The sequence below is a fragment of the Novosphingobium lindaniclasticum LE124 genome (genome assembly GCF_000445125.1).
Taxonomy (GTDB): Bacteria; Pseudomonadota; Alphaproteobacteria; order Sphingomonadales; family Sphingomonadaceae; genus Novosphingobium; species Novosphingobium lindaniclasticum.
Genome location: NZ_ATHL01000076.1, coordinates 286,506 through 344,176, shown reverse-complemented (window position 1 = coordinate 344,176; position 57,671 = coordinate 286,506). Strand labels below are relative to the sequence as shown.

At 64.9% G+C, this 57,671-nt stretch carries 42 protein-coding genes (2 of these 42 cut by a window edge); 22 read left to right on the top strand and 20 right to left on the bottom strand.

Annotated features, from left to right (window positions below; genetic code table 11):
• Positions 1-1,227: the 3' portion of a 4-alpha-glucanotransferase gene (gene malQ, locus L284_RS36640; RefSeq protein WP_021234317.1), read on the top strand. 807 nt of this gene lie to the left of the window's left edge; only the last 1,227 of its 2,034 coding nucleotides appear in the window; its start codon lies off the left edge, out of view; the stop codon is at positions 1,225-1,227.
• Here malQ and L284_RS36635 read toward each other — a convergent pair.
• From L284_RS36635 to L284_RS36625, 3 genes are all read right to left on the bottom strand, one after another.
• Positions 1,203-1,655, bottom strand: coding sequence for a tRNA (cytidine(34)-2'-O)-methyltransferase (locus L284_RS36635; RefSeq protein ID WP_021234316.1), 453 nt, complete (start codon positions 1,653-1,655; stop codon positions 1,203-1,205). The two genes, malQ and L284_RS36635, sit on opposite strands and share 25 nt — an antisense overlap.
• A gap of 122 nt (positions 1,656-1,777) precedes the next feature.
• Positions 1,778-4,531: a TonB-dependent receptor gene (locus tag L284_RS36630; protein ID WP_021234315.1), complete on the bottom strand. Its 2,754-nt coding sequence runs from the start codon at positions 4,529-4,531 to the stop codon at positions 1,778-1,780.
• 242 nt (positions 4,532-4,773) lie between these two features.
• Positions 4,774-6,339: a family 43 glycosylhydrolase gene (locus tag L284_RS36625; RefSeq protein ID WP_021234314.1), complete on the bottom strand. Its 1,566-nt coding sequence runs from the start codon at positions 6,337-6,339 to the stop codon at positions 4,774-4,776.
• Between the two features lie 287 nt (positions 6,340-6,626).
• On the opposite strand from L284_RS36625, the gene L284_RS36620 reads away from it, so the two are divergent.
• The 5 genes from L284_RS36620 to L284_RS0124255 all read left to right on the top strand — a co-directional run bounded on the left by L284_RS36620 (position 6,627) and on the right by L284_RS0124255 (position 16,361).
• Complete coding sequence (locus tag L284_RS36620) at positions 6,627-8,987, top strand: S9 family peptidase (RefSeq protein ID WP_021234313.1); 2,361 nt, start codon at positions 6,627-6,629, stop codon at positions 8,985-8,987.
• Positions 8,988-9,006: 19 nt separating this feature from the next.
• Positions 9,007-11,766, top strand: a complete 2,760-nt coding sequence (locus L284_RS36615; RefSeq protein ID WP_021234312.1) for a DUF5695 domain-containing protein — start codon at positions 9,007-9,009, stop codon at positions 11,764-11,766.
• Between the two features lie 2 nt (positions 11,767-11,768).
• On the top strand, positions 11,769-13,640 hold the full coding sequence (locus L284_RS36610) for an Svx/AvrXca family virulence/avirulence protein (RefSeq protein WP_021234311.1): 1,872 nt from the start codon (positions 11,769-11,771) through the stop codon (positions 13,638-13,640).
• A 185-nt stretch (positions 13,641-13,825) separates the two neighbouring features.
• Positions 13,826-15,913: a TonB-dependent siderophore receptor gene (locus L284_RS36605; RefSeq protein WP_021234310.1), complete on the top strand. Its 2,088-nt coding sequence runs from the start codon at positions 13,826-13,828 to the stop codon at positions 15,911-15,913.
• A 160-nt stretch (positions 15,914-16,073) separates the two neighbouring features.
• The gene (locus L284_RS0124255) at positions 16,074-16,361 is read left to right on the top strand and encodes a hypothetical protein (RefSeq protein ID WP_235054372.1); all 288 of its coding nucleotides are present in this window, start codon (positions 16,074-16,076) and stop codon (positions 16,359-16,361) included.
• 75 nt (positions 16,362-16,436) lie between these two features.
• On the opposite strand, the gene rsgA is transcribed toward L284_RS0124255, so the two are convergent.
• Positions 16,437-17,558 carry a ribosome small subunit-dependent GTPase A gene (rsgA, locus tag L284_RS36600; protein WP_021234308.1) on the bottom strand — a complete coding sequence of 374 codons (1,122 nt, stop codon included), beginning with the start codon at positions 17,556-17,558 and terminating at the stop codon, positions 16,437-16,439.
• 471 nt (positions 17,559-18,029) lie between these two features.
• Here rsgA and L284_RS47965 point away from each other — a divergent pair, with 471 nt between their 5' ends.
• From L284_RS47965 to L284_RS36570, 6 genes are all read left to right on the top strand, one after another.
• Positions 18,030-18,425, top strand: coding sequence for a hypothetical protein (locus tag L284_RS47965; protein ID WP_021234307.1), 396 nt, complete (start codon positions 18,030-18,032; stop codon positions 18,423-18,425).
• Positions 18,426-18,490: 65 nt separating this feature from the next.
• Positions 18,491-18,727, top strand: coding sequence for an acyl carrier protein (locus L284_RS47960; protein ID WP_021234306.1), 237 nt, complete (start codon positions 18,491-18,493; stop codon positions 18,725-18,727).
• Positions 18,724-19,962, top strand: a complete 1,239-nt coding sequence (locus L284_RS36585) for a beta-ketoacyl-[acyl-carrier-protein] synthase family protein (RefSeq protein ID WP_021234305.1) — start codon at positions 18,724-18,726, stop codon at positions 19,960-19,962. The genes L284_RS47960 and L284_RS36585 overlap by 4 nt, the downstream gene beginning before the upstream one ends.
• On the top strand, positions 19,959-21,080 hold the full coding sequence (locus tag L284_RS36580; RefSeq protein ID WP_021234304.1) for a type III polyketide synthase: 1,122 nt from the start codon (positions 19,959-19,961) through the stop codon (positions 21,078-21,080). The genes L284_RS36585 and L284_RS36580 overlap by 4 nt, the downstream gene beginning before the upstream one ends.
• Complete coding sequence (locus L284_RS36575) at positions 21,077-21,787, top strand: methyltransferase domain-containing protein (protein WP_021234303.1); 711 nt, start codon at positions 21,077-21,079, stop codon at positions 21,785-21,787. Before L284_RS36580 ends, L284_RS36575 begins: the two co-directional genes overlap by 4 nt.
• Positions 21,781-22,923, top strand: a complete 1,143-nt coding sequence (locus tag L284_RS36570) for an NAD(P)/FAD-dependent oxidoreductase (RefSeq protein ID WP_021234302.1) — start codon at positions 21,781-21,783, stop codon at positions 22,921-22,923. The genes L284_RS36575 and L284_RS36570 overlap by 7 nt, the downstream gene beginning before the upstream one ends.
• Before the next feature lie 2 nt (positions 22,924-22,925).
• Here L284_RS36570 and L284_RS36565 read toward each other — a convergent pair whose 3' ends face one another.
• Complete coding sequence (locus tag L284_RS36565; protein ID WP_021234301.1) at positions 22,926-23,180, bottom strand: hypothetical protein; 255 nt, start codon at positions 23,178-23,180, stop codon at positions 22,926-22,928.
• Positions 23,181-23,265: 85 nt separating this feature from the next.
• The gene (locus tag L284_RS36560) at positions 23,266-25,101 is read right to left on the bottom strand and encodes a DUF885 domain-containing protein (protein ID WP_021234300.1); all 1,836 of its coding nucleotides are present in this window, start codon (positions 25,099-25,101) and stop codon (positions 23,266-23,268) included.
• A 349-nt stretch (positions 25,102-25,450) separates the two neighbouring features.
• Between L284_RS36560 and L284_RS36555 the strand changes: the two genes are divergently transcribed.
• A complete protein-coding gene (locus tag L284_RS36555; RefSeq protein WP_021234299.1) occupies positions 25,451-26,002 on the top strand; it encodes an outer membrane protein in 552 nt (183 codons plus the stop codon).
• A gap of 213 nt (positions 26,003-26,215) precedes the next feature.
• Here the strand turns inward: L284_RS36555 and L284_RS0124250 are convergent, their stop codons facing one another.
• From L284_RS0124250 to L284_RS36520, 8 genes are all read right to left on the bottom strand, one after another.
• The gene (locus tag L284_RS0124250) at positions 26,216-26,437 is read right to left on the bottom strand and encodes a hypothetical protein (protein ID WP_021234297.1); all 222 of its coding nucleotides are present in this window, start codon (positions 26,435-26,437) and stop codon (positions 26,216-26,218) included.
• A 150-nt stretch (positions 26,438-26,587) separates the two neighbouring features.
• Positions 26,588-28,057 (bottom strand): GH1 family beta-glucosidase, encoded by a 1,470-nt coding sequence (locus L284_RS36550; protein ID WP_021234296.1) that lies wholly within the window; start codon positions 28,055-28,057, stop codon positions 26,588-26,590.
• A 35-nt stretch (positions 28,058-28,092) separates the two neighbouring features.
• Positions 28,093-30,435, bottom strand: coding sequence for a glycoside hydrolase family 31 protein (locus L284_RS36545; RefSeq protein ID WP_407635845.1), 2,343 nt, complete (start codon positions 30,433-30,435; stop codon positions 28,093-28,095).
• Positions 30,436-30,511: 76 nt separating this feature from the next.
• A complete protein-coding gene (locus L284_RS36540) occupies positions 30,512-32,140 on the bottom strand; it encodes an alpha-L-fucosidase (protein WP_040713243.1) in 1,629 nt (542 codons plus the stop codon).
• Positions 32,137-32,940 carry a GDSL-type esterase/lipase family protein gene (locus L284_RS36535; RefSeq protein ID WP_021234293.1) on the bottom strand — a complete coding sequence of 268 codons (804 nt, stop codon included), beginning with the start codon at positions 32,938-32,940 and terminating at the stop codon, positions 32,137-32,139. Before L284_RS36535 ends, L284_RS36540 begins: the two co-directional genes overlap by 4 nt.
• Positions 32,937-33,740, bottom strand: coding sequence for a GDSL-type esterase/lipase family protein (locus L284_RS36530; protein WP_021234292.1), 804 nt, complete (start codon positions 33,738-33,740; stop codon positions 32,937-32,939). The genes L284_RS36535 and L284_RS36530 overlap by 4 nt, the downstream gene beginning before the upstream one ends.
• A complete protein-coding gene (locus tag L284_RS36525) occupies positions 33,737-34,705 on the bottom strand; it encodes an alpha/beta hydrolase (RefSeq protein WP_031342267.1) in 969 nt (322 codons plus the stop codon). The genes L284_RS36530 and L284_RS36525 overlap by 4 nt, the downstream gene beginning before the upstream one ends.
• Complete coding sequence (locus tag L284_RS36520; RefSeq protein ID WP_021234290.1) at positions 34,702-35,490, bottom strand: IclR family transcriptional regulator; 789 nt, start codon at positions 35,488-35,490, stop codon at positions 34,702-34,704. Before L284_RS36520 ends, L284_RS36525 begins: the two co-directional genes overlap by 4 nt.
• A gap of 247 nt (positions 35,491-35,737) precedes the next feature.
• Between L284_RS36520 and L284_RS36515 the strand changes: the two genes are divergently transcribed.
• The 3 genes from L284_RS36515 to L284_RS36505 all read left to right on the top strand — a co-directional run bounded on the left by L284_RS36515 (position 35,738) and on the right by L284_RS36505 (position 40,582).
• Positions 35,738-38,515, top strand: coding sequence for a TonB-dependent receptor (locus L284_RS36515; RefSeq protein ID WP_021234289.1), 2,778 nt, complete (start codon positions 35,738-35,740; stop codon positions 38,513-38,515).
• A 90-nt stretch (positions 38,516-38,605) separates the two neighbouring features.
• On the top strand, positions 38,606-38,950 hold the full coding sequence (locus tag L284_RS36510; protein WP_021234288.1) for an L-rhamnose mutarotase: 345 nt from the start codon (positions 38,606-38,608) through the stop codon (positions 38,948-38,950).
• Between the two features lie 15 nt (positions 38,951-38,965).
• Positions 38,966-40,582, top strand: coding sequence for a DUF5597 domain-containing protein (locus L284_RS36505; protein ID WP_031342265.1), 1,617 nt, complete (start codon positions 38,966-38,968; stop codon positions 40,580-40,582).
• Between the two features lie 19 nt (positions 40,583-40,601).
• Here L284_RS36505 and L284_RS36500 read toward each other — a convergent pair whose 3' ends face one another.
• From L284_RS36500 to L284_RS36485, 4 genes are all read right to left on the bottom strand, one after another.
• Positions 40,602-41,375, bottom strand: coding sequence for a ThuA domain-containing protein (locus tag L284_RS36500; RefSeq protein WP_021234286.1), 774 nt, complete (start codon positions 41,373-41,375; stop codon positions 40,602-40,604).
• Positions 41,375-44,431 (bottom strand): glycosyl hydrolase family 28-related protein, encoded by a 3,057-nt coding sequence (locus L284_RS36495; RefSeq protein ID WP_021234285.1) that lies wholly within the window; start codon positions 44,429-44,431, stop codon positions 41,375-41,377. Before L284_RS36495 ends, L284_RS36500 begins: the two co-directional genes overlap by 1 nt.
• Before the next feature lie 76 nt (positions 44,432-44,507).
• Complete coding sequence (locus L284_RS36490) at positions 44,508-47,471, bottom strand: TonB-dependent receptor plug domain-containing protein (protein ID WP_407635844.1); 2,964 nt, start codon at positions 47,469-47,471, stop codon at positions 44,508-44,510.
• 57 nt (positions 47,472-47,528) lie between these two features.
• Positions 47,529-50,567, bottom strand: coding sequence for a glycosyl hydrolase family 28-related protein (locus L284_RS36485; protein ID WP_021234283.1), 3,039 nt, complete (start codon positions 50,565-50,567; stop codon positions 47,529-47,531).
• Between the two features lie 216 nt (positions 50,568-50,783).
• Between L284_RS36485 and L284_RS36480 the strand changes: the two genes are divergently transcribed.
• Positions 50,784-51,269 (top strand): gluconokinase, encoded by a 486-nt coding sequence (locus L284_RS36480; protein WP_040713356.1) that lies wholly within the window; start codon positions 50,784-50,786, stop codon positions 51,267-51,269.
• 29 nt (positions 51,270-51,298) lie between these two features.
• On the opposite strand, the gene L284_RS36475 is transcribed toward L284_RS36480, so the two are convergent.
• Positions 51,299-51,976, bottom strand: a complete 678-nt coding sequence (locus L284_RS36475) for a FadR/GntR family transcriptional regulator (protein ID WP_021234281.1) — start codon at positions 51,974-51,976, stop codon at positions 51,299-51,301.
• Between the two features lie 37 nt (positions 51,977-52,013).
• Positions 52,014-53,360, bottom strand: a complete 1,347-nt coding sequence (locus L284_RS36470; RefSeq protein ID WP_021234280.1) for a GntT/GntP/DsdX family permease — start codon at positions 53,358-53,360, stop codon at positions 52,014-52,016.
• Positions 53,361-53,686: 326 nt separating this feature from the next.
• Here L284_RS36470 and L284_RS36465 point away from each other — a divergent pair, with 326 nt between their 5' ends.
• The 5 genes from L284_RS36465 to L284_RS36445 all read left to right on the top strand — a co-directional run.
• The gene (locus L284_RS36465; protein ID WP_021234279.1) at positions 53,687-53,953 is read left to right on the top strand and encodes a helix-turn-helix domain-containing protein; all 267 of its coding nucleotides are present in this window, start codon (positions 53,687-53,689) and stop codon (positions 53,951-53,953) included.
• Between the two features lie 35 nt (positions 53,954-53,988).
• Positions 53,989-55,098 (top strand): Gfo/Idh/MocA family protein, encoded by a 1,110-nt coding sequence (locus L284_RS36460; RefSeq protein ID WP_021234278.1) that lies wholly within the window; start codon positions 53,989-53,991, stop codon positions 55,096-55,098.
• Positions 55,098-56,117, top strand: coding sequence for an SMP-30/gluconolactonase/LRE family protein (locus L284_RS36455; RefSeq protein ID WP_021234277.1), 1,020 nt, complete (start codon positions 55,098-55,100; stop codon positions 56,115-56,117). Before L284_RS36460 ends, L284_RS36455 begins: the two co-directional genes overlap by 1 nt.
• Positions 56,118-56,214: 97 nt before the next feature.
• Positions 56,215-57,462, top strand: coding sequence for an amidohydrolase family protein (locus tag L284_RS36450; RefSeq protein WP_021234276.1), 1,248 nt, complete (start codon positions 56,215-56,217; stop codon positions 57,460-57,462).
• A gap of 107 nt (positions 57,463-57,569) precedes the next feature.
• A protein-coding gene (locus L284_RS36445; RefSeq protein WP_021234275.1) for a bifunctional 3-(3-hydroxy-phenyl)propionate/3-hydroxycinnamic acid hydroxylase crosses the window boundary here: on the top strand, positions 57,570-57,671 show its start. It continues 1,422 nt past the right edge of the window; the window shows 102 of its 1,524 coding nt (coding positions 1-102); the start codon lies at positions 57,570-57,572; the stop codon falls past the right edge of the window.

The window sequence follows — 57,671 nt, the reverse complement described above, 5'->3', positions numbered from 1 at the left end:
CGCCAGCGCGTCGCGGCATGGGCGCGCGGGCAACGCGAAGCTCTCCAACGACACGCCCTGTTCGAAGCTCTTTCGTCATGCTTCGGCGGTGACTGGGGGAAATGGCCGAGTGCGCTTCAAGACGCGCGCAGTTCGGAAAGTGCCCGGTTCGCCGCCGACAATGCCCGGGAGATCGCCTTCCACGTCTTCGCGCAATGGCTGACGCGCCGATCGCTGGACGCGGTTCAATCGGCAGCGCGCGAGGCTGGAATGGCGGTCGGGCTGATCGGAGATCTTGCTGTTGGCATCGACCCTCAGGGCAGCGACGCCTGGGCCATGCAGGAGAGCATCCTTTCAGGCCTCACGATCGGTGCGCCCCCCGATCCGCTCGGCCCTGATGGACAGAACTGGGGGCTGACGGCCTTCTCGCCTCGCGGACTTGCGCAATCCGGCTTTGAACCGTGGCTGGCGACCTTGCGGGCCACTCTGCATACCGGCGGAGGCATGCGCATAGACCATGCTTTCGGACTTTCGCGGCTCTGGGTCATCCCGGAGGGTGCGCCGGCATCGCAGGGGGCCTATCTGGCATACCCGTTCCGCGACATGATCCGCTTGATAATGCTGGAATCGCACCTGTCGCAGGCGCTGATCATCGCCGAGGATCTCGGGACGCGTCCGCCTGGCTTCGATGAGGAACTTGCTGGCCGGGACCTGCTGGGCATGCGTGTGCTCTGGTTCGAGCGATCGGCGGATGGGCAATTTCGTTCGCCCGCCCAGTTCGAGCCGGCGAGCGTCGCCATGACGAGCACGCACGACACGCCCACTGTCGCGGGTTGGTGGAGCGGCCGCGATATCGACTGGAACGAGCAGCTGGGGAGGGGTGAGGAACTCGGCGCACAGCGCAACGCGCGAAGCCTCGATAGAACCAGGCTATGGCATGCGCTTGGCGGCGATGCGGATCAGCCGCCCCCGAGCGCACCCGGGGCGGTGGTGGACAAGGCCATATCCCACGTGGCCGGGTCGAAGTCCGATCTCGCGATCGTCGCCCTCGAAGACTTGCTCGGCATCGAGGAGCAGCCCAACATTCCGGGCACCGTCACCACGCATCCGAACTGGCGTCGGCGGCTTGCCGGCCCCTTGGACAGGCTTATCGTAGAAAAGCAGGTCCAGGCCCGGATAATCACTTTGAACGGGCGCAAGACCGATGAACGCAGGGCACAGGATCAGCCCGGCAGGCCGCCGGTCTGACGCAAGGCCTCGCCCAACGCCAGCGCAGCCGAGGTGGCGAGGTTCATCGAACGGACTTGCGGCCGCATCGGCAGGCGCACGCGCGCATCGCAGCTATCCGCGACGGCCAGCGGCACACCTGCGCTCTCCTTGCCGAACAGCAGGATGTCGCCAGGAGCGAATTCGAACGCATAGGCGGACTCGCTGCTCTTGGTCGTGAAGAGAACTAACCGGCCGGCGCCGATGGTCTCCTTGAAGGCCGCGAAATCGCAGTGGCGTGTGACGGCGACGTGATCGATGTAGTCCATGGCGGTGCGGCGCACCCGGCGGTCGTCCCACTCGAAGCCCATGGGCTCGATGAGGTCCACGTCCGCCCCCATGCAGGCGGCCAGCCGCAGGACGGCGCCGACGTTTCCAGCGATTTCGGGTTCGAAGAGAGCGATGCGCATCCTTGCTCCTTGGCGCGCGGGCATGCCTCATGCAAGCCCGCATCGACATGCCGCCATGGCTGCGCGGAGCAATCATGGCGGCCGAAGTGCCAGGCGAAAGCCGGACGAGCAGTCGCTTCAGGTCAGAAGCGGAAGCGGACGCTCCCCTGAACCGTGCGGGCCAGGGTGCGAACGCCCAGCGGCAGCAGGTTCTGGCTGCCGTGATAGCGGAAGACGTCGCTACCCAGGATGTTCGATGCTTCGACCGACAGGGTCATGAACGTCACCGGCGTGAAGTTCACGGCGGCGTCCAGGCGATCGGTTGCGCCGTAGTAAGGCGAATACATCGCGCGGTCGTCGCCTTCGCCGTCCAGCCAGAAGCCCGAGCGGTACGACGAACGGTAGTTGTAGGCAACGCGCGCGCTGAACTTCGGCGTGTCGTAGAACAGCGTGGCGTTGGCCGTCCACTTGGAGGTATTCGGAGAGTCGAACTCGCCGGGGAAGCTCTCTTCGTCGTCGTACTCCACGCGTGCCTTCAGGATGTGCGAGGCGTTGAGGCTGACGCCGAAGTTGCTGAGCACACCCGGCAGGAAGTCGAAGAAGGACTGCACGGTGCCTTCCAGGCCGATGAAAGTGCCGTCGCCGGCGTTGCGTTCCTGCTCTATGTATCCGAAGGCCGCGCCGTAATCGGCCACGTTGATGCCATAAGCGGCCATCTGGGCGGCGGAGGCCTGCTCACGGCTGTAAAGCAGGAAGCCGGTGGCCTTCTTGTAGTAGCCCGCGAACGAGATCTGGCCGCCGCGACCGAAGTAGTATTCGGCGCTGACATCGAAGGCACGTTCACGCTGGGCCTTCAGCTCAGGGTTGCCTGCATAGACGACCGGCGGATTGGCTGTGGTGTTGAGCGAGAAGAACGGCCGCATCGAATAGAAGTTCGGGCGCTGGACGTTCGTGCTGTAAGACAGGCGCAACTGAGCCTTGGGCGTGAAGTGGATGATGGCCGAAGCGCTGGGCAGGATATCGGCGTAGTTGCCCGATCCCTCAGCGGCCTCGATGATTTCCTGGTTGCCGTTCGCAGGCGTTCCGGGGCGATAGCCGAAGCTGCTCGAAGTGCCCCAGGTGTTGGTATAGCGCACGCCCACCAGGCCATCGACCGGGACGGTGCCCATATCGAAGCCGTAGGCGAGTTGGGCATAGGCGGAAAAGTTCTTCTCGTTCGAGCTGAAGGTCTGGCCCTGGTCGCTCGGCGGATAGATGCTGGAAAAGCGCGCGGCATTGTCGGGGTTGTACTGCCGGATGAAGGCGCGCACCTCGTCGATGTGGCTCAGGACCACGGAGCCGGGAATGCGATACCACTGCGCGGTCGAGCCGCTGATGTCCGGACCGACCAGCGAAGCCGTGTCGTATCCGGGGAACAGGCTGAGCGGGGCCGGCTGGTCGTTCACCTCGGGCAGGCCGTCGCGATAGCCGTAGTACCGGCTGGTGCGGCGCTGGTTGTAGCGGCCTCCGACCTGCAGGCTGCGCAGCAGCGAGGTGTCGCTGAGCTGCAAGGTCAGGTCCGATTGCGCTGCGAATTCCTTGTTCTTGGAACCACCGCGATTGTCCTGGAAGCGCTGCACGCCGTAGCTGGAGAGGTCGGTCACATCGACACCATTGAAGGTGATCGACGGCGCGCCCTTGCTGTAGACGTCCGAGGCGAAGTCCACCGAGGCGGATGTCAGACCCTGAGGCCTCAGGATGCTCTCTACGAAGTAATTGCCTTCGTTCGACCAGTTGTACTGCACGCTGCTATTGATCTGCACCTTGTCCGAATGCCAGTGGGCTTCGAAGTTTGTGGTGTAAAGATTCGTGTGCAGCGAGTTGTACTGCGAATCTATGCCGGCATTGATGCCGTTCGGATTGCTGATCGTCAGCGACCGCACCGTGCGGCCGTCCGGCTGAAGGACGATATCGCTATAGCTGCCCGTGCCGATATAGGGCATGTCCTGAACGTAAAGGCGTTCCACCGAACGCTTCTCGCGTGACCCGATATAGCCGCCTTCCAGCACGAAATCGAGCTTGTCGCTGGGCTTCCACTGGAGCACGGCATTGAACGAGGGGCGCTTCACATTGCCCTGCTCGATACCGTATTGCGCACGGTACGGGATGACGATGGTATTGCCGCCGATTACGGTTTTCGTGGGCGATTCACTGTCGATGTAGTTCTCGCGGTAGTTCGTCTTGGTCCACGAGCCATTGAGCAGGAAGCCGATCTCACCTATACCGGTCTCGAAGCGGTCGGCGATCAGTAAACTGCCGTAAGGACTGACCTTTTCGGACTGATCGTCATAGGAACCGCGAAGGCTTCCCGCGACGGTGAGACCCTTCTTCATGTCGAAGGGGCGGCGCAGTTCGACGTTGACCGTACCAGCGATGCCGCCTTCGACCTGGTCTGCCGAGCGGGTCTTGTAGACATCGACCTGCTTCAAAAGTTCAGCCGGAATGTCGGACAGGCTGATCGCGCGCCCGTCGCCGAGGTTGGTGTTGTTGCCGTTGAGCGTCGTCTGCACCTGATCCAGGCCGCGGATGGTCACGCTTTGGCCCTGGCCGCGCGCGCGGTCGATCTGGACGCCGGTGACGCGAGAAAGTGCTTCGGGAACGTTGTTATCGGGCAACTTGCCGACATCTTCCGAGACCACGGAATCGACGATCTGCTTTGAATTCTTCTTCTTGGTCGCGGCCGCCTCGACGCTCCCGCGCACGCCGGTCACTACGATGTCGGCTTTGGGGGCATCGGACTGGTCTGACAATTCGGAAGCTGCTCCGATCTGCCCTTGTGCAAAGGCAGGCGAAACGAGCGCGACTGCGAAAATCGAGCTAAGCGCCGTCGAAAGCTTCAGAATTTTAAGTGATGTCATCGCAAAACCCCCTGTTTTGATCCCCGGCACCCTTTGACGCGATGCCCTGTTTATATCGTATACGTCCTACGATCGCTGTATCGAGTCAAGGCAATTGTGACGGATCAGCAATATTTTTGTCTGACTAAAGGGCAGTGGGTGAAAGATCTGAAAAGCGCGTACGACAAAGGGCGCAGGTTCATGACCCGCACCCCTTTCGTTGGCCGTCCCTCCTCAAGAACGCAGGCGGATGCTCGGCTCTCTTACGAGCAGTTCTGGGGAGGCGCACCGTCGCTGCGGATATGAACAGGCGCGGGAGCGGGAGCATCTACCTCCCACTCCTGCACGGCCAGAGCGGCATGGGTCTTGCCGTCCGTCGAAGCTTCCATCACGGCGCGCAGGCAGCGTGTCGTGATCCTATCAAATGAGACGTTCTGAAAAGTGCCCGGATCGGTTCCGTAAGAACTAGGGTTTGGTACCGGCTTCCACCCGCGCTTGCCTGCGGAACTCCAGTATTCGAGATGCCACTTCGCAGGCGGCGCAACGCCGACACCCGATCCGGCGGGCTGGTCGTTCCAGAACCAGATACGCGACGCGTTGATCGTCACTGGCTCGTCCCACCGATACTCGATCCACTGGCTGGGCGGATTGTTCGGAGACCAGCTGCCCCACATATCAGGTGGGAGAGGCGCTTCCTTGACGACCCCGTTGTTCAGCGCCTTGATCCAGAACTGCACCGGCAGCGGGTCGTTGGAAGAGGTTGCCCACGCGGCTCGCGCGATGTTCCGGCTGGGAGCCGGTGCGGGCAGGGGGCGCCGGGTCGGCTCCACGGGACGGATCCGGGCCGGCGTGACGCTGTCGTCCCACGCCATCTTGTCCAGCGCGACGCTGCGGCGGAAATGGCCGCCGCCCTTGGCGTCGGCCGTGTGATAGGCGAAATACCACTGACCGCCGAACTCCACCGCGCCCGGATGAGAGGTGGTGGAGGATACCGGCTTGAGCACGACGCCTCGATAGGTCCACGGCCCCATCGGCGACGGCGCGCTGCCATAGGCAATGCAGGCATGGTAGACTGCGGGAGTGCACTCGGAACCGGGTCCTGCATTGTTGCCGGCATAGAGCATGTAGTACGTGCCCTTGCGCTTCATGATCCAGGGCGCCTCGAAGAAGCCGGTCAGGCCGGTGATGGTCTGCTGGGGGCCCTTCGGCGTGATCATGTCACGGGCCAGTTCCATGCCCCGGACCTGACCAAAGGTACCCCAGTAGATGTAGACCCTGAAGTCGTCGTCGATCAGTACTGTCGGGTCGATGTTCTGGATCTTGTTGGCGACGGGAACCTTCTGCGAGATGATCGGTCCGGAGGGGTGAGCATCGCGCCACGGACCGAGAGGACTTTCCGCGACGGCGACACCGATGGCGAATCGATCTTCAGCGTCGCTGTTCTTTTCCAGCACCGGCGCGTAGAAATAGTACCGCTTCCTCCCGTCGGGTCCCTTCGGCCCTTCGACGATCTGTCCGGCATAGGCGCGCGCCTTTTCCGCCCAGGAAAAGACGTTCTCCGGCTTGATGATCGCCGGATAGTGCGTCCACTTCCCGGAGGCGGGGTCGTCCGTCTTCAGCAGTTGCCACTCCGGCATGATGAAGTCGTTGACGTCGCTGGCCGCTTCGTCGCGTCCGGTCAGGATCCAGAGCTTGCCATCGGCCACGAACGGAGCGGGATCGGTCGAGTAGAAGTCCCCCTCGGCCAGTATGGGATTGCCCAGAACTGTGATTTCGCGGCTGACGGGAGCCGCGTCCTGGGCGTGGGCGACGAAAGCAGATGCACCCACCCAAAGTCCGCCAATTGCCCGCATGACCCGTTGCCGGTTCGACTTTGCCAGTCCGACTGCATTTCCTGCGCGGCCCACCCTGTGCATAACGATACTCCTGTCGAATATCGTATACAATGGCCGTACTCCGGCTCTTTCGTCAATGGGTTCCCATCGGAAGACATCGGCTCGCCGTCAGATGCAGCGATCCAGAGAACTGATTATATATCGTATATTGTTCTTGCTTCCTGAACGCTGGAGCGGCATGACAATGTCGTCTTTCCGAAACAACCGAGCGAAATGTTGCCGTGCGTGCTTCGATCCTGCCTCTGGCGAAATCCATCAGTCTCGTCGCGCTGGCATGGGCAGGTCTGTCCCAGCCGATCGCGGCGCAAGTGCGGGCTCCGGCAAGCGTCGCTGCGGTGCCGAGCATCGAACAGCGCTATTCGGATGCCGAGAAGTATCTCGGGCCCGCCCTTGGCGATCTGATCGACAACGCCGATATCGTCCCGCGTTTCGTGGAAGGAGGGCTGTTTTATCGAACCGGGAACCGGCTCGACCAGCGCTATCTCTTCCTGGCGCTTCCCGGAGAGCAACCGCGAGAGATCACGTCCACGGCCACGCTGCTCGCGGCGCTCTCTGCCGCGAAGGGGGCTGTGGTCACAGTGGACGAAGCGCGCATAGCCGAAGTGGACTACGACCCCGGCAAGAACGAAGTCCGTTTCCGCGCGTTCGACGGCGCTCTCTGGAGCCTCGATACTGCGGGCAGGGCTGTGCAGATGGAAAAGGCGGACCACAAGGAAGTCGATCTTCTTTCGCCTGACGGCAAGACCAGAATCGTGGCGCGGGGTTACAACCTTCATGCCGTGGATATCGCCAGTGGCAAAGAGGTCGCGCTTACCACCGACGGTACAAGGGAGCAGCCCTATGGCCGTTCGATCCCGCAACTCGCCGACATCCTGCGCGAAGGCACCGAAGAACCGGTCATGCCGGTTTCGGCGCAATGGTCGCCCGATGGGCGTTATCTCCTGACGTGGCGGCTCGATACCCGCGACGTCAAGAAGCTCTCGATCACCCAGCAGAACCCGCCGGGCAGCCTCTATCCGCGCAGCTTCAGCTACATATATCCGCTGGCCGGCGCCGAGGAGCTGCCGCAGGCGGCACGTCTGGTGATCGACGTGAAGGACGCGATGAAGACCGGCAAGGCCCGGATCGTGCCGCTGCAGGTGCCTTCCGAGTCCATCCTCTATCCCTCGCCGCCGGACATGGGCTGGCAGGACGGCAAGGTCCGCATGCTCTGGACCGAGCGCGGGTACAAGCAGCAGGCGGTCTATCTTGCCGATCCGGCGACGGGCGCGGCCAGGATCGTTGCCCATGAAGCGGTGAAGCCGGTAGTCACCGTCACCTCCAGCATGATCTTTCCCTCGCCGGAACTCGGCGGCGAACTCTCGATCTCCGAGCGCAGCGGCTGGGCCCAGCTCTATCTCGTCACGCCGGATGCGCCGGACGGGGGGCGTGCGCTGACCACGGGCGAATGGGAAGTGCTCTCCGTCGATAACGTGGCGCAGGACAAGTCCTCGCTCATCGTTACGGGTGTCGGGCGCGAGAAGTCACGCAATCCTTACTGGCGCGCGCTTTATCGCGTGCCGGCGCAGGGCGGGGAACCACTCGAACTCACGCCCGAGCCGCTGGATCACGATGCCTCGGTCTCCCCGGACGGCAAGTGGATCGTCGATCAGATGTCCAGCCCGACATCGCCCACCCGCGCGGTTCTGCGGGACGGCGCGACCGGCAGGATCGTCAGGGAACTGGCCCAGGCCGACGACAGTCGCCTGCGCGCGACCGGCTATACCCAGCCCGAGCCGTTCCAGGGCTTGGCAGCCGATGGCAAGACGCCGATCTACGGCATGATCTTTCGTCCGGCGAACTTCGATCCGAAACGGCGCTACCCGATCATCGACAACGTCTATACCGGACCGACGACGACCGACGTTCCCGCGACCTGGTCGGAGGCCCGCCGCGTCGCCGGCAACAGCGTGGCGCAGATCGGTGCCGTCGTCGTCATGATCGACGGCACCGGCACCTCGCGGCGCGGACAGAAGTTTCGCCTGCCTGCCTTCCAGAACCTCGGTGAAGTGGGGCTGGACGATCACATCGCGCTGATCCGGCAGATGGCCGCGAAGTACCCCTATATGGACGTGAACCGCGTCGGCGTGTTCGGCGGTTCGGCAGGCGGCTACGACACCGCGCGTTTCGTCCTGCGCCGGCCGGACTTCTTCAAGGTGGGCGTCTCCTCTTCGGGTAATCACGACCTCAGGCTCGACAAGGCCTGGTGGCCGGAAGTCTCGATGGGGTATGCCGACGAGGCGACCTGGCAGCGCAATTCGAACATGACGGTCGCCGGCCAGCTCAAGGGGCACCTGCTGCTGGTCCACGGCGACATCGACGACAACGTGCCGGTCACCGAAAGCTATCGCCTTGCCAAGGCGCTGATGGATGCCGGGCGGGACGTCGACCTGATCGTCATGCCCAACGCCACCCACAACGTCTACCGCCCGTTCTTCTGGAAGAAGCTGCGCGACTACTTCACCCAATATCTACTCGGCGAAACGCCGCCCGCTCTCGGCCCTGTCAAGGTGGCCGCTCCTGCTGCCAAGACAGCCCCGTAATCTCCCGCGAGGACATGACATGAAGCGCCTTCTGAAGCCCCTGCCGCTCGTTGCCCTGGTGCTCGGCACTCTCCCGACCCTGCTGCCTGCGACGGCCGCCTACGCCGAGGAAGGCGAAGCGCAGAAGCCGAAAAAGGTCTTCCCGCCGATCCAGCAGACCGCGATGCAGACCCCTGCCTTCGACCTGGCATTGCGGGCCGACACGCAGACGCTGTCGCACCTCTCGCCAAAGGGCGACGGCGCCTTCGACTTCGTTCCGGCCGGGCGAGAGGCGGAGCGTGCCGGCGACGGCTACGTCCACATCGGCGACATTCATATTCGCCTCAAGACGGCGGGAACCGACTGGCAGGACTTCTCCTCCGCCCATGCCCGCAAGCAGATCGCCGCGCTGACGACCGCTCCCGGCGTGCTCGCCGCAGCCGACATCACCGCTTCGATGGGCGCGGGTATCCCGCTGCGCGTCGAGCGCCGCTGGGTGAACGAAGCGGGCGTGCTGGCCCTGCGCTTCACTCTCGTCAACACCGGCAGCGAGGCTGTCGAGATCGGCGGGCTCGGCATGCCCATGGTGTTCGACAACATCATTCTCGACCGCGACCTCGACCAGGCGCATGCCCAGGCGAGCTTCGTCGATCCCTATATCGGCCGGGACGCGGGTTACCTTCAGGTCACGCGGCTGAACGGACAAGGCCCGGCCCTGCTGGTGCTGCCTGAAAAGGGAACGCCGCTGGAAGCCTATCGTCCCGTTCTGGAAGCGCGCGCCGCACCCAAGGGCGACATCTTCACCGACAGGAGCCAGCGCAGCCAGGTCTCCGAAGGCTTCTACGACTGGACCGTGGCCAGCAAGGGCTTTGCCGAGAAGGAATGGGCCAAGGCGGGCCAGCAATGGAACGAACCGACCAGCATCACGCTCGCACCGGGTGAGAGCCGCACGATCGGGCTGCGCTTCGTGACTGCGCCCAGCATCCGCGCTATCGAGGACACGCTCGTCGCCAACAAGCGTCCCGTCGCCGTGGGCATCCCCGGCTATGTCGTGCCCACCGACCAGACCGCCAGCCTCTTCCTGAAGACGCCCAGCAAAGTCGCGAAGATCGAATCCTTCCCCGCAGGCGCTCTCACCGCGACCTCCGAGAAGAGCGGAAGCGACTGGGCGCGCTATCGGATCAAGGCCTCGGGCTGGGGCCAGGCCCGCCTGACCGTCACCTATGCCGACGGGCAGAAGCAGACCGTCAGCTACTACATCACCAAGCCGCTGGAGCAGGTCATGGCCGACATCGGCCGCTTCACGACGACCGAGCAGTGGTTCGAAGGCAAGAACGATCCCTTCCACCGCAGTCCTGCGATCCTCTCCTACGACCGGGAGGAGAACAAGATCCTGACCCAGGACGGCCGCGTATGGGTGGCCGGCATGAGCGACGAGGGCGGCGCCGGATCGTGGGTGGCAGCGATCATGAAGCAGCTCGACAATCCGAACCCCGAGGAAGTCGCCAAGCTGGAAACCATGGTCAACCAGACGGTTCTCGGCCACCTCCAGGTGAAGGACGGGCCGCAGGCGGGCGCCGTGAAGAAAAGCCTCTTCTACTACGAGCCCACCGAGTTCCCGAACTACTATGATCCCGGCATCAACTGGAAGAACTGGACGGCCTGGTCGAAGAAGGATTCGAACGACCTCGGCCGCTCCTACAACTACCCCCACGTCGCCATCGGTCACTGGGTGCTCTACCGCCTCGCGCGGGACAACCAGGGGCTGGTCAAGCAGCACGATTGGAAGTTCTACCTCGAGTGGGCCTACCGCACCTCGGTCGCGATGATGCGCGATGCGCCCTATTACGCGCAGTTCGGCCAGATGGAGGGCGATATCTTCCTGGACGTCCTGAAGGACCTGAAGCGCGAAGGCCTGACCACCGAGGCCACCGAAATGGAAGGCCTGATGAAGGGCCGCGCCGATCACTGGCGCACGCTAAAGTTCCCGTTCGGCAGCGAAATGGCCTGGGATTCGACCGGCCAGCCGGAAGTCTACGCCTGGATGCGCTACTTCGGTTATCAGCCGCAGGCGGACATCACCCGCGAAGTGATCCTCGGCTATGATCCGACGATCCCGAGCTGGGGCTACAACGGCAATGCCCGGCGCTACTGGGACTTCCTCTATGGCGGCAAGGTCTCGCGCATCGAGCGGCAGATCCATCACTACGGCTCCGCGCTCAATGCCGTGCCGCTGTTCGACGCCTATCGCCAGAACCCCACCGACCTGCACCTGCTGCGCGTCGCCTATGGCGGCATGATGGGCGGGATCACCAATGTCGACCAGAAGGGTTTCGGCTCCGCCGCGTTCCACGCCTGGCCGGACATGATGAAGTGGGACGCCATCACCGGAGACTATGGTATGGGCTTCTACGGCCACGCCATCACTTCGGCGACTTATGTGGTGAACGACGCGAAGTTCGGCTGGCTGGGCTTCGGCGGAGATCTCACGGCGAAGGGCGGCAAGGTTCGCGTCGAACCGAAGGACGGCGCCCGTCGCCGTCTCTTCATCGCGCCGGCCGGCCTGTGGGTCACGCTGGAAGCAGGACGCATCAAGAGCGCCGATTATGACGCGAAGACCGGCAAGGTCGTGCTCACCCTCGATCCGGCCTCGACCGCTGCGCCGACCGCGCGCCTGCTGTTCGAAACCACCACGGCCGGCGGCAAGACTTATGCCGCGGATGCGGGCACGGCGGATCGCGGCGGTTACGCCATCCCGCTGGGCAGCGGCGAAACCACCGTCACCTTGAGCCCGCGTTGACCATGAAGGCGATCTTCCCACGATCCGCGCTTGCAGTTCTTCTTTCGGGAGCGACGCTCGCTGCCGTTCCCGCTTTCTCGGCACCCGTCCTCGCGCAGGCGCCGGGCAAGGAAGCCTGCACCGCCGGAGACTGGAAGGTCGCCGCCACCGATCCCTCGGACGCGGCCAATTCCGCGCTTCCCGTCCAGATGGAGAGCGCGCATTTCGCTCTCCATTGGAAGCCGGGAACGGTGGAGCCTGCGGTCGCCCAGGCTGCCGCCCAGTATCTGGAGTATGTCTGGACCTATTTTCTGGACACGCTCAAGTTTCCCGAGCCGCATTGCGGCTCGGCGGCCAAGTTCAAGGTCAACGCCTATGTCGGAGTAGGCTACGGCTTGACCGGCGGCGCGGACGAACTCGGCCACATGGGCATGTGGATCGACCCTGCCGCGCTGAAGGATCGCTTCGGACTGGCTCACGAACTGACTCATGCACTCCAGGCCGCCACGGGCCGCCTGATGGACTCGCCCTACACCGGCTGGCTGTTCGAGAGCCATGCCAACTGGATGACGGTGCAACTGCCGGAATTCCGCGAAAATACGCATTGTTCGGTCCTGCTCAAGCAGTACCCGCACCTCTACTACGGCTCTACCCGCAGCCGCTATTGCAACTGGCAGTTCCTGGAGTACCTGAAAGACACCTACGGGTTCGAGGCGGTCAACGCGATCTGGCGAACCGCACCAGGCAAGCAGGATCCGGCGCGGCTCACCGCCGATCCGTTCAGCGTGCTCCAAGCCAACCAGGGCTGGAGCCAGGCCAGGCTCAACGACGTGTTCGGAGATTGGGCGCTGCATAATGCCAACTGGGATTATACGAACCCGGACGGCAGCGACCAGGGTGCGGTGTTCCGGCGCAACTACGGATCCTACGACCAGACCACCGATGCGAACATCCGCTCCGCCACGGTGCTCGACCCGATCGACCTGAAGCGCCGCCGCTTCGCCGTGCCGGAACTCTGGGCACCGCAGCGCTGGGGCTACAACGTGGTCAAGCTCCATGCGGATGCTGGCCGCGACAATGTGACGGTGACCTTCCGCGGCGTCGTCCAGCAGAACAGCGCTGCCGCCTCGATGCCGGGCCTGGCCGACGAACCGGAGACGGTGCCGCCGCCGGCATCGGACTGGCGATGGGGCGTGGTCGCGGTCGGCGCCGACGGCAAGAGCCGTTATACCCCGCTCCAGCGCGGCGCAAAGGGAGCTGCCACGATCGCGGTATTGTCGGGTGACACCGGGTTGTATCTGGTCGTCATGGCTACGCCTTCCCAGATGCAGAAGATCCGCTGGGACCAGCCGTATTATTCGATCTACCGCTATCCGTGGATGGTCCAGTTCGACGGCGCCATGCCGGATCGCTGGCAGCCTGGCGCGCCCGACGGCATTCCCGGTGGTCACCGCCATCCCAATGGCGGCGGCTGGGTCGGCCCGAATGCCGAGGTTGCGAAAGAAGCCTATGTCGGTCCCTATGCGCGTGTGATTTCCGGCACCGTAGCGGACAGGGCGCGGATCGAGGACCACGCCGTCGTGATGGACAAGGCGCAAGTGCGCGACGACGCGGTGATCTCCGGGTTGACGGTACTGCGCGGCGACACCGTGCTGAAGGACAAGGCGCGGGCGGCGACCTCCATGCTGGCCCTTGGCGAATACGACAAGGGCATCGTTCTTTCGGGAACGGCACGCAACATCGGCGACGTAGAGCAACGCGGCGCGTCCGCTTCCCGCGGCGTGTTCTATGGTTTCGTCGATCCGGAGACCGTCAAGGACGTGAAGCATGGCGCCGGTCTTTCAGCGCCGGTGCGGGAAGTCACCGCCAAGCCGGGGTATCGCTGGATCTTCTAGCCGCACGGTTGAACCCGATTTTCGGCCGCCGGAATGGGTGCTCCCAGCTTTTGCCATCACATTGCGGCAGCGAGGAGTGTGCCTAAAGCGCAACGCTCCTCCGAAATCCTTTCGAGATATTGCGACTGTCTCGCATTATCGACTAAGGCGCCCCCAAGAGCCTGAGGCTGGCAAGGGAACGCACAATGAATCACATCCGCAAACTCGCGCTTAACGGCGCCGCAATCGCCGCCCTGGCATCCGTTCCAACCGTCGCTTTCGCCGCCGACGAAGCGGCCGAGGATGCTGCCGCGAGCGGCGATATCCTCGTCACCGGTTCGCGCGCCATCACGAAGACCGATACGCCGCCGATCGAGGTGCCGCAGCCGGTCACCGTCATCACGGCGGACCAGTTCGTGTCCCAGGGTGCAATCAGTATCAGCGACACCGTGAAATACGCCGCCGGCGTGCTGGCCAACCCCTACGGCCGCGACACCCGCTTCGATGGCTTCACCATCCGCGGCATCGAAGCGCTCCAATACCGTGACGGCATGCGCGACATCTTCTCGTTCTACGCCAGCATCACGTCCGATCCCTACAATTTCGAGCAAGTCGAAGTCGTTCGCGGCCCGGCTTCCGTGCTCTATGGACAAGGTTCGATCGGTGGTCTCATCAACCTCGTTTCCAAGACCCCGACCTTCCAGACCGGCGGGGAAGCGAACCTGGTCTACGGCAGCTACGACCGCAAGGAAGCGATGGGCGACGTCAACCTCGCCCTCACGGACAATCTGGCGATCCGCGCCGTCGCCCGCGTGCGCGATGCCGACACCTATGTGGACCATGTTCCCGACGACCGCGTGATGTTCGCGCCGTCGATCCGCTGGCAACCCACGCCCGACACCGATATCGTGCTGAACGGACTGTACCAGGAGGACGATACCGGTTCGACCTCGCAGTTCCTGCCGATCGTGGGCACGTTCCGGCCGAACCCGAACAACCCGGGCGGCAGGCTCGATCGCTATACTTTCGTCGGCAAGGCAGGATGGGACCGGTACAACGGACGCTCGCTCCAGGGCGGCGGCGCGATAACCCACAAGTTCTCCGACAACGTGCGCGTGAGCCTGAAGGCCCGCTACATCGACAGCGACCTCCAGTATTTCACGCATTATGCCGACAGCTACACGAATCCGTTGGACCCTTATTCGGTCTACGGCACGGATGGCCGCACCATCAAGCTGACGGCGGATGCCAGCGATGCGCGGATGAACGTGTTCTCGACCGACAACAACGTCCAGTTCACCTTCAACACCGGCGCCAATATCGAGCACAAGCTGCTGGTCGGCCTGGACTACAGCTGGAACAAGGTCGGCAAGCGCTATGCCGATACGACCGGTGTGACCGAATTGGTCGATCTCTACGACATCGATTACGACGCCCTGCTGACGTATACACCGTCCGGTCCCTACAGCTATGACAGCCAGAAGCAGTTGGGCATCTATGTGCAGGACCAGATCCGCTTCTTCGACCGCGTTTCGGTGGTTCTGGGTGCCCGTCGCGACCGGGTGACGTCGTCGGCCGGAAGCAAGGACAAGGCCACCACGTTCCGGGCGGGCATCATCGGCGAACTGGTCTCCGGTTTCTCGCCTTTCTTCAGCTATACCGAGAGCTTCCTGCCGATCGCCGGAAGGATCCAGCTCCCCGGCGGCATCCCGAGCGACCCTTACAAGCCGCAGACGGGCAAGCAGTTCGAACTGGGCTTCAAGTGGCAGCCGGAACAGCACACGCTCGTCACCGTCACCGCTTTCGACATCAAGGAGCGCAACCGCGTGCTCTACGGTTCGGAGAACTCCACGACCCAGGCCGGCGAACTGAAGACCAAGGGTGTCGAGGTGGAAGCCAGCTACACCCTGCCGGACGATTTCGAGCTGCTGCTCAACTACGGCTACAACAAGCTGAAGTCGGAAGTGAACACGAACCTGGATTACATGCCGCGCCACATCGCCTCGGCATGGTCCACCAAGACCTTCGGCGTCTCGGACGGTGCGAAATTGCGTCTCGGCGCGGGTGTCGTCTATACCGGCAAGAGCATTTCGACCAACTCGCTCTGGTCGATCGTCACCCCCTCGCGCACCACCGTCGATGCGCTGGCGGAAGTGACTTGGGAAAACTGGCGCTTCTCGATCAACGCCACCAACTTGCTGAACAACAAGTTCTACGCCTCTTGCCTGGCACGCGGTGACTGTTTCGTGGGCGCGCCCCGCAACGTGATGGGTACGCTGGGCTTCCGCTTCTGATCGGATCGCTTCGCCTTGCGCTTTCCCTGGGGCAGCGCAAGGCGGGGCATCCCGGCGGCTTGCGCTTATGCGCCAGGTCTATTTACCGCTACCCCGATAGCGCAATTGAAACCTCGATCCGAGCCGAGCATTTTCCAAGGGAAGATGAGGAGACTCGGTGGTGGCAAACGAATGCATCGCGTATCGTGATTCCAAGGGCGGGCTTCATGGTACGGCCGAGAAGGCGACGCTGGAGGACTTGGCTGCGGTCTTGGGCCGTGTAGGAGACGAAGGCGGCATGACGGCGGGCGTCGCGCGGATGATCTTCGACAAGCGCGCCGAAATCGAGCGTGTCTTCGCGGAGCATGATGCCATCATCGCCTCTGCCGACAGTCGCCGGCCCGAGGAAGCAGGAGCGTCTGCTCCGGTGCCGTCGGCGCAGATCCATGTCGTGAACGGAGCCGCGTGAGCCTGCTCGCAACGGTCCACATCCATCCCGAGCGAAGTCAGCTCTGGGGCTGAAGCCCGTCGATCTTCCAAAGGATCACTTGCGCTCCCGCCCCCGCCGCTCGGGCAGGCCGGCGCTATTGCTCAGGTCTTCGGCGGAAAGTTTGCGCCAGCGTTCCAGGCGTTCGGTGTCGAGCGTGCCCGTTTTCACGGCCGCCTGGATGGCGCAGCCGGGCTCCTGCTGGTGGCCGCAGTTGGAAAAGCGGCATTCCTGGGCGAGAAGCGCGATATCGTCGAACACTTCCGCCAGTCCGGTCGCCACTTCGGCCAGCTTGAACTCGCGCATGCCCGGCGTATCCATCAGCCAGCCGCCGCCCTCCAGCCGGTGCATTTCGCGCACCGTGGTCGTATGGCGGCCCTTGCCGTCCTGCTCGCGGACGGCCTGGGTGACGATTCTGTCCGATCCGCGCAAGGTGTTTACCAGCGTCGATTTGCCGACACCGGACGATCCCATGAGCGCCACCGTCTCTCCCAGCGCGCAGCGCTCGGCAAGATGCGCCGCGCTTTGGGGATCCTTGGCATTGATCATCTCGATCTCGAGGTCCGGCTGCAGCTCCAGCGCGGCCTGGCGGAAGCTGCCCGGATCTTCGGCCAGATCAATCTTGGTCAGGATCAGCACCGGCCGAACGCCCACTTCGCGCGCCAGCACGAGGTAGCGCTCCAGGCGCGGGATGTTGAAATCCTGATTGCAGGAGGTGACGATGAACAGCGTATCGACGTTCGCAGCCATCAACTGGACGCGCCTGTCGTTGCCCGGCGCAGGTCGCTTGAACAGGCTGGCGCGCTGGAGGAGGCGCAGCGCCTCGTGATCCTCGCGCCCGACGAGCAGCCAGTCCCCCACGGCTGGGCGATCTTCGGGGTCACGCGATCCCGGCCCGCCCGGTTCGGGGAGCCGCGACGAGATCAGGCCTTCGAACGTCGCTCCCATGACCGAAACCAGGCCGCGATAGACTGCCATGACCCGGACCGGCAAGGTGGTGCGCAGTTCCTCTTCCGTCACCTGACTGCTGAAGAACGGGCTCCAGCCGAGATCCGTAAGCGAAGGGAGAGGGGCGTCCATGAAGTGCGAAAGGGCTTTCCTGAGGATGGTGTGGAAACGACCACGCGCCGCGGGTTCGGCGGCTCCGTCGTCGATCGGCACCGGATCCCGATCGCGCATACACACCATTGCAGGCCTTGACTATGCCCTTTGCACGGCGATGATCCCGGGCGCGAGGTGAAATCCGCGATCCGCACGGCGCGTTTCAGCCCGGCTTTGAGGGCAGCACCTATTCCTCTGCGCCCAGATGGATGGCGAGCCAGATGGTCGGATCTGCCGTATAGGTCACCCGGTGCGCCGCGCCCGCCCGGATCAGCAGGCCTTCGCCGGGACCAAGCCGCCGCCCACCGAAACCGTGCAGTTCCAGTTCCGCCTCCTCGCCGGCAGCAGAACCCGTTCGTCCCAGCCTTGCACATAGGGCTGCTCGGGAGGCGTCGTGTGGCCATGGGACTTGATCCGCTCCACCCGGATACCGGGACGGGCGCGCGTCTTCGCAGTGAGCAACGCTGGACTGCGCAATCCCATGTACGCGGTTGATGCGGCGTGATAACGTAGGCCTGCCGAGCCTCTCGGCCGTGATGGAGGATTGTCATGAAGGCATTGCTCGCCCTGGCCTCGATCACTCTTCTCTCCGCCTGCGCCGCGACGCGCCCTATCGAGACTCACGCCGCTTCGGCCGCGACGGATTTCCCCCATGCGCAGAGAGTCGCCATAACGCTGTGGAATTCTGGCTTCACGCCTTCGAACATCGACTTCGTGGCGGGCAAGCCTCACGTTCTGATGCTGAAGGACAGCGGCGCCGGCGGTCACGACTTCAACGCGGCCGAATTTCTCGCCGCCGCCGCGATCGCGCCTGCGGACGCTTCGCAAGTCGCCGGCGGACGGATCGAGCTTGTCGGCCACCAGACAGCCTCGATCCACGTCATACCCACCGCTGCGAGTACAGGCCGGCATGTACCCATTTCGGCCATGCGGCGCTGGGCATGATGGTAGGATCACGGTTCACTGACACGACCGACAGGTTGGACGTGCATAAATGGGGAAGGAGCGGCATGACGGTTTCCAATGAAGCGATATTGGCGGTGATTGCAGAGGAATCCGGCCTCGACGCGGCCGCTCTGCGCCCGGATGCCACTTTCGAACAGCTCGACATCGGTTCGCTCGACGTTGCCAGCACGCTGTTTGCAATAGAGGACAAGTTCGGCGTCGAAATCGATCCCGATCAATTAAATCCGGCCTCCACCATCTCCGACTTCGTCGATCTCGTGCGGCAACTCCTGCCCTCATGAGGCGGAAAGTCGTCCTGACCGGCTATGGCTGCGTCAGCGGCCTGGGAGTGGGTCTTGCGGCAACATGGCGAAGGATGGCGGCAGGTAAGGGCGCGATCCGGCGGCTCGCCGATGAGCCCGCCACCGAGGCTCCAGCCCGGCGCATCGACGGCCCTGCCGCCTGGGTGGACGTGGATGCCTGCCGGAAAGCGCTGGCCGCAGAGGATCTGCGGGCGATGGGGCAACTCGACCCGCTTTCGCTTTATGCTCTGACCGCAGCGCTGGAAGCCGTGGAGGCGGCCGGACTGCGCGGCCATGCCTCGCTTGCACGCCGCAAGGCCATCCTCGTGGGCTGCGGCAGCGGCGGCAATGCGACGATCGATCAGGCGTTCGAGCGCCTCTATGCGCGGAAGCTGGGAAAAGTTCACCCCCAGACGATACCCGCCTCGATGATGTCGGCCCCCGCCAGCCATCTGGCGATGCTCGTCGGAAGCCATGGTCCGACCTTCGCGATCTCCAGCGCCTGCGCCTCTTCCGCCCATGCCTTGGGCGAGGCGATGCACATGATCCGCGCTGGCCGGGTCGATGTGGCGCTGGCGGGGGGCAGCGAAGCGTGCTTGACGCCGGGATCTTGGGTCGCCTGGAACTCGGTCGGCGTTATGGCCGACGATACCTGCCGCCCGTTCTCGCGGGATCGGCGGGGCATGGTGCTGGGCGAAGGCGCGGCCATGGTCGTCCTGGAAAGCGAGGAACATGCCAAGGCGCGGGGCGCCCGCGTGCTGGGCGAGCTGGCCGGCTACGGCAGCACCAGCGACGCCGCCGACATGACCGCGCCGGACCTGAACGGGATCGAAGCCGCCATCCGCATGGCCCATGAAGACGCGGGGATCGCGCCAGAGGAACCGGCGCTGGTCTCCACGCACGGCACGGGAACCCGGCTCAACGATCCGGTGGAGGCCGCTGCGCTCGAGGCGGTCTACGGCTCGGCGCTACCCCGCCATACGGTCATCGCCACGAAGTCCGCCCATGGTCATCTGATCGGCGCCACCGCTGCCATGGAGTTCGTCATCGGCATGGAAGCGCTCGCGCGGGGCCTGGCGCCGCCGGTGCTGGGCTATCTCGGCACCGACCCGCAGTGCGACCTGCCGCTGGCGCTCGCGCCCACCCCCACCCCCATCGATAACGGGGTGCTGGTCTCGAACAGTTTCGCGTTCGGCGGGCTCAACGCCGTGCTCGTAGGCAGACGCAGCGCATGACCGCCACTGCGCACATCAACGCCATTGGCACGGCGGTCCCGCCGCATCAGGTCCATGACGCTTTCGTCGGTTTCGTGCGATCTTCCCTGCAGGATTCCGGCCATGCGCGGCTGTTCGATCGCATGGTGGCCCGCTCCGGGATCGAGCGGCGCTTCTCCTTCATCGAGCCTGAAGTTCTGCCCAACGGCCGCATCACCGATCGTGACCGCTTCTATGGCCTGGGAGATTGGCCAACGACCGGCGAGCGTATGATCCGCTACGAGCGCGATGCTCCCGCTCTGGCCTTGCAGGCAGTACGCGCCCTCAGCCCCGACATCGCTGCGGAAGGCGTGACTCATCTCGTGCTGGCATCCTGCACCGGCTTCGTCGCGCCCGGACTGGACCAGCTGCTCGTCGCGCAAGCCGGGATCGACCCTGCCGTCGAGCGAACGGTCGTGGGCTTCATGGGCTGCTATGCCGCTGTTAACGCCCTGCGGCTTGCGCATCACATCGTCCGCTCCGAGCCCGAGGCCCGTGTGCTGGTGGTCAACCTCGAGCTTTGCACGATCCATTTCCAGCGCACCCAGGATCTGGAGAAGCTGCTCTCGATGCTGCTGTTCGGGGACGGTGCTGCGGCCGCGCTGGTCACGGCGGAGCCTCGGGGCATTGCACTTACGGACTTTCGATGCGCTGCCATCCCCGGCTCCGGCGAGGCGATCACCTGGCGGATCGGCGACCAGGGTTTCGACATGCACCTCGACGGACAAGTGCCGAATTTCATCGCCAACGCCCTGCGGTCCCAACGCAGTAGCAACGATGAAGGGGGCCTGTTTCGCGGAGTGTCCCCGGCTCACTACGATCTCTGGGCCGTCCACGCCGGGGGCCGGACGATCCTCGATGCGGTGGAGCGCGCGCTCGACCTTCCTCCTGAAGCGCTTCACCCCTCGCGAGAGGTGCTGCGCCGCTTCGGGAACATGTCGTCGGCGACGCTGATGTTCGTGCTCGCGGCCATGATCGACGACTGGAAGAGTGGCAGTGCGAATGGCGGGGCGAACAGAGCGCAAGGGCAGGGAATGGCCATGGCATTCGGGCCGGGCCTTGCCGCCGAAACCTTCCGGTTCAGGATGGCACCCTCATGACCGACTTGCGCCAGCGATCCCCCGAGCCCGAATGGATGGACGGCGATGCCGTGACGCCGGAGGAATTCGCCGCCTGCATCGAGGATCTGGCCAAAGTGAACACCGTCACGCTCGCCCGGCCGCCGACATTGACCTTCCTCGACCGGGCCTTCGCCGCGACACCATCGCAGCGTGTGCTCACCGTAGTCGATGTCGGCTTCGGCGCGGGCGACATGCTGCGTTCGCTTGCCCGTCGGGCCCGGCGCCGCGGCCGCGTGGTGCGGCTCATCGGCTTCGACATCAACCCGCGCAGCGAACCGGTCGCCCGCCGCCTGACCGCGCCGGACATGGCGATCGATTATAGGACCGGCGACGCCTTCGCGATGGCGCAGAACGAGCCTGTCGACCTGGTGGTGAGTTCGCTGGTCACGCACCATATGTCCGACGCCGGGATCGTGGACTTCCTGCGATGGATGGAGCGCAAGGCGGAACTCGGCTGGTTCGTGAACGACCTGCATCGCAATGCAATCGCCTATCACGGCTTTACGCTGCTGTCGGCGGCCATGCGCTGGCATCCCTTCGTGCGCCACGACGGCCCGCTGTCCATCGCCCGCGCTTTTCGCCGCGACGACTGGGACGGTCTGCTCGCGCGCGCCGGCCTTGGCGGCCGCGCGAACGTCCATTGGCGGTTTCCGTTCCGGTACTGCGTGGAGCGGACGAAATGGTAGCGCCGGTCGCGGTGCTGGGCGGCGGCCTTGCCGGTGCCTCGGCCGCTCTTCGCCTTGCACAGGCGGGGATCGGCGTCGACCTGTTCGAGCGGCAGGCCGGCCCTCATCACAAGGTCTGCGGCGAGTTCCTTTCCGTCGAAGCGCAGCGCGATCTTCATGACCTGGGTTTCGATCCGCTGCGGCTGGGCGCCGTGCCGATCGAGCGGATACGCGTGGTGCGCGGAACGAAAAGCGTGGAATCCCGGCTGCCCTTCACGGCCCTGGGGATCAGCCGCGAGGTTCTCGACCAAGCGCTGCTCGATGCCGCCGCCCGCGCCGGGGCGCACGTGCACCGCGGGGTGAAAGTCGTCGCGATGGACGCGGGCGGCATAGACACCGGCGCCGGCCGCTTCTGCCCCGAAACGGTGTTCCTCGCCACCGGCAAGCACGATCTGAGAGGGGCAAAGCGGCCGGAACCCGGCGCGCGGGGCGATGAAATCGGCTTCAAGATGCATTGGCGGATCACGGCCGAGCAGGATGCCGAACTCGGCTCCGCCATCGAACTCGTGCTGCTGGACGGCGGCTATGTCGGGTTGCAGCGGGTGGCCGCGCGCGTGATGAATGTCTGCGCGCTGGTGCGGCGCGAAGGCTTTGGCGGCTCCTGGAACGGGCTGCTCACGGCAATTGCGCGCGAGCCGCATGTCGCGCGCAGGCTCGACGGCGCTTCCGAGATGCTGCGCCGACCCACGTCGATCGCGGCACTGCCTTATGGCTACGTCCACCGCCCGGGCGACGACCGCGAGAGCCTGTACCGCCTTGGCGACCAGGCCGCGCTCACCGCGCCGCTGACCGGGGACGGCATGGCGATCGCCTTGCGCAGCGCGGCCCTGGCTGTCGCCTGCCACCGATCCGGGCGCGGCCCTTTGGACTATACCCGCATTCTTCGCCGCGAGGTCGGCGGCCAGGTGCGTAGGGCCATGGCGCTCCACCGCCTCGTCGGCTTGCCGGTTCTGCCGCTGACGCTCGGCTTGCTCAGGCTGCACCCCTCGCTGCTGGGCCGTCTGGCAGCCGCGACCCGGCTCGGCCGTCTCGATGGTGCCCGCAGGATCGACCGACCGGGCCCTCCCGGCGCAGAAGCGGCCTTCTCGGACCGCTAGGCTTACAGAGCTTCGCTTTCCTCGATCGCCGCCTCGACCATGGCGGCCCAGGTAGCGGGATCGCCGGTGCGGGCCATCGCTTCGGAGGGTTCGCGGATCGTGCGGAGAACCGCGTCCGCCTGCTCCAGATAGGCGCGCCATGTTTCGTCGACGGCGGTCGCAGCCGACGCTTCGACGCCGTCCGCATTGGCGCTATGATCCAGCCCGGCCAAAGCGCGTGCGATCCGCTGTGCAAGCGGGGTGTTTGCTACATCCATCTCGGTCTCCTTGCGCGAGCGTAACCACGTGGGGCCAGCGCTTGTTCCCGCCCCACGCAGAGTCGACTCGGCCTCCGGCCCGCGTTCAGCTGCTGGATGATCGCCGCGCCAGGATCCAGTCGTCCACCACCCTTTCGAGGACCGTCAGAGGCATGCCGCCGCCCGCTAGCGCGGTATCGTGGAAACTGCGGATGTCGAACCGGTTGCCGAGCGTGGTCTTGGCTTTCTCCCGCAGGCGGACCCATTCGTTGTGGCCGACCTTGTAGGCGCAGGCCTGACCCGGCCAGCTGCAATAGCGGTCGATTTCGGAGGTGGCGCCGCCTTCGGCACGGCCCGTATTGTCGATGAAATAGCGTATCGCCTGGTCGCGGCTCCATCCCTTGGCATGGATGCCGGTATCGACCACCAGGCGCACCGCGCGGAACAGCAGGCTCTGGTAGAAGCCGACGCGGCCCAGCGGGTCGTTGTCATAGGCGCCGAGTTCGTCGGCCAGCTGCTCGGCATAGAGGCCCCAGCCTTCGGAATAGCTGGAAAAGAACAGGAGGTTCATCAGCTTGGGCGCGGCCGGGCTTTCCTGCTGAAGCGCGATCTGCAGATGATGGCCGGGGATAGCCTCGTGATACGTGAGGGTGGGAAGGCCGAACTTGGGCCAGTTGGCCGTATCCGTCAGGTTGATCCAGTAGATGCCCGGACGAGCGCCATCGAGGCTGGGCGAATTGTAGTAGCCCTGCGATGCGCCTTCCTGGATCTCGGGCGGGACGCGCTTGATCTCGACGCCGGCTTTGGGCAGGCGGCCGAAAGCTTTGGGCAGCAGGGCCTGCATGGCCGCCATCTGCTCGTTCAGATGGGCCACGAGTTCGACTTTCGCGGCATCGGTGTTGGGATAGACATTGGCCGGGTTGGCGATCAGCGCCGCCATGCGCTCACCCACCGTGCCTTGCGTGAATCCTTGGGATTTCAACAAGGCGTCCGAGCGGGCGGTGAGGTCGGCCACCTGCTCCAGTCCGATCCGGTGGATTTCTTCGGCGGAGAGGCGGGTCGTGGTGATATAGTTCAGGCTATTGGCATAGTACTGCGCGCCCTGCGGCAGCCGCGCCACCGAGGCGTCGTGTCCGGCCTTGGGCAGGACGGCCTTGAGAGCGTCGTTCTGGCGCTGCAAGGCCGGATAGACCCGCTCGGCGACGAGCTTGCCGACCCGCGCGGCCCAGTCGCCGGGGATCGCCTTTTCACCGGTGCGCCGGGCGATCGATCGGACCAGCGTGGATTCGCCCGCCGGCGTAGCCAGCATGCCCGCCTGAAGACCGATGGTCTTCTGGAGGATGAAGTCGGGCGGAATGACGCCCAGGCCAAAGTCCTCGCGCATGCGGTCGGTCTCGGCGTCGAGGACACCCGCGAAGTCGTTGATGCGCGAGACATAGGCCTCGGCGTCGGCGGCGGTCTTGATGGTATGCTGGTTGTCGAGGAAGTCGCCGGTGTTCAGGTAGGCGCCGCCGCCCTGACTGACGCGGTAGACCTGCGGCCAGCCGCCCTGGCCGTACGGGATGGCGAAAGTCCTGATCACGGCATCGAGGTTCGCGGCGATGGTGTCGTAATAGAGCGCGTCCCGGGCGCCCAGCGAGGCGCGATTCAGCGCGCCAAGTTGCGCCCTTGCGGTGCGCACGAGGTTGCGGTTCTTTTCCTCTTGCGCGCGGGTGGGGATGGTGAGGCGGGATTTCAGCCCCGCCCGCGCCCCGACGTCCAGGCCCAACTGCGTCGCCGTCTCTGGCGAAGCGTCGACCTGGGCTTCGAAATACTTGTCCATGAAAGCAGCCAAGGCGGGGTCGGAGGCGGCTGGCCTGGATACGCGGGCGAGCGCCGGCCCGGCGGCAGCAACGGCGGCTCCTGCCGATGCGGAGGAGAGAAAGCGGCGACGATCGATCATGAAGCTCTCGCAATAGTTTATGGCGGCAACCTACGCGATGGACCGAGGACGGCAAGAAGATCCTCTCACAATCGATCCGGCGCCGACGCTATGGCGGAGAACCTCGTGCAGGGTGTGCTCCAGCGCCTGGAATCGGGATGGCAGAACCTCCCCCTGGGGCTACAGGACCGGCACCGTGACCCACCCGTCCGTCGTGGATGTCAATCCTCCTACGCCTGTTCCCTATCCGCACGCTCCGATCCATGCCGCCTGAACGATGGCATGGACCAAACCTTGGAGTGATACCGCAGGGTTCCCGCGATCTTTATCTGCTTCCTCGATCGATGGTCTCGACATGAGGAGAATGAATATGTCCAAGCGTTTCGTCATTGCGCCGGCTCTGGCTTTGGCAGCCGTGGCATCGCCCGCCTTCGCACAGGACAGCGGAGATTTCGCCGGCCCGCGTATCGCGGTTACGGGGGGCTGGGATAACGTGCAGCACGGCGGGGAGAACGCCTCCGGCTTTACTTACGGAGCCACGGCCGGCTATGACGCCGCCCTGGGATCGGTCCGTATCGGTCCGGAAGTCGAGTTCAGCGATTCCACCCAGAAGAAGACGTTCGCAGCCGGCGCCACTCGCTACACCGAGCGTGCGGACCGCGATCTCTATGCCGGCGCACGCCTGGGCTATGTCGTCTCGCCCAGCTTCTTGCTCTATGGCAAGGTCGGCTACACCAACGCACAGTTCACGATCCGCGAGGATGGTAAGCACCGCAACGATCGTTCGGGCCTGCGCGCCGGCGTCGGCGCGGAATATGCCGTGACCCCCACGGTGTTCCTGACCGGCGAGTATCGCTACTCGAACTATTCGGACAGCTATTCGCGCAACCAGATCCTGGGCGGTGTCGGCGTCCGGTTCTGATGTAAATGACGCAAGGAGGAGCGGCGAGGCGCACCACTCTTCCTTGGTTACCTGACCATACGCCGCGATCCCTGTGCCGGGAGGCACGGCGGCGCGAGACGAACGATGGCCTGGAATGTCGCGGAGCTGTTTACGATGATAACCGTGGTGATCGTCCGGGGGCGTCGGGAGAAAGCGTTCGAGCCCGCCTTCGAAGCCGTTTAAGCAAAGCGGTCAAGCGGCTACGAACGTCTCGGCCTCGCCGAATGAAAAAGCGGAACGCTTCTTGGAGCGGCGGATGGCGCACAGCCGGGTCTCGCCGTCCCAGAGTTCGGCGTCACGCGTAGCGGCGTGACGATGCGCTGCGACGAGCGCCTCAGGCAGATCCGGAGCCTCGAACTGCAGCGCGTCGTCCGCCCCGTCGGGATGCGCGAACCGAAGTGTATAGACTTTCATTCCTATCCTCCCGGCGCTGGGAACCTTTAGGGTCCTCACAGGCGCCGTACCCTGGTCTGACCTGCCTTTAACAGCCTCGAAATGCAGGAAAAGGGAAATAGTTCCTGAGGGCGATGACGCGAGGACAGGAATCTGCGCTTCTCTGGCGGATCAGACCAGCCGCCCGGTGCGGATTAGCTCCCGATACCAGTCGGCGCTGAGTTTGGGGGTGCGCTTCTGGGTCTTGAAATCGACGTGGTGAATGCCGAACAGCTTGGTATAGCCGTCCTCCCACTCGAAGTTGTCCATCAGGCTCCAGAGGAAATAGCCGTCGATCGGGTATCCCTCGCGCACGGCGCGGTGCAGGTGCGTGATGTAGTTGCGCAAGTAGGTGACGCGGTCGGCGTCGTAGACTTTTCCGTCCGGGGCCACGGGATCGTCGGCCGAGCAGCCGTTTTCCGAAATGTAGAGTTTCTTCGGCTGCCACAATTCGCTGACGCTGCGGATGGACCAGTAGAGGGCCTCCGGCGTCATGTAGAGCCAGGGCGAGGCCATGCGCGGCGAGTTGGCGAGGTGCGGCAGGATTTCGTAGCCGCCGGGCGTTGCCGCAGCGCGCACGGTGTTCGAAGTGTAGACGTTGAGCGACAGGAAATCGAGCGGGCTGCCGATCGCCTCCATGTCGCCTGCCTGAACTTTGGGAGCGTCCTTGCCTTGCGCGGACAGGTAGCTGTCGATGTAGCGGCCTTCCATGATCGCGGTGAGGAACATGGCGTTTTCCTCGCGCATGGCCTTCTTGGTCGCTTCGATATGCTCGGCGGTCTCGATGGCGGGCACGAAGATCGTGGCATTGTCGGCAAGGCCAACCTGCGTTCCCGCCTTTGCCTGCGCGCGAATGGCCTGAACCCCTAGTCCATGCGCGAGCACGCCATGGTGACGCACCTGGTTGACCTCGTCCATCGGCAGCCGCAGCCCGGGCGCCTTGTTGCCGTTCCAGTAAGCGAGGTCGGTGAAGCAGCGCAGTTCGTTCACTGTCATGATGTGCTTCACACGGTCCGACGTCTTGCCCGCGATGAAGCCGGCGTAGTCGGCAAAGGCATAGGCGGTGTCGCGCGATTGCCAGCCGCCCCGCAGCCCGGTGGGCAGGTCCCAGTGGAACAGCGTCATGTGCGGGGTGATGCCCGCCGCCAGCAGGCCGTCGATCAGGCGGTTGTAGTAGTCGAGGCCCTTCTGGTTCGGCTTGCCCTTGCCGCTCGGGAAGATGCGCGACCAGGCCACCGAGAAGCGATAGGCCTTGACGTCCAGCGCCTTCAGCAGCGCGATGTCCTCTTGGTAACGGTGGTAGCTGTCACAGGCGACATCGCCGGTACCGCCGTCGGTGGTCTTGCCGGGGGTGTGGGCATAGACGTCCCACACCGTCTCGCCGCGACCGTCTTCCTTCACCGCGCCTTCGATCTGGTAGGCCGCAGTAGCGCAGCCCCATTGGAAGTCCGCCGGAAATGACAGGGCTTCGGCCGCACCTCGCCCTGCGGCCGACACCGCAGGCGCGCCGCCTTGCGCGGCGGCAGTCCGGCCTCCCAAGGCCGCGCTAAGCGCTGCGGCGCCGAGGCCCATGCCGAGTTGGCGGCGGTTGATTCCGGTCATCTCTCTAAACTCCCTCACGTTTTCCAACACCAGGCTTATTGCCCGCCTATGACCTTGACCAGACCGTTCAGCGACTGCCCGCTGGGCAGGGGCTGGCGGCTGCTGAGCTTGCCCGAGGCGTCGTCCCACACCAGTTCGGCTTTCTTGCCGCCGTTCTTGCCGCTGTAGGCATTGGTGGTGCCGTCGTCATCGTAGAGCGTGAACGTGGCGTTCGCACCGGGATAGACGCGAATGCTTTCCAGCGCCTGTTTCGTTGCCGTGCTGGGCACTTGCGCGCCGACAGGGACGATCGAGCCTGCCTTCACGAAGACCGGAATGCGCTGGATCGGCGTGTTTACCTCCACGGTCTGGCCGCCTTCGTATCGCTGGTTGGTCCAGTAATCGTACCAGGCACTGCCGGCGGGCAGGTAGACCGCGCGTCTGGTCTGTCCCTGCTCCGTCACCGGGGCGACGAGGAACGCCTTGCCCAGCATGTACTGGTCGCCGATCGTCGCGGCCTTGGGGTCGTGCGGGAAGTCCATGAACAGCGCGCGCATGAACGGTGCGCCGGTTTCATACGTGCCGTGCCCCAGCGCGTACAAGTAGGGTATCAGCGAATAGCGCAGGCGCAGCCACTCGGCCAGGATCGGCTCGGCCGCCGTACCGTATTCCCACAAGGCGGCGGCGGGGCGCTGGCCGTGGATGCGCAGGGTAGGCGTGAAGACGCTGTACTGGAACCAGCGCACGAAGAGTTCGGGGTAGTCCGGGTAATCCGCCCCCATCGCCGTCGCCCCGGCGGGATCGACCAGCACCGGGTGCTCGGCCCTGGGCCCGCTGGGCCACTGCCAGCCGCCGATATCGCTGCCCCAGTAGGCGAGGCCCGAGGCGGTGAAGTTGAGGCCGGTCGGCACCTGCCGCCGCAACGCTTCCCAGGTGGACTTGACGTCGGACGACCAGAACAGGCTGCCGGTTCGCTGCGAGCCGAGGTAGGCCGCGCGCGACAGGATCATGTTGCGCATCCCGGGTCGGTCGCGGGCCGATCCTTCCGCCGCGCCCGTCGTGTGCACGAGGGGAAAGAGGTTGTGATAGCGATCGCCCGAGCCGATCGAATAGAAGTAGCCGTCGGGGATGAGGTCGGGCTCGGTCTCGTCCAGCCAGAGCCAGTCGAAGCCCTGGCTGAGGATATTGTCGCGTACCGTGTTCCAGAACCAGGCGCAGGCCTCTGGATTGGTGCTGTCGATGAGGGCGCCGGCGCGGTCGAACCGCATCGGCAATCCGTCTACCGGCTTGCCTTCCTTGTCCTTGAGGAACCAACCCTTTCCTTCCAGCATGTCGAAATAGCGCGATTCCCGTTCGAACCGGGGCCAGACGCTGATGATCGAGCGCATGCCCAGCGCTTTCAGCCGGTCGTTCATGCCCTTGGGATCGGGGAAGAAAGTCCGATCGATGTCGATCTGGCCCATGCGGGTCCAGTAGAACCAGTCGAGCACCATGACATCGAGCGGCAGTCCCCGCTGGCGATAGCCCTCGGCGATGCCGAGCAGTTCCTGCTGGGTCTCGTAGCGCGCCTTGCTCTGGATCAGCCCGAAGGCGGCTTTCGGCGGCAGCGGCGTCTCTCCGGTCAGCTTGGCGTATCCGGCGTAGAGATCGTCGCTGGTCCTGCCGGTGATGACGAAGAACGACACGCGCTCGCCCACTTGCGACTGGAAGCGCGTGGCCGAGTGTAGCCCCGGCCAGACCAGCGTGCGCGCCGGATTGTCCCAGACGATGCCCCAGACTTTGCCGTTGGCCTTGGTAGTGACGAGGAACGGCACGCAGACCGTCTCACCCGCCGGAGCGTCGTAGTAATGGGCGCAGTCGATCTGGCGGCCCTTGAGGTCCAGCGTGCCTTCCTGGTTCTGCCCGAGCCCGTAGTAGTGCTCGTCAGCCGAGGCCGCGAAAGTGGCGCCGACTTTGAAGGTCTTCTCGCCGTTGACGGTGACCGGGGCCATCTCCCAGCCCGTCATCTTCGTCAGCACATCGCCCTGCGCATCGCGGATCGAGAGACTGACCGGAGGCAGGGAGGGCGCGAAGTAGCGCTCCATCTGACTGGGCGCCTTGAGCCAGGGCTTGGCGTCGACCGTCAGGCTGAGCGCCGAGGACGCGAAGACGTCCCCTTCGGCAGTGGTGCTGTGGCTCCATCCTGCGGAGTCGGGCTTGGCGTTCGGCCCCTCGCCAGGCGCTGCTTCCGCGAGTTCCGGATCGAGCGCGATGGTCACGCGAACGATGTTGGGCGCGTAGGGCTCCACCGCCACCCGCGTGCCGTTGCGATCGAGCAGCGCCAGGGGCGCGGCCAGCGCGGGCAGGGACAGGGCGAGACAGGACATGCCCGCCGCGCTTGCCAGAATCCGCGTCTTCATCCGGGCCTTGGTGTTTTCTACGATCATCGCACTCCCCTGTTCTCTGCTTTTGAATCCAACCGGTTGTCGCCGTGCGTCAGACCAGTCCGCGTCCTTCGATGCGCAAGGTGGGCACGAAGCCCGCAGTCTGGCGCGGAAATTCTACGTGCAAGCCCCGGTGGTCCCGGCGATGCGCCAGAGGGCCGCCTCCGAGCAGAGTCACGCGCTCGACGACGCCGGCCTTGGGGCCTGCGGCGAGCGAAGTGATCGTCACGTCCCGCTCCGGCTTGCCCAGCACCAGGGCATAGAGTGCGCCCTTGTTGGTGGTGAAGCGAATGTCGCGCGCGGTGAAAGGCTTGGCCTTCTCCTCGTTCTGCATGCCGACCGCCGGGAGGGTCGGGCCTTCGCCATAACGCCGCCAGGGACGCGAGCCGAAGATCGCCTCGCTGCCGGTCTTCATCCATGTCGTCATTTCGTCGAGGATCTTCTCCTCTTCGCCGTCGATCGAGCCGTCTCCCGGTTGCGGGATCGAGAGCAGCAGGTTGCCGTTCTTCGAAACGACGTCCGCCAGGCGCTGGATCACGTCTTCGGCGGTCTTGTAGCTTTTGTCGTTGAGGCGGGCGACGTTGTAGAACCAGTCGCCGATGCAGGTGTCGGTCTGCCAGGGTTCGTCCCAGATATGGTCGGTATAGCCGCGTTCCACATCCTGGACGACGCCGAAACGCGCCTCGGGCGAGAGCTGCTTGGCGGTCAGGACCACGTCGATCTTGCCGTGCCATTGAATCGAACGATTGTAGTAGTCCGCCGCTGCCTCCAGCCCGACCGGGCCGAACGGCAAACCGTAGTCGTCGAAGTAGACCAGGTCCGGCCGGTACTTGTCGATCAGGTCGGTCTGGCGCAGCAGCCAGCGGGTGACGTAGGCGGGGTCGTCTTTGGGGCCGCTTTCGATCCACTGGCCGTTGTTGGCATCGTGCCAGGCGTTCATCGCCTCTATGCTGTCGATCCCGTCGGGTAGAACGGCGTGCCCCCCGGTGTAAAGTTCCTGCGGGTCCAGTCCGTCCCACCATTGCCCCTGGCCGTCTCGCTTGCGCAGGCGGAAAGCGTCGTAGCGCACGCCCTTGCGCGGGCCGGTCGGATCGTAGCCATAGGCGGTCTGATACCAGTGCCAGGCATGGGCGGCGTGGTTGGAGACGCCGAAGCGCAGCCCGGCCTTGCGCGCGGCTTTCTCCCAGATCCCGACGACATCCTTGCCGGGGCCCACGCGCAGGCTGTTCCAGGCATGGTAGCGGCTGTCATAGCAGTCGAGATTGTCGTGGTGGCAGGCAAGAGCGACGAAGTACTTGGCGCCGGCCCGCTTGTAGCGATCGATCAGCGCGTCGGGATCCCAGCGTTCGCCCTTCCAGCGGTTCTGGATGTCCTTCATGCCCTCGACCGAGGGATGGCCGTAGGTCTTCAGGTGATGCTCGTACATGGGGTGGCCCTGCATGTACATGAAGCGGCCGTACCAATCGCCCTGTCCGGGGACCGACTGCGGCCCCCAGTGCGACCAGAGTCCGAGCTTGGCGTCGCGAAACCACTCGGGGTAGCGGTAGTGGTTCACCAGCGAGGACCATGTGGGCCTGACCGGGCCGGGCGCCGTGCCCATGGCGCTGGCGGCACGGGCCGCCTGGGCGAGGCTAAGGGCAGCGGCGCCGGCCAGGAACGCGCGGCGTTGCAGATCCATCATGGTTTGGTTCCCAGGGTCCTGGCGATCGCCGCCAGCGCGAGAGGTCGCATCACCTTATAGCCCTGCGGCGTGGGATGGACGCCGTCGGTGGAAAGCCCCGGCTTCATCGCCCCGTCCGTTTGCGCCATCGCGCGGTGGTAGTCGACGAAGGCATATCCACGCGCGCGGGCATAGGCGGCAAGCCGGGCATTCATTTCGGCCACTTGAGCCGCCGGTTTCAGCGCCGGGCTCCAGGGAAAGGCGGCCGCAGGCGGGATCGAGGCGATGATCACCCTGATCCCGTGAGCACGGGCCAGTTCCGCCATGCTCTGGATATTGCCGAAGACAGTCTCCATCGTCGCGGCGCCGGTATTGCCGGCGATATCGTTGGTGCCGGCCATGATATGCACCGCCTGCGGCTTCAGGGCGATGACGTCCTGCCGGAAGCGCACCAGCATCTGGGCCGTCGTCTGGCCGCTGATGCCGCGATCGACGAGCCCGCCGGTAAAGAGCTGGGGATCGGCGTTGATCCAGTTGTCGGTGATGGAATCGCCCATGAACACGACCGAGACCTTCTGCCCCGCAAGCGCCCGGTTTGCTGCGGCATAACGGCAGACCTGTCCGAAATCGCGCGTGAGCATATGCAGGTTCCACAGGTGCCATCCCGCCGCGTCGCTGGGGGCAGGGTGAACGGGGCAGGGATCGGCGACAATGCCGACCGGATCGGCGGCGTGCGGATCGCCGGGGACCGCCGTCTCCGCGAGAGCGGGGCGGGCGGTTACGAGAGCGAGTGCGACAAGGGGGATGCGGCTCTGCTTCATTTTTCGTCTCCGAGTGCCTGATCGATGGCGCGCTGGGCGACCGGGGCCATCACGGCATAGCCGTCGTCGAGCGGATGAACGCCGTCCTGCGTGAAGCGGGCCGCCATCAGGCCTCTCTCGTCGGCCAACGGCGTGAAGTAGTCGGCAAAGGCATAGCCCCGGCGCTTGCAGAAGGCGCGCAGCCAGGCGTTCAAGGCGCGGATCCGCACCGGATCCCGCTCCTTTAGAACGTCCTTCGCCGCCGGGGTATAGTCATTCACGGGCAGCAGCGCGCCGAACACCATCCTGATCCCGTGAGCATCGGCAAGGTCGGCCATGGTTTCCCAGTTCGCCTCGATCTGCTCGGTCGTTTCGTGCTGGAGGAAGCCTTGCAAGTCGTTGATGCCGGCCAGCACCACGACCGCAGAGGGTTTCAGCGCGATCACGTCCTGGTGGAAGCGCAGGATCATCTGCGCAGTCACTTGACTGCCGATCCCGCGATTGATGTAGCGCCTGCCGGGAAAGCTGGCGGCCAGGTTCCAGCGATCGGTGATCGAGTCGCCCAGGAACACCACGCGTCGCTCGCCCGGGCGCGGCGCGGGCAGGGCGGCATTCGCGGAGGCGTAGAGGTAGCGCTCCCCGAAATCCTCCATCAGGCTGGGCACGAGCTTGGCGCGAAAAGGCCCCAGCCACTCGCCCCAGTCCTTTTCGGCGACGGTGCGGCGTTCGGGCGAACTCTGGTAGTGCTGCGCGGCTGCGGGCAAGGCGTGCAGCGTGGACACGCCGGCCAGGAAGGTCAGGGCGGCGACACGATCCCTCATGCGAAAGCCACTTCGTGCGCGCCCGCGAAGGTGGCGAAGAGCGCAGGCCATGCGGCGGCCTGCATCGCGGCGGGCAAGCGCACGCCGAAGCCGTGACCGCCGTTCTCGAACACATGCAGCGCAGCGGGGCGTCTCGCCTCCTGCAAGGCCTGGAACAGGGCGAGACTGTTGGCGGGTGGGACCAGGCCGTCGTCGGCGGCGTGGATCAGGCAGGTCGGGCACGTCGCCGCGTCCACGCGTGCTTCCACCGAACGGATCTTCTGCATGGCCGGGGTCGATCCGGGACCGAGCAGGTTGTCCCGCGATCCGGCATGGGCGAAAGCGGCGACGAGGCTGACGACTGGATAGACCAGGCCCGCGACTTGCGGCGCGGCACTCAGCCGGTCGGCCTCGTCGATCGGACGATAGACATCTTCCGAATGGCGTGTCGCCAGCGATCCGGCGAGGTGCCCGCCGGCGGAGAAGCCGAGCACGCCGACGCGGCCGGGATCGATCCCGTACCGCGCCGCGCCTGCACGGATCAGGCGCATGGCGCGCTGCGCATCCTGCAAGGGAACGTCCTCGCGCCGGCTCCAACCTTCGCCGGGAAGGCGGTAGAGCAGGATGAAGGCGGTGACGCCGCGCGCGTTGAGCCATGCGGCCTGGCTGGTCCCCTCGTTGTCATAGGAGAGAAAGCCGTAGCCACCGCCCGGCACCACCAGCATGGCGCTGCCGTTGGGCCTGGCCGGACGCTTCACCACCAGGACCGGGCGGTCGATCCCCGTCACCCAGCGATCCGGTCGCTTGGGATCGCGGGACTGCTCGGTCACCTTGCGCTGGATGGCCTTGCCGGAGGCGCCGGGCGGAGAGCCGGGCCAGAGCGGCACCACTTCGTCTGCGGCACCGGTCTGCCCCTGCGCCAGCCGGGGCAGCAGTGCCATCGCGGCGGCAGCGGCCAAAGTGGTGCGCCGGGTCATCCGGGTCATGCCGTCTGCTCCTCGAACGCGGGGGAAGAGGCCTGCCGGATGGGCGACATGGCGTTTCCGATCCGGGTCGCCGCCTGCCGCACGCAGAGGCTGCATTCCTCGATCGTGGTCTTGCTGGCCGGGCCGGCCACGAACGGCACGGTCAGCGCCGCCCGCGCGCTGCCGCCCAGCAGGATGGGCGCCGAAAGGTCGGTGATGCCGGTCAGCATCGGACTGGGCTCGCTGGCGCCGCCGGCCGCGAGAACCGCGTCGAGTCGGGTCAGCAGCGCAGCTTCGTCGAAATCCCCGCTGGCGCTGCGAATGTCCGACAGCATGGCGGCGCGTGCTTCGGGCGACTGGAAGGCTAGAAGGATGCGGCCGGAGTTCGACAAGTGCAGTGGGCGGCGATAGCCTACGCGAACCGCGAACCCGGAGAGACCGGGCGCCTCGATGGCGATGATCACGATCATCTCCGCGCCCGACGCCACCGCCAGATGACAGCTTTGCCCGACGCTGCGCGCCAGTTCCTGCATCACCGGCAGCGCCGTGGAGGCAAGGTCGCGGATTGGCGGCTGGCTCATGCCCAGGGCGAAGAGGCGATTGGTAAGCTTATAGCCATCCTCCGCACGCGCGATATACCCGTGCTCCTCGAGAACCTGAAGCATGCGGAATATCTCGCTGACCGATCGGCCCAGCGCCGCCGATATGTCGGACATGATCAGCGGCTCGCTCGAACCCGCTAGCAGTTCGAGGATTTCCAGTCCCTTTTTCAGCGCCGGCGCCTGATAGCGCGTCTTGCCGTTCATCTAACCTCTCCAGACCTGATCGCACCACCTTTGCCGAGGTCGACCGGAATTGCCACGTTCAAGAACCATAATGCAAATATGAAATCAATTTTTATATTTCACAACGTTGCTTTTGGGAGTAAGGAGTCGTCCAGCCGCTGCATCGCTCCGTGCTCATCTCTTCCAGCTTGGCCGGATGACGTGGCGGAACGAAAACACGGTTTCCGAATGACGTGCTCCGTGCAGGAGCCAGGGAGAGGGGAAGTCCATGAGGACGATTGATCAGGCATCGCGCCGTGCGCGTCTGCTGGCAGGTATTTCGGTGGCGACGGTGGCGCTCGGCGCGGTGGCGCCCGCAAGCGCACAGGACGTCGCGCCGAGCGAGGATATCATTGTCACCGGTGTGCGCGCCAGCCTCAGCAGTGCGCAGTCGATCAAGCGCAATTCCGACGTGATCGTCGATTCCATCGTCGCTGAAGACATCGGCAAGCTGCCAGACCGCAACGTCGCCGAAGCGCTTCAGCGCATCACCGGCATCCAGATCCAGCGCAGTTTCGGCGAAGGCAGCTCGGTCTCGATCCGCGGCCTCAGCCAGGTGCGTACCGAAGTGAACGGGCGCGACGTGTTCACCGCCAACGGGGGACGCACCCTCAGCCTGGAAGACGTCCCTTCGGAACTGCTGGCCGGCGTCGACGTCTACAAGAACCCCTCGGCAGACCAGATCGAGGGCGGTATCGGCGGCCTCATCAACTTGCGCACCCGCAAGCCGTTCGATTTCGACGGCTTCAAGGCCTCTGCCAGCGCCAGCATCAACTATTACGACCTTTACGGAAAGTCGAAGCCTCAGGCCAACCTTCTTCTTTCCGACCGCTGGAATACCGGGATCGGTGAGATCGGCGTCATGGTCGATTTCGCCTATCAGAAGACCGCGTTCCGCCAGGACCAGATCTCCAGCCAGCCCTTCTACGAACTGGACCAGACGCTGGGTGCGAACGGCACCCCGAACGATCCCGCCGACTATGCGGTGGCTTCCGGGCTGGGACGCCTGGGCCAGGACACCTATCTGCCGCACGGCGTGGGCATCGGCCAGTATCTCGGCGACCGTCGCCGCCTGGGCATCGATGCCGCCATCCAGTGGAAGCCGACCGAGACGCTGTTGTTCACCGGCGAATATGTCCGCTCCGACTACAAGTTCCAGTACGGCGACTACAGCTTCTTCGCCTACACCGGCGACAATCCGATCACGCCGGATTACACCCAGCGCTTTACGTTCGACGACGACGGCAATTTCCGCAGCGGCACTTTCGCCAACGTGCCGATCGATTCCAACACCAGTCTCGAGCGGCGCAAGTCGGTCACCAACGACTTTTCGCTCAATGTGAAGTGGAATCCCACCGGCAACCTCACCGTCAACGGCGACCTCCAGTATATTCGCGGCACCACCGACGGCCAGCGCTCGATCGTCATCCTGCACTCGAACGCGGAGCGGCTCTACCAGGTCGTCGGCAGCGGCGTGCCGACGATGGACATCCTGCCCGACAACGATCCCGCCAACGGCAACGGTTCCGTCACGGACGTGGCGAACTATGCCCCGCTGGGCGGCGGCTACCTCGACCACATCGAGCGTTCGGTGGGCAAGGAATATGCCGGGCGTCTCGACGCGGAATACAAGTTCGACGGCGGTTTCCTGCGCTCGATTTCCGCGGGCCTGCGCTATACTGACCGCTCCGCCGTCACCGACAGCAGCACTTACGCATATTACGGCACGACCGCGCTGGCGGACAACCTCTACGAGGTTCACCCCTTCCGCGGCGATCTCTATCGCGGCTACCAGGGCGTGCCGGACGGCGGCGTGTTCTTCAGCCGCGGCGTCGTTCTGGACTATGACGCCACCCGCCAGGCCCTGGCGCCCTATGTCAGCGATGCCCAGCGGCAGTCTCTGCTGGACGGGGTGAGCTACGTCCCCAGCGATCGCAACACGCAAGGCGAGAAGACCTACACCGCTTACGGCCTGGCCAAGTTCGACTTCGAGGACGCCGGTTTCCCGCTCGACGGCAATATCGGCCTGCGCGTGATCAAGACCAAGGTGTCGACGGACGGCTTCATCGTCCAGACCCCGCAAGTCATCGTCGGCGGTCAGCCGGGCAATGGGCCGATCTCCTACGTCGGCTTGGGCGTCAATTCCAACTACACCAAGGCGCTGCCCAGCCTGAACTTGCGTTATCACTTCAGCGACAAGCTGCAGCTTCGCCTGGCCGCCTCGAAAGGCCTCACCCGCCCGGACTTCTCGCAGCTCAACCCCAACATCAACATCGTCGAGTTCAACTCCGGTAGCGGGCTGCGCACGGCATCGAGCGGCAATCCGTTCCTGAAGCCGCTGGAGGCCAAGCAGTTCGACGCCTCGCTGGAATGGTACTTCTCGCAGACGGGATCGCTGTACGGCGCCGCCTTCTACAAGAAGGTGGACGGCTTCATCGCCAACATTACCAGCACCGAGACTTACGACTTCGGCAATGGCCCGTTCAACGTCGATGTCACCCGCCCGCTCAACGGCGACAACGGCAAGATCAAGGGCTTCGAGATCGGCGGCAACACCTTCTTCGACTTCCTGCCCGGCTTGCTCTCCGGCTTCGGCGTCCAGGCCAACTTCACCTATGTCGACAGCAAGGCGCCCAGTCCCGACGCGGCCGACAACGAAGGCAACAAGCTGACGGTGCCGCTCGAACTGCTGTCCAAGTACAGCTACAACCTGATCGGCTTCTACGACAAGGGACCGCTTTCAGCGCGCGTCGCTTATAACTGGCGCAGCAAGTACGTCGTCACCACGCGCGGGAATGGTAGCGGTAACCTGCCGATCTTCAACGATGCGCGCGGGCAGCTGGACGCCTCGATCACTTACACCGTCACGCCGAATTTCGCATTGACCCTGGACGGGGTCAACCTGACCAATACCGAGAACCGCACGTATTACGGCATTGCCAGCAGGCCGCAGTCGAACGTGTTGAACGACCGCCGCGTCAGTCTGACGGCCCGCCTGACCTATTGATCCGCCTTGCGGCGCGGGCGCTGCTTGCTACTGGTCGGAAGGACCGACCAGTAGCATTTGTTGGGGACGAAAACGAAAAAAGGGAGACCGGTGCGACAGGTTCTGCTCATCGACCTGGCTGACGAAGCCGAAGCCATCGCCCGCTACGAGGCATGGCACAAGCCGGGCGCGGTTCCGGAGCCTGTCGTCGCGAGCATCCGTGCCGCGGGGATCAGCGACATGGAGATTCACCGCACCGGCAATCGGTTGGTCATGATCATGGAGACCGATTCCAGCTTCGACTCTCGTCGGAAGGCGGCGGCCGACGCTGCCGATCCTGATGTCCGTGCCTGGGAAAGCCTGATGGACCAGTTCCAGCGGCCGCTGCCCTGGGCTTCCGCCGAAAGCAAATGGACGTCGGCAAGCCGCCTGTTTTCCCTTCAAGAACAGCCCTGAGGACAAATGCGCACGATGCGATCCGCTGCCATCCTGCTGGCCTCGGCCATGCTATCCCTCCCTCTCGCCGCTCTGGCGCAGGACGACGTACCGCATATCGAGACGCGCGGCGGCCGTCACGCGCTGATCGTGGACGGGGCGCCGTTTCTGATGCTGGCGGGGCAGGTCAACAACAGCACGAACTATGCCGAGCCCTTGCAGTCGGCCTGGCCGGTGCTCGACCGGATCGGTGCCAACACGATCGAAGTCCCCGTCGCCTGGCAGCAGCTTGAGCCCCGCGAGGGACGGTTCGATTTCAGCTTCGTGCAGACTCTGCTGGACGAGGCGCGCGTGCATGAAAAGCGGGTGGTCCTGCTCTGGTTCGGGGCCTGGAAAAACACCGGGTTGGCTTATACGCCCGACTGGGTGAAGCTCGACAATGGCCGTTTCCCGCGCATGAAGAAGCCGGACGGCAGCGATCATGATGTGCTGTCCCCCCACGGTACCGAGACGCTGCGCGCGGACAAGAAAGCCTTCCTGGCGCTGATGACGTACCTGCGCGACCACGACGCGCAGAATACCGTGATCCTGGTCCAGCCCGAGAACGAGGTCGGCAGCTACCGCAATCCCCGCGATTATGGCGCGGCTGCGCAGAAGCTCTTCGCCGGCCAGGTGCCCGTGGTCCTGTCGCGTAAGCTGGGCCTTGGTTCAGGCACCTGGAGCCAGGTCTTCGACGCGGCGGCCGATCGGGCCTTCAACACCTGGTTCACGGCGCGCTACATCGAGGAACTGGCCGCGGCGGGCAAAGCCGTCAAGCCGCTGCCGATGTACGTCAATGCGGCGCTGTCCGACCCGTTCAAGGACCCCGATCCGCACAGCGTGGCCAGCGGCGGGCCGCAAGGGGACGTGCTCGACATCTGGAAGGCGGCCGCGCCCTCGCTCGATTTCGCCGCGCCCGACATCTACGATCGCAAAAGCCGCAATGTCCTGAAGCACCTAGACCTCTACACGCGGCCCGATAATGCCTTGATGGTGCCGGAGATCGGCAATGCGCGCGAATATGCGCGCTATTTCTGGCCCGCGCTCGGGCGGGGCGCTATCGGCTTTTCGCCCTTCGGCATGGATGGAAGCGACTTCTTCAACTATCCGCTGGGAGCGAAATCCCTCGACGAGGCGACGCTGGAGGCATTCGGCGCGAAATACCGCGTGCTGTCAGGTTCCATGCGGGCTTGGGCGAAGATCGCCTTCGAGCACCCTACCTGGGGTGCCGCCAAGCCGGACGACGGCGGCTTGCAGCAAACCACGATGGGCAAGTGGCAGATCACCGCCAGCTTCGGCCAGTGGCAGTTCGGACAGCGCGAATGGTTTCCCGAGGCAGACTTGCCCGCCTGGGCCACCGAGCCCGTGGGAGGGCTGGCCGTTGCCCAGCTATCCGCCGACAGCTTCCTGCTGACCGGGGATCATGTGCGCGTGTCGTTCGCATCCGCTGTGGGCAGCCCGCCGAACGGGCTGATCGTCAAGGTCGAGGAAGGGCATTTCGCCAAGGACGAATGGGTCACCGATCGCGTCTGGAACGGCGACCAGACCGACTACGGGCTCAATCTCACGGCGCGTCCGGTGTGGCTCAAGGTAACGATGGGGCACTATCGCTGAACGCTTGGCCGTCCGCGTTTCAGCGCGACCCGCTCAAGTCCCTGCCGAGACCGGTCGCGGCCCAGTAGATGCCGCCCATCAGGTGAGCGAGGTACTGCGGGTCGCGATAGGCTTCGCCGTTGTGGCCCAGCGTGGTGACGAAGACCCGTCCGTTCTCATGGCGGTGCTGCCAGGCGACCGGGTGATCGCCCATAGGCCTGGCGACTTGTCCCGGCCAGATCCGGGTGGGATCGTAGCTGCTCTCGTCGACCCGCAGCACGGTTTCGGTCTTCACGTTGTGCGGGTTGGCCGTGACGTAGAACTCATCGCTCCAGATCCAGCGCCGGGGCAGACCGAAGGTCGCAGGGAAACCGGGGTCGGCAACGGTGACGACGCCGGTCTGCAACATCGGATGAATGACGAAGCTGCGGCCGACCAGCTTTTCGAACCACGGCCAAGCGCCGGGCTTCGCGATCAAGGCGCGGTGGACGACGACTGCATTGCCGCCCCCGCGCATATAGGCTTCAAAAATCCGCCGCTGCGCAGGGCTGAGTTCTTCGCCCGGGGTGTTGAGGAACATGACGGCGGCGTAGCGCTTCAGGTCGCCCTCGAACACCGACGGATCGTTGGTGTAGGTCAGCTCGAAGTCATGGAGCCGGGCGAGATGTTCCAGGCTGTCCCGCGCGATCGGGATATATTCGTAGTGGTACCTGTTCGGGATCGCCAGGACGAGCAGCCGGTACTGCGGATCGGCCCAGGCGCTTGCCGGAAGGATGAGCGCGATCAGGACCAGCAGCGCCCGGATAGCGCGCATCACTGGCCGATCCGCGCGGCATAGAGCGCATGGTGGGTGAGGATGTAGAGCGTGCTGCGACCCTCGCCGCCGAAGACCAGTTGCAGGGGCCGCTCCGGTACGTCGATCCGTCCTATCTCTTGGCCTTCGGGCGAGTAGACGAAGACTTGACCATTGGCGACGTAGACGCGCCCTTTGGCATCGCTGGCGACACCTTCGCCGCCGCGCTCGGCGAAGGGCTTGAGGCCGGTGACGCTGCCCCCCGCGCCGACGATACCGCTATAGGTGCGGTTTTCCGAGGCGTTGGTCACCAATACGCGTTCGCCGGGCTTGCCCTGGACGAAGCCGTAAGTGTCGAGCGAGTCCGAGAAGCGCAGGCCGCGATGGTCGGACGGGCCCTGCGCGAAGACGCGCCAGGCGGGCAGCACCACACTGCCGTCCGGCGATGCATATTCCTGCGCTTGCGGCTTTGCCATGTTGCGGGTGAACATTTCGGCCAAGGTGGTGAACCGGTAGCTCTTGGGATCGATCTGGTCCTTGAACTCGCCATTGATCCACCAGTTCACCGGCAGCACGGTGGCGGCGTCGTTCGAGCGCTGCGCCGGGCGCGGCGCGATCACGGTCAATTCGGTGTCGGGCGATCCGGGCTTGAGGCTGTAGACGGTACCGTTGCGCCCGAAGGAGGACAGGACCAGCAGGTTTCCGGACCGGTCCACGGTCAGGTTGACCGGATCGAGCGTGGCATCCCGCACGATCTCCAGCTTGCCCTGGTCTGACCAGCTCCAGATGCGCTGGAAATGCCGGTCGATGAAGTAGAGCTTGCCCGCCGCATCCACCGCGCCGCCGCCGATCGAGTGGAAGCCGTCGGCCAGCCTCTCGACCTGTGCGCCTTCGAAGCTGGCCGGAACGACAGGGGCGGGCGAGCCGGTGACGTCCAGCACCGCGAACTCGCGTTCGCGCACGTCGAGGCCGTGCGTCACATCGCGCAGGGCGTTTTCGTAAGGGAACTTGGTCAGGCGCAGGAACGTGGCGCAGCCGTTTTCGTCGCAAGTGCCCAAACCGCTCTCGGCATTCACATGGACGTTGCGGAAACGGATATCGTGCGAGTTGTAGAGGGTAACGGCGGCAGGCGCGGCCTTGCGGGTGCGGGTGACGCGATAGGCGTGGAGGTTGGCGACCAGGATATTGCTGGAATCTCGGATTTCCAGCGCGACCGCGTCCCCGCTCTCGCCGGCCTCGCCCTCGGTCTGCGGGGCCAGGAGTTCCCAGTTGGATACGCGGTTCAGGCCGATCTCGGTGCGGACATGGTGCTCCACGGAGGCCTGGATGATCCGGCCGGGGGTCTTGGTGTCGGAGATCAGGATGCCGGGATGGCCGAAGGTGCTGGGGCTCCAGACATTGGCGAAAGTGCCGCCGCCGCCCTGCGTGACCCAGAGGCTGGCGTACTGCCCTTCCCAGCGCCGCGACGCGTCGGGATCGGCGGTGGCGTTGTTGTTATACGGATCGGTCCGGTTGCCGTCGAAGCGGTTTGTGCCGTGGCCGCCCTGGAACTTGACGTCGTTTACCATGGAGCGGGCACCCGCCTTCCACAGCAGGGCCGTGGCGCGCGGATTGTTGCCGCTGGTGTCGAGGCCGATCCCGGCGACGATCGCATCCCCGCCCGCCGCGCTTTCAACCAGTGCCTTGGGCGCGCCGATGCCGGCGTAAGCGGCTGACCCGTCCGGTAGGACGATTTGCGTCCGACTGGGGTGGAGGCCGATCAGCACCGAGTCCGGGCGCAACCGCAGGGTGTCGCTCACCTTGTAGAAGCCGGAGGGGAGATAGACCACGCGGTGCGTGTCGATCGCCTTCTGGAGCGCGGCGGTATCGTCGGTCAGGTTGTCTCCCTTCGCGCCGAACGTGCGGGCGCTCGCCCATTCGGAAACCGGCGGCAATGCGCGGATCGCCGAGGGGGAAGAAGCGGGCAGGGCGGAGAGCGGCGCGGCATCGATTTGCGTGCGGTACTCACCCATCTTGCCGAACGCGGGCAGCGTCAAGCCGTGGGTGAAGGAAGCGACCTTGTAGCTCTCGCCCTTGCCGGGTACCGTCTTGCCGCTGTCGCGGAAGCGGGCGAAGACCGGGGTGCGTGAGGCCAGCGCGTTCTGGAAGCCGACCTGGGTATAGACGTTGTTCTCGTTGGAAACGATCACACCCGCCTTCGAGACGTTCTCGAAGCGCACGTCCTGTCCCCAGAGCCAGTCGCCATAGCCCTTGTCGATCTCGATGCCAACGGGCGTGTCGCGGATCGAGACGTTGAGCAGCGTCAGCCCGGCTTCATGCTCGCGAATGGCCGCGTCGCGCTGGCCTTCGAAAGTGGAATCCACCAAGGCGAACGGCCAGGCGGGGGAAGGCTTTTCCGCGAGGATGCCGTAGCGGCCGCCGCGAAAGTGCAGATCCTCGGCCTCGTTGGCGACGTGGTAGAGCCCGGCGAGACCGGAGCCGATGTCGAAATCGACATGGCTGACGAAGCTGTGCTGGGCGGAGTGGAAGCGGATGGCGGTGGCGGCGGGATTGCCGTCGAGAATCCGGAAGTCGATGTTGCCGAGCGCCGAGTAGAACGTGCCGGGATTGGCGTCTGCCACGTTCTTGTTGAAGGGCACGGAGCCGGGCGGCGGGAAGGCCACTTCGCGTGTGTCCTTGGGATCGCGTTCCCGCGCGGAGCCTGCGAAGACGAGCATGTGCGCTACGCCGCGCTGGAAGCCGGCGGTCTTCGCGCCGAGCACGATGACCGGGCGCTTCTCTCCGACGCCGAAGATCCGCACGCCTGGCCAGAGGAACAGCGTGCGGCTGATGCGATAGGTGCCTTGCGGCAGGAACACGATGCCGCCGCCGACGCCCTTGCCCGCAGGGCCTTGCGCGGCCTTGTCGATCGCCTGCTGGATCGCGGCGGTATCGTCCGCGCGGCCGTCGCCGATGGCGGAAACGGTGACGGCGGCGGGCTCGTCAGGCATGGCGGTGTAGACGGAGGGTGATGCGGCGAGCGGTGCGGCGGCCATCAGGGCCAGTGTCGCCGTCGAGGCTCCGAGGATCGCGCGCATCGGTAATTCTCTCCGTGATATCGTTGGGGGTCATCGTCCCGGACTTGCTCCGGGACGATGCCGACGGCAAGGTAGGTTAGAAATTGAAGCGGATACCGGCGCGGTAGATCCGGCCCAAGGTGTCGTAGAGCGCCGGGTTGACGTCCAGCCCGGTATTGGTCTGCGGCGAAGCGGTGGGATCCTTGTCGAACAGGTTGTCGATCTTGCCGTAGAGTTGGAGGTTCTCGCTGAACTTGAAGGTCGCGCCGATGTCCACGTAGAAGGCGCCCTTCATCGTGTTGTAGTCGATCGTCGGATGGTTGCCGGTCGAGACCGGGCAGGACGTCTGGCACACGACATACTGGTTGCCGAACGTGCCGTCGCTGATCCAGCGTTCCTGCACGGTCAGGCTGAAGCGGTCGCTGTCGTAGGTCTGCACCGCCAGCCATTTCCAGTCGGGCGTGGCGCCTGCATTGTTGCCCGCCTGGTCGATCGGATCGACGCCCGCTATGCCGGCGTTGACGATGAACTTCTGGATGTGCGTGGCCAGCGCGCGAAGGGTGAAGTTGCCCGGCAGGCCCAGCGGCTGCTGCCACTGGTAGCTGGCCTCGATATCGAAGCCGCTGGTCTTCCACGAGGCGAGGTTGAACGGCTGGACGTTGACGAAGTTGGTGCCCTGCGGCCCGTCCAGCTGGAAACCGCCGCAGAAGGCCTGGTTGCCGTCGAAACAGAACCGCACGATCTGGTCGGCCGAGAGGGTGGAAACCACGCCATCCAGCTTGATGCGGTAGTAGTCGAACGAGAGGCTGAGGCCGGGCAGCCACGAGGGCCGCGACAGCACGATGCCGAGTTCGGTATTGCGCGCTACCTCGGGCTGGAGCGCCGTGTTGCCGATCGTGTTCTGGAAGATCTGCACCGCCTGGTTGCGGAACGGATCGTTGAAGTTCGGCACCGTGGTGACGGTGGGTGCGGCGAAGAGTTCGGAAAGGTTCGGCGCGCGAACGTCGCGCGAGGTCACGGCGCGCAGGCGTATGCCATCGAGCGGGGTGTCCCAGGTGCCTCCGATCTTCCAGGTCCAGACTGTGCCCGACGTGCTGTAGTGGGTGGCGCGGGCCGCGCCGTTGAGGTTGGCACGGCCGATGGAGTCGCTGTTGAGCAGCGGCAGGTCGACCTCGACATAGCCTTCGTAGACTTCGTACTTGCCGCGGCCGTTCTTGTAGTTGCCCGCTGCCCAGTTGCTGCCCAGGGTGGAGTTGAGCAGCGGATCGGCCGGGTAGTCGGCGCTGTTGGGGCTGATGTCGGACACGCCGGCGCCGTAGGGATCGGCGTTCACGCGGTAGAATTCGCGGCGGTACTCGCCGCCGAAAGCCACTGAAACGGGGCCAGCCCAGGAGTCGAAGGGATTGCCCGAGATGTTTGCGCTCAGCACATCCTGCGTCAGCTTTGTATGCTGGAACGGGCCGTTTTCATGCGGCGCGACGTAAGCGAGCGCGGAGGCGGACGGCGCAAAGTTGCCGAAGATGTTGATGGGCTGACAGCCATTGGCGCGCGCGACCGGATCGGCGCAGACGATGGCGCCATTTAGCGTGATCGCATTGGTCGCCGCAACGTAGCGGTTCTGCAGCACGATATCGCGGACCCTGATGTCGGAGATGGTGATGCCGTGCTCGTAATAGGCGTCATAGTTCCAGTTCGTGCCGCCAAGATCGAACTTGCCCTTGAGGCCTCCCACGAAGCGGTATTGCTTGCGATCGGTGTAGACGCGCGGATCGGGGAACGAGGCGTTGGCGCTGCCGAAGCCGAAGCTGGTGATGCCCGCCGCGGCGCAGCGGTCGCGCACCAGTTGCGGCAGGAACGGATTGGCACACTGCACCGTCAGCGAACCGCGGTTGTAACCCGGGCTGGGCTGGTTGTCGGTCTTCACTTGCGCGATGTTGACGGTGACGTAGGCTTCGTTGTTCTCGGCAAAGTCATAGCCGATGCGGCCATAGCCGTTGATGCGCTCCAGCGCGGACTTGAGCGAGGCGCCCGAACCCGGTGCGCCGGACAGATCGCCGCCTTCGCAGAAGCTGTTGCCGCGAAAGCAGTTGCTGACCTGCCCGTTGCCCAGCGGCTGTCCGTTCGAGCCGTAGTTGAAGTTGTAGGGGGTGCCGTTGGCGTCAAAGGCGATGCCCTGGAGCGGGCCGTTGTTGATCAGGCCGTAGCGGGCATACTGGTAGGGCTGCGCATAGTCGCGATAGTTGAACTGCGGCAACCCGTTGTTGGTCTGGCCGGTGTTCATCAGCGTGGTGGCGCGATACCAGTCGCGGCTGCCGGCAAGATCGGTGCCGAAGTCGCCCGCGCCGACGCCGCCCTCGTGATCGTACTCGCCGCTGACGACCACATGCAGGCGGTCGTCGAGGAACGACTTGCCCCAGGCCGCCTGTACCAGTGCAGTTTCATCGTCACCATACTTGGTGATGCTGCCGAGGATATTGCCCTTGAAGCCTTCGAAGCGGGTGTCAGTGATGAAATTGACTACACCGCCGACCGCGTCCGAGCCGTAGGAGGCCGAAGCGCCGCCCGTCACCACGTCCACCCGCTTCACCAGCAGCTGCGGGAACATGCTGATGTCCGGCACGCCGGTGACGTTGGCGCCGACCACCCGCTGCCCGTCGAGCAGGGTCAGGGTGCGGATCGGCTGGAGGCCGCGCAGCGAGAAGGAACTGAGGCCCTGCTGACCGCTCGAGGTGCTGAACGTGCCGGTGGAGGCGCCGGTAGAGCCCTGGAGTGAGGGCAACTGGGCAATGGTGGTGAAGATGTTCGGCTGGGCGTTGGCGGCGATCTGCTCCTCGCCGATGACCGTCGTGGGCGTGGGCGCATTGAAGCCGCTGGTGGTGATGCGAGAGCCGGTGACGACGATTTCCGAGGCCTGGCGCTCCGAAACCGGTTCTGCGGGTGCCTGAACCGACGCCTGAGCGTCTGTGCTCTGCTCCTGCGCCTGGGCGGCACCTGCGAGCGATACGGCCACGAGCGCGACGAGGCTTGCTCCGGCGCGCTGGCGTTGAATGACTGTCCTCATTTTCATCGATCCTTCCCCTTTTTCTTCTTGGCCGTCCCTTCCCATGGGCGACCCTGCTTATTCTCGTATGGTCGCGGCGTAGAGTGCGTGGTGCGTCAGGATGAACAGCGTGCTGCCGTCCGCGCCGCCGAACAGGATCTGGAGCGGCCGATCGGGCACATCGATGCGGCGCTGCTCCTTGCCATCGGGCCCGTAAACGTAGACCTGCCCGTTGGCGACGTAGACCCGGCCCTGCCGGTCCACGGCAACGCTTTCTCCGCCGCGATCGGCGAACGGTTTGAGATCCCGCAGAGCGCCGCCCGCAGCGACAGCGGCGCTATAGGTCACGTTCTCGGAGCCATTGGTGACGAAGACCCGCTCGCCCGGCCGACCCGAAATCAGGCCGTTGGCATTCAGGCTGTGCGACCAGCGCCAGCCGACATGATCGACCGGTCCCTGCTGCCACACACGGAACGCCGGCAGCGCCAGACTGCCATCGGGAGAGACGTATTCCTGCGCCTTGGCGGAACCGGCATCCTGCGCGAACAACTCGGCCAGGGTGGTGAACCGGTAGGTCTTGTGGTCGAGCTGGTCGCGAAACTCGCCGTTGACCCACCAGTTGACCGGCAGCAGCGTGCGTGTGGCAGGCTTGCTGCGAACCGGTGTAGGCGCGATCACCGTCATCTGGTCCTTGGGACCGTTGGGGTCGATCGAATAGACCCCCGCCTTGGCGCCCAGCGAAGACAGCACCAGCAGATGGCTGGAGGCGTCCACCGCCAGATTTACCGGATCGAGCGCATTGTCGCGCACCACTTCCAGCCCCCGTTCGCCGGACCAGCGATGGATGCGCTGGAAGCGCCGGTCGATGAAGTAGAGCGCGCCCTGTGGGTCGGTGGCCGCGCCGGAGATCGACCAGAAGCCTTGGGCCAGCTTCTCTACTGGCATGGACGATGTCGCGGCGGCGGGGGCAGCAGTGCCGCTTTTTCCGATATCGAGGCTGGCGAACTCCCTTTCGCGCACGACGCTCTTGCCGGTCACGTCCTCTATTGCGTTGTCGAACGGGTATTTGCTGGCCCGTAGGAAGGTGCCGCAGCCTTCGTCGTCGCAAGTCGCATAGCCGCTCTCGGCATTGACGTGGACGTTGCGGAACCGGATCTCGCTGGAGTTGAACAGCTTCGCGGCGCTGCGTGCCGGGTGATAGCTGCGCGTCACGCGGTAGGCGTGGTAGTTGGCGAACAGCAGATTGCGCGAGTTGCGGATTTCCAGCGAGATCGCGTCCGGGCCGTCACCCACTTCCTGCTCGGTCTGCGGTGCCAGGAATTCCCAGTTCTGCACATTGTCGAGCACGATCTCGTTGCGGGCATGGTGCTCGACGGACATCTCGTAGACGTGGCCTGGGGTGCTGGTGTCCGTCACCATGAAGCCGGATTGGGCGAACGTGTTCGGGCTCCACACGTCCGCGAAAGTGCCGCCGCCGCCCTCCGTCACCCAGATGCTGGGATATTGCGCGTCCCAGCGGCCGTCGGCCACGGGATCGCCGCTGCGCGCGGAAAGCGTACCCAGCGGCTTGCCGTCCGCCGTGGGCGTGCCGCCGCCGCCCATGATCTTCACGTCCTCTACCAAGCTGTTCTCGCCCGAGCGCCAGAGAAGGGCGCTGGCGCGCGGATTGACGCGGCCGGTGAACAGGCCGAGGCCGGAGAGCACGTTGTCGCCGCCGCGCGGACTTTCGAGGATCGGCAGGACTGCGCCAAGACCGGCATGGGCGGCGTTGCCGTCCGGAATGTAAAGCTGCGTCATCGCAGGGTGCAGGCCGATCAGCACGCTGTCCGGCCGCAGGGTCAGGCGGTTGGTCACCTTGTAGAAGCCCGCGGGGAAATAGAGCACGCGGTTCGCGTCTATCGCCCGCTGGATGGCAGCCGTATCGTCGGCGGAACCATCGCCCACGGCGCCCTGGCTGCGCACGTCGACCCATTCCGTCATCGACGGCAGATCGCGGATCGCACCCTTGCGCGGGGCGGGGAGGGCGGGAAGCCCCTCGATATCCGCCTTCGTCGCATAGGCACCGTCCCTGCCGAGCGAGGGAACCGCGAGGCCATAGGAGAAGTCCGAAACCTTGTAGGCCGGGCCCTTGCCTACCACCGTGCGCCCGCTCTCGCGGAAGCGCGCGAAGACGGGGGTGCCGCTGGCAAGCGCATTCTCGAAACCGATCTGCGTGAAGACGTTATTCTCGTTCGAAATGACGACGCCGGCCTTGCTGACGTTCTCGAACCGCACGTCCTTGCCCCAAAGGGAGTCGCCGTAACCGCGATCGACCTCGATCCCGACCGGGGTGTCGCGAATCACGACGTTGACCATGGTCAGGCCCACTTCATGCTCGCGGATGGCAGCATCGCGCTGCCCCTCGAAGCTGGAGTCGAGCAGGGTGAACTGCCAGGCGGGAGAGGTCTTCTCGGTGACGATGCCATAGCGGCCGCCGTGGAAGTGGACGTTCTCGATGACGTTCCCGGCCTGGTAGACACCGGCGAAGGCCGAACCCAGGCGGAAGTCCATGTGGCTGAGAAACGCGTGCTGGGCCATACGGAAGCGCACCCCGGCAGCGGCGGGATTGCCTTCGCCGATCTCGATGTCGAGATTGCTCATGGCCGAGTAGAACGTGCCGGAATTGGCATCGCGCACGACCTTGTTGCGCGGCACCACGGTGGGCACCGGCACGGGCACATCGCCCACCGCGTATTGATCGTCTCCGGCGAAGACGATCATGGTCGAGACACCCTTCTGGAAGCCCGGCGTGCGGGGGGCGAGAAGGATGGTCGGACGCTCCTGCCCTACGCCATAGACCCGGACCCCTGCTGGAACCACCAGCGTGCGGGTGATCCGGTATCGGCCGGACGGCAGGAACACCATGCCGTGCCCGCCCGCGTCGCGAGCCTTGTCGAGCGCTTCCTGGATTGCAGCCGTATCGTCGGTGCGCCCGTCTCCGGCCGCCTTCACGGTCACGGCGCGGGGTTCGTTGGGCGCGGTGGTAAACACGGAGGAACCGGCCGCCTGCGCGGGCGCCAGCGGAACAAGGGCGCTCGCCGCCAGCAATGCCGTCACCCATGCACCCCGTCCGATCATTGCCGTCTCCCTGCCGGATTTCTCTATTGCCCTTTGCTAATGCGGGCGTGAGGGCTTGGCACTTGCGACAAAGGTCGTAGTTTCCAGCCGACAGCCTGCGCCCGTATAGCTCGCCCATCATTGCGATGCGCATTGCGCCGTCGCCGGGCTGCAAGGACCCCGATTTTGTCAAAATCCTCAGGAAGCGTCGCCGAAGTTTCCGGCGCCATCATCGTCATGGGCGTCAGCGGTTGTGGCAAGTCCACGCTCGGCGCGCTGCTGGCCGAAGCGCTGGACTGCGTGTTTCTCGAAGGCGATGCGTTCCATTCGCCCGAAGCGGTGGAGAAGATGCGCGCCGGACGCCCGCTGACCGATGAGGATCGCTGGCCCTGGCTGGACCGGCTGGGCGCGGCGGCGGACCAGGCCGTCGAGGACCGGGGACAGGCGATCGTCGCCTGCTCGGCGCTACGTTTCGTCTATCGCGACCGCTTGCGCCGCGCGATCGGTGCGCCTGCGCGGTTCGTGCTGCTGGAAGCCAGCCGGGAAAACCTCTGGGCGCGGCTTGAAAGCCGCCCTGGACACTACATGCCCGCCAGCCTGCTCGACAGCCAGCTCGCCACCCTGGAGGCGCCCTTGGCCGGCGAAAAGGCCGTTGTGCTGACCAGTAATCAGGCGCCGGAGATCCTGCGGGACATCATTCTCAGCCAGCTCCGCTCCGAATGACCTCGAGAGCGATGCTTCAGCGCGTCGTTTCAGGGCATCAGGCGCCGCCGACCTTCCCAGAGGTGCCAGCGCATCGCCAAGGCTGCGCCCTCGGCGTCCTGCGCCCGGATGGCCCCTACGATCAATTCGTGTTCGCGCAGCATGGTGGCAATTACCTCCGGGGGCCGCGAACGGGATATGTCCACCCCCGCGCGCATGATCTTCTCGACGTCGGACCATAGCGCGTCGAAGGCGATCAGGAAGGCCGGATTGCCGGTGGCAGCGGCGATGCGCCGGTGCAGCTCCATGTCCTCGTCATGGGCGGGCGCATTGGAAAGCAGCGCCTCGCGCAGCATGTCCATGCCTTCGTCGACATGGGCCATTTCCAGCGAACTGCGCCGCGTCGCGGCCAGCCGCGCTGCCTCCGCTTCCAGGACGAAGCGCACTTCGTAGCTGCCGAGCGTTGCAGGAAGCTCGCTCATCGGCATGAACGCCGCCAGCCGTTCGGAAGGCCGGCTCTTCACGAAAGAGCCGGCACCGCGGCGTGCTTCGGTGATGCCGTCCGAGGCCAGACGCACCAGGGCCTCTCGCACGATCGCGCGCGATACGCCGAACATCTCCGCAAGGCCTGCCTCGGAAGGCAGCCGCGCGCCGACCTCCAGATCCTTCGACTTGATCAGCTCGACGATGCCTGCATAGGCATGATCGGAAAGCCGGGGCTGGTTCATCGTAGCTCCTGTCTGCCGGTCACCGCGCGCGCCTTTGTTAGAGAACGCTGCTGGCCGCAAGTACGAGCAGCAGGCCGACCACTGCCACGACGGTTTCCATGATCGACCAGGTGCGGAACGTACCCGGCATGTCGGTGCCGAGATAGCTTTTCACCAGCCAGAAGCCCGGATCGTTGACGTGGGAGAAGAACAGCGATCCGGCACCGATGGCCAGGACCATCCATTCGGGTTCGACTCCGGAAGCCGCGACCAGTCCTTCCATGACGCCGGCGGTGGTGATCGTGGCGACGGTCGCGGAACCGGTGGCCAGGCGGATGCAGACCGAGACCCCCCAGGCGAGCAGGAGGGGCGAGATGGCCCCGTTTCCGGCCAGGCGTACGAGCATGTCCGAAAGGCCTGCAGTGACGAGCACTTGCTTGAGCGCACCGCCGGCGCCGATCGCAAGCAGGATACCTCCGGCGGGCGCCATGGCTTCCAGCCAGATCGAGTCCTGGATGCGGCGCTCGCCCAGCCGTTTGCCGAACAGCAGCGGCAGAGCGAAGAGGTTGGCCAGGAGCAGGGCGACAACCGGATCGCTGACCCAGGTGAGCCACTCCAGTCCGCCGGCGATCGCGGGCGGAGCGATGGCCACCGCCTGTCCCGCTGCGATAAGCACCACCGGCAGCAGCACGGCGGTCAAGGCCCGGCCGACCGAGGGCGTCGCCATGTCGATCGTCTCGGGGGCCAGAAGGGGCGGGCTGAGCTTGACTCCCCGCGCCGTGAAGCGGGCGAGGACCGGGCCGGCGATGATGGCGGTGGGGATGCCGATCAGCAGACCGTAGGCCAGGGTAAGTCCGAGATTCGCGCCCAGAGCGTTGACCGCCAGCAGCGGCCCTGGATGGGGCGGGACCAGCGCATGGACCACGGAAAGCCCTGACAATGCCGGCAGCATCAACCGCAGCTTGGATTCGTCATCGTCCATGCCCTTGGGCAGCGCGGCGGCAGCCGAGGCCACGATCGGCAGTAGGAGAACGAGGCCGGTCTCGAAGAACAGGGGCAAGCCGATCAGGAGCGCGGTGAACAGGCTGGCCCAGGGTGCCCCCTTCACGCCGGACACTCTCAATGCGGCATGAGCCAACCCGGCTGCGCCATTGGAAAGCTGCAGCATGGCGCCGAGCCCCAGACCGAGCGCGACCACGAGCCCGGTCCCGCCGAGGATTGCGCCGGCGCCTTTCTCGACGGACTTGGCCGTCTCTTCCAGGGGGATCCCGGCGAGGATCCCCACCGTAAAGGCCCCGCAGAGCAGGCCTACGAAGGGGTGAAGACGGCCCCGGACGATGAGCGCGATGGAAAGCGCGATGCCGGCGATCGCCGACAGCACCAGCCTGATGTCTTCCGGGGTCATCGCTTGGCCGATTCGCGCAGGGGGGATCGGGCATTCTTCCACGGGCCGAAGCACGCTGCTGGACGAAATGATGGCGTCATCCCTCGTCTCTCCCTTTGTCTTTGCTTTTTGACAGGCCTGCCAGGGCAGTCCAAATCTGTTGGACAGGTTATAGCTCCAAGATCGGCCAATTCTAGATAATTTCGGATACTCGGCGAATTTTTGCTTGAACCTGTCAGACTGATTCCATTATTACAGTCAGCAACGAACTCCGGCACGGCAGAGTCTCGAATTCGAAGGCTCGATCCGCGGCGCCACAAGAAACGAGTCACCTAGGGAGAGAAGAGATGCACCTCGTTGCAGATCTGTGCACGGTTCCCGTCAATCAGGATGTCGCTGCGCGCGAGGCTCCGGCCGAACCGCTTTATTTCACGCCGACCCAGCTCAAGGTCCTGCGCTGCGTGCGGTCCGGCCTGCTGAACAAGCAGATCGCCTACGAACTCGGCATAGCCGAGGCGACGGTGAAGGTTCACATGACGGCGCTGATGCGCAAGCTCAACGTCCGCAATCGAACGCAGGTCGCGATCGCAGCCGGACGTCTGGCTGCCGCCTGATCCTAGCGGACAGGTTCCAAGGAAAGGACTGCGTGATGTCTACGGGAACGCGGCGCGAAGTGCTTGGTATCGGTGTTGGGCTGGCGGCATCCGGCATCATGCCCGGGCTCTCGTCGCCGGCTTTGGCAACCACGCGCAAGATCGGCTACGCGGTAGTCGGTCTCGGCTCTTACGCAACCCGGCAGATCATGCCGAACTTCGGGGGATGCGATCATGCGCGCCTCGTCGCCCTGGTCAGCGGCACGCCGTCCAAACTCGAGAAGTACGGTGCCGAATACGGTATCCCACAGACGCACCGGTACAGCTACGCCCAGTTCGACCGTATTCGCGACAATCCGGATATCGATGTCGTCTACGTGATCCTGCCCAATAGTCTTCATGCGGAATATACCGTTCGCGCCGCACAGGCGGGCAAGCACGTTCTCTGCGAAAAGCCGATGGCAAGCTCCGTGGCCGAATGCCGGACCATGATCGCGGCCTGCCACAAGGCGGGCACCAAGCTGATGATCGGCTACCGCTCCCGCTTCGAACCCTACAACCGGTTGGCGATCGAACTGGCTCGCGGCGGGCATGTCGGCCCCACCCGCCTGATCACCGCCGAGCATGGTTTCCCCATCAAGCCCGATCAGTGGCGGCTCGACAAGGCGCTCTCCGGGGGCGGCTCGATGATGGACATCGGCATCTACAGCCTCAATGCGGCAAGATACCTCACGGGTGAAGAGCCCGTGGAAGTCAGCGCGGTGGAGTCCACCGATCGCGCCGATCCCCGCTTCCGCAGCGTGGAGGACCGCATCAGCTTCGTGCTGCGTTTCCCTTCGGGTGTGCAGGCGAACTGCATCTCCAGTTACAGTTCCGCTCACAACGGCTACCGGGTGATCGGAACGCAGGGCTGGATCGGGCTGGAGCCTGCCACCCCGTACACCGGGCAGACGATGACGATCCGCAAGGACGGGGTCACTGCACCCAGAACGCTGCCGCCGCCTGTGCGCAACCAGTTCGCGGCGCAGCTCGACCATATGGCCGAATGCGTGCTGACGGGAGCGACGCCGGTGGTTGCCGGCGAAGAGGGGCTTGCGGACATGCGCGTGATCGAGGCGATCTATCGCTCGGCGGCGGAGCGCCGCACGGTTGAACTGACAGCCTGATGGATCGGCGCGGTGCACTGGCCGGGCTGGCGGGACTTGCGATGACGCCCTTGCTGCGCAGCGCCCATGCCGAGGCAAGCGAGCCGGCTTTCGGTGCCATACGCCGCCTCGATCCCGAACTCGACGGGATCGTCGCGCCGGATGCGGCAGTAAAGCGGCTCGCCTCGGGGTTTCGGTGGGCGGAAGGGCCGGTATGGGTGCCGGCGGAAAGCTGCCTTCTCTTCGGTGATCCCGGCCGCAACACCGTTCACCGCTGGAGCGCCAAAGCGGGCCTCGGAGTTTTCCTGAGCCCCTCGGGGCTACAGTCGCCGGTCCCGGCCGGCATCCGGGAGCCGGGACTCAACGGCCTCGCGCTCGATACCGGGGGAAGACTCATCGGGGCGGACAGCGGTACGCGGGCGATCGTGCGGATAGACATCGCTTCTCGCAACAGGGAAACGCTGGCGGATCGCTTCGAAGGAAAGCGTTTCAACAGCCCCAACGACCTCTGCGTGTCGAAATCCGGCGCGATCTACTTCACCGATCCCACTTACGGGCTTGCGGAAGGAGACGAGTCGCCGCTTCGCGAACTGCCGTGGTGCGGCCTCTATCGCCTCTCGCCGGACGGCGTGCTCCATCTGCTCGATCGGCGTCACCGCCGTCCCAACGGTGTTGCGCTCTCGCCTGACGAGCGCACGCTCTACCTCGCGCTTTCGGACGAAAAGCAGCCGGAAGTCCTGGCCTATACCTTGAGCGCTGAGGGTATCGCCGGTGAGCCGCGCCGTTTCCTGGACATGCGCGCCGATCTTGCCGCGGGCCGTCCCGGCTTGCCGGACGGCATCAAGGTGGCGGCCACCGGACATGTCTTTGCCACCGGACCGGGCGGCGTCCATGTCTGTACGGCGCAAGGCCGGCGGCTTGGCGTGATCGAGACCGGAAAGGCTGTGGCCAATTGCGCCATCGGGCAGGGCGGCAAGTCGTTGTTCCTGACATCGTCCGACAGTCTGGCCATGGTTCCTCTGGTGAACGATCAGCCATAGTCTGTGGCTATGGCGAATGGAAAAATCATTATTTTACGTGAGGCGCCGCCAAGCATTATAGCTCTCTCAAGCAAAAGATAACGCGGGAGAGAATGCGATGCGGACACTGATCCGCCAGGTTTCCATTTTCGACGGCAGCGGCTCCGCGCCGCAGGCCGGCGCTGTCCTGATCGATGGCGAGCGTATCGCCCGCGTCGTACTCGGGGGCAAGGCGCTGGCGAGCGAGCAGGCGGATGTCGTGATCGATGGTGGGGGCATGACCTTGATGCCCGGTCTGGTCGATGCCCATACGCATCTCACCTGGGGTTCTTCGGTCGAGAAGATCTACCACCAGTTCATCTTGTCGCCTGACGAACTCAAGGTCGCAGCCTGGCGCAATGCGCGGGTGCTGCTCGACCATGGCTTCACCTCGATCTACTCGGCCGGTGCGCTGGGGGACATGATCGAGCCGCAACTCGCGGCTGCCATCGCTACGGGGGAGACGCCGGGTCCGCGCCTGGTGCCATCGACGCTCGAACGCAGCCCGGAAGGCGACGAAAGCGTCGATACCGGCGATGTGTTCAACGGCCGCGGGCCGGAGGCGATGCGCAAGTTCGTCGCCTACTGCAAGGACGAGGGCGTCCAGTCGATCAAGCTGGTGGTCTCCGGCGAGGATGCGCTCAAGCCGAACTCGGCGATGGACGTGCTCTACACCCGCGAGGAACTGGAAGCGGCCGGTGAGGCCGCGCGCGAGGCGGGCCTGTGGATCGCCGCGCACACGTATTCGCCCGAAGCCATCGGCCTGGCGCTCGATGCCGGGGCGCGCATTCTCTATCACTGCTCGTTCGCCGACGAGGCCGCCATCGAGCGCATGGCCGCGGACAAGGACAGGTTATTCTACGCCCCCGGGCCCGGCGTTTCGATCGCCGCGATCGAGGCCAGCCCGCCGCCGCATGTCGATATGACCCACATGAAGGCCAGCGCGAAGGTGCGCATGGGTCTGGAAGGCAAGCTGGTGCCCGAGCTGAAGGCGCGCGGCGTGCGCATCCTGATCGGAGGCGACTACGGCTTTCCGTTCAATCCACATGGCCGCAATGCGCGCGATCTGGACCATTTCGTCCGGCACTACGGCTTCACGCCTGCCGAGGCGCTGCGCTCCGCCACCCAGTACGGCGGCGAACTGATGGGGCTGGAGGTCGGGTTAGTGAAGGAGGGTTGGCTGGCCGACCTGCTGCTGGTCGACGGCGATCCCACTGCGGACGTGGCGATCCTGCAGGACAAGGACCGGTTGACGATGATCATGAAGGGCGGGGCGTTCCACAAGGCGCCTGCCGAAATCGTAACCACGGATCAGAGCATTTTCTAATCAGGTGAATTCGCCTGATGACTCGGAAAATGCGTTAAACCAGAAAGTTGGAGTGGTTGATCCGATGCAGTCGGATCGGAAACCGCTCTGGAACAGGGTCTTACAAGATGTCGTACGACGTGGTTGTCGTAGGCTGCGGCCCGGTGGGCGCGCTGGCCGCGAACCTTCTTGGCCTGAAAGGGCTTCAGGTGCTGGTTCTCGAACGGGAA

Coding starts and splice junctions, on each gene's coding strand:
- L284_RS36555 (WP_021234299.1), top strand. CDS start 25,451: ATGTCCAAGCGTTTCGTCATTGCGCCGGCTCTGGCTTTGGCAGCCGTG.
- L284_RS36550 (WP_021234296.1), bottom strand. CDS start 28,057: ATGACCGGAATCAACCGCCGCCAACTCGGCATGGGCCTCGGCGCCGCA.
- L284_RS36485 (WP_021234283.1), bottom strand. CDS start 50,567: ATGATCGGACGGGGTGCATGGGTGACGGCATTGCTGGCGGCGAGCGCC.
- L284_RS36520 (WP_021234290.1), bottom strand. CDS start 35,490: ATGAACGGCAAGACGCGCTATCAGGCGCCGGCGCTGAAAAAGGGACTG.
- L284_RS36475 (WP_021234281.1), bottom strand. CDS start 51,976: ATGAACCAGCCCCGGCTTTCCGATCATGCCTATGCAGGCATCGTCGAG.
- L284_RS36480 (WP_040713356.1), top strand. CDS start 50,784: ATGGGCGTCAGCGGTTGTGGCAAGTCCACGCTCGGCGCGCTGCTGGCC.
- L284_RS36470 (WP_021234280.1), bottom strand. CDS start 53,360: ATGACCCCGGAAGACATCAGGCTGGTGCTGTCGGCGATCGCCGGCATC.
- L284_RS36585 (WP_021234305.1), top strand. CDS start 18,724: ATGAGGCGGAAAGTCGTCCTGACCGGCTATGGCTGCGTCAGCGGCCTG.
- L284_RS36545 (WP_407635845.1), bottom strand. CDS start 30,435: ATGAAGACGCGGATTCTGGCAAGCGCGGCGGGCATGTCCTGTCTCGCC.
- L284_RS0124250 (WP_021234297.1), bottom strand. CDS start 26,437: ATGAAAGTCTATACACTTCGGTTCGCGCATCCCGACGGGGCGGACGAC.
- L284_RS47965 (WP_021234307.1), top strand. CDS start 18,030: ATGAAGGCATTGCTCGCCCTGGCCTCGATCACTCTTCTCTCCGCCTGC.
- L284_RS36505 (WP_031342265.1), top strand. CDS start 38,966: ATGCGATCCGCTGCCATCCTGCTGGCCTCGGCCATGCTATCCCTCCCT.
- rsgA (WP_021234308.1), bottom strand. CDS start 17,558: ATGCGCGATCGGGATCCGGTGCCGATCGACGACGGAGCCGCCGAACCC.
- L284_RS36635 (WP_021234316.1), bottom strand. CDS start 1,655: ATGCGCATCGCTCTCTTCGAACCCGAAATCGCTGGAAACGTCGGCGCC.
- L284_RS36535 (WP_021234293.1), bottom strand. CDS start 32,940: ATGAAGCAGAGCCGCATCCCCCTTGTCGCACTCGCTCTCGTAACCGCC.
- L284_RS36610 (WP_021234311.1), top strand. CDS start 11,769: ATGAAGGCGATCTTCCCACGATCCGCGCTTGCAGTTCTTCTTTCGGGA.
- L284_RS36455 (WP_021234277.1), top strand. CDS start 55,098: ATGGATCGGCGCGGTGCACTGGCCGGGCTGGCGGGACTTGCGATGACG.
- L284_RS36500 (WP_021234286.1), bottom strand. CDS start 41,375: ATGCGCGCTATCCGGGCGCTGCTGGTCCTGATCGCGCTCATCCTTCCG.
- L284_RS36465 (WP_021234279.1), top strand. CDS start 53,687: ATGCACCTCGTTGCAGATCTGTGCACGGTTCCCGTCAATCAGGATGTC.
- L284_RS36490 (WP_407635844.1), bottom strand. CDS start 47,471: ATGAGGACAGTCATTCAACGCCAGCGCGCCGGAGCAAGCCTCGTCGCG.
- L284_RS36525 (WP_031342267.1), bottom strand. CDS start 34,705: ATGACCCGGATGACCCGGCGCACCACTTTGGCCGCTGCCGCCGCGATG.
- L284_RS36565 (WP_021234301.1), bottom strand. CDS start 23,180: ATGGATGTAGCAAACACCCCGCTTGCACAGCGGATCGCACGCGCTTTG.
- L284_RS36495 (WP_021234285.1), bottom strand. CDS start 44,431: ATGCGCGCGATCCTCGGAGCCTCGACGGCGACACTGGCCCTGATGGCC.
- L284_RS36530 (WP_021234292.1), bottom strand. CDS start 33,740: ATGAGGGATCGTGTCGCCGCCCTGACCTTCCTGGCCGGCGTGTCCACG.
- L284_RS47960 (WP_021234306.1), top strand. CDS start 18,491: ATGACGGTTTCCAATGAAGCGATATTGGCGGTGATTGCAGAGGAATCC.
- L284_RS36605 (WP_021234310.1), top strand. CDS start 13,826: ATGAATCACATCCGCAAACTCGCGCTTAACGGCGCCGCAATCGCCGCC.
- L284_RS36630 (WP_021234315.1), bottom strand. CDS start 4,531: ATGACATCACTTAAAATTCTGAAGCTTTCGACGGCGCTTAGCTCGATT.
- L284_RS36540 (WP_040713243.1), bottom strand. CDS start 32,140: ATGATGGATCTGCAACGCCGCGCGTTCCTGGCCGGCGCCGCTGCCCTT.
- L284_RS36515 (WP_021234289.1), top strand. CDS start 35,738: ATGAGGACGATTGATCAGGCATCGCGCCGTGCGCGTCTGCTGGCAGGT.
- L284_RS36460 (WP_021234278.1), top strand. CDS start 53,989: ATGTCTACGGGAACGCGGCGCGAAGTGCTTGGTATCGGTGTTGGGCTG.
- L284_RS36570 (WP_021234302.1), top strand. CDS start 21,781: ATGGTAGCGCCGGTCGCGGTGCTGGGCGGCGGCCTTGCCGGTGCCTCG.
- L284_RS36580 (WP_021234304.1), top strand. CDS start 19,959: ATGACCGCCACTGCGCACATCAACGCCATTGGCACGGCGGTCCCGCCG.
- L284_RS36615 (WP_021234312.1), top strand. CDS start 9,007: ATGAAGCGCCTTCTGAAGCCCCTGCCGCTCGTTGCCCTGGTGCTCGGC.
- L284_RS36450 (WP_021234276.1), top strand. CDS start 56,215: ATGCGGACACTGATCCGCCAGGTTTCCATTTTCGACGGCAGCGGCTCC.
- L284_RS36575 (WP_021234303.1), top strand. CDS start 21,077: ATGACCGACTTGCGCCAGCGATCCCCCGAGCCCGAATGGATGGACGGC.
- L284_RS36560 (WP_021234300.1), bottom strand. CDS start 25,101: ATGATCGATCGTCGCCGCTTTCTCTCCTCCGCATCGGCAGGAGCCGCC.